The 55,127-nt window shown below is 72.8% G+C and carries 55 protein-coding genes (1 of these 55 cut by a window edge); 39 read left to right on the top strand and 16 right to left on the bottom strand.

Annotation, left to right across the window (positions count from 1 at the left end; translation table 11 throughout):
* Together ACSU6L_RS16815 and ACSU6L_RS16810 are read right to left on the bottom strand one after the other, a co-directional pair.
* On the bottom strand, positions 1-910 hold the 5' portion of the coding sequence (locus ACSU6L_RS16815; RefSeq protein ID WP_437057672.1) for an NDP-hexose 2,3-dehydratase family protein. It extends 476 nt beyond the left edge of the window; the window shows 910 of its 1,386 coding nt (coding positions 1-910); it begins with the start codon at positions 908-910; its stop codon lies beyond the left edge, outside the window.
* Positions 907-1,953: a glycosyltransferase gene (locus tag ACSU6L_RS16810; protein ID WP_437057670.1), complete on the bottom strand. Its 1,047-nt coding sequence runs from the start codon at positions 1,951-1,953 to the stop codon at positions 907-909. The genes ACSU6L_RS16815 and ACSU6L_RS16810 overlap by 4 nt, the downstream gene beginning before the upstream one ends.
* Before the next feature lie 258 nt (positions 1,954-2,211).
* Between ACSU6L_RS16810 and ACSU6L_RS16805 the strand changes: the two genes are divergently transcribed.
* From ACSU6L_RS16805 to rfbB, 16 genes are all read left to right on the top strand, one after another.
* Positions 2,212-2,838 (top strand): helix-turn-helix transcriptional regulator, encoded by a 627-nt coding sequence (locus ACSU6L_RS16805; RefSeq protein WP_158074554.1) that lies wholly within the window; start codon positions 2,212-2,214, stop codon positions 2,836-2,838.
* 275 nt (positions 2,839-3,113) lie between these two features.
* Complete coding sequence (locus ACSU6L_RS16800; RefSeq protein ID WP_437057667.1) at positions 3,114-4,073, top strand: LLM class flavin-dependent oxidoreductase; 960 nt, start codon at positions 3,114-3,116, stop codon at positions 4,071-4,073.
* Between the two features lie 17 nt (positions 4,074-4,090).
* Positions 4,091-5,146 (top strand): daptide biosynthesis RiPP recognition protein, encoded by a 1,056-nt coding sequence (gene mpaB / locus ACSU6L_RS16795; RefSeq protein ID WP_437057665.1) that lies wholly within the window; start codon positions 4,091-4,093, stop codon positions 5,144-5,146.
* Positions 5,143-5,946, top strand: a complete 804-nt coding sequence (gene mpaM / locus ACSU6L_RS16790; protein WP_437057663.1) for a daptide-type RiPP biosynthesis methyltransferase — start codon at positions 5,143-5,145, stop codon at positions 5,944-5,946. The genes mpaB and mpaM overlap by 4 nt, the downstream gene beginning before the upstream one ends.
* Positions 5,943-7,205 (top strand): daptide-type RiPP biosynthesis aminotransferase, encoded by a 1,263-nt coding sequence (mpaD, locus tag ACSU6L_RS16785; RefSeq protein WP_437057661.1) that lies wholly within the window; start codon positions 5,943-5,945, stop codon positions 7,203-7,205. Before mpaM ends, mpaD begins: the two co-directional genes overlap by 4 nt.
* Entirely contained in the window at positions 7,202-8,395 is a 1,194-nt protein-coding gene (gene mpaC / locus ACSU6L_RS16780) for a daptide-type RiPP biosynthesis dehydogenase (protein WP_437057659.1), read from the top strand. Before mpaD ends, mpaC begins: the two co-directional genes overlap by 4 nt.
* A 62-nt stretch (positions 8,396-8,457) precedes the next feature.
* Positions 8,458-8,634, top strand: coding sequence for a daptide-type RiPP (locus tag ACSU6L_RS16775; RefSeq protein WP_158074555.1), 177 nt, complete (start codon positions 8,458-8,460; stop codon positions 8,632-8,634).
* A 48-nt stretch (positions 8,635-8,682) separates the two neighbouring features.
* The gene (locus ACSU6L_RS16770) at positions 8,683-8,862 is read left to right on the top strand and encodes a daptide-type RiPP (RefSeq protein WP_073943263.1); all 180 of its coding nucleotides are present in this window, start codon (positions 8,683-8,685) and stop codon (positions 8,860-8,862) included.
* A gap of 179 nt (positions 8,863-9,041) precedes the next feature.
* Complete coding sequence (locus ACSU6L_RS16765; RefSeq protein ID WP_073943264.1) at positions 9,042-9,239, top strand: hypothetical protein; 198 nt, start codon at positions 9,042-9,044, stop codon at positions 9,237-9,239.
* Positions 9,236-9,982 carry an ABC transporter ATP-binding protein gene (locus ACSU6L_RS16760; RefSeq protein ID WP_437057656.1) on the top strand — a complete coding sequence of 249 codons (747 nt, stop codon included), beginning with the start codon at positions 9,236-9,238 and terminating at the stop codon, positions 9,980-9,982. The genes ACSU6L_RS16765 and ACSU6L_RS16760 overlap by 4 nt, the downstream gene beginning before the upstream one ends.
* Positions 9,975-10,718: an ABC transporter permease gene (locus tag ACSU6L_RS16755; RefSeq protein WP_437057654.1), complete on the top strand. Its 744-nt coding sequence runs from the start codon at positions 9,975-9,977 to the stop codon at positions 10,716-10,718. Before ACSU6L_RS16760 ends, ACSU6L_RS16755 begins: the two co-directional genes overlap by 8 nt.
* Positions 10,718-12,388, top strand: a complete 1,671-nt coding sequence (gene mpaP, locus ACSU6L_RS16750; RefSeq protein WP_437057652.1) for a daptide biosynthesis intramembrane metalloprotease — start codon at positions 10,718-10,720, stop codon at positions 12,386-12,388. The genes ACSU6L_RS16755 and mpaP overlap by 1 nt, the downstream gene beginning before the upstream one ends.
* 30 nt (positions 12,389-12,418) lie before the next feature.
* Positions 12,419-14,935: a class III lanthionine synthetase LanKC gene (gene lanKC, locus ACSU6L_RS16745; protein ID WP_437057650.1), complete on the top strand. Its 2,517-nt coding sequence runs from the start codon at positions 12,419-12,421 to the stop codon at positions 14,933-14,935.
* 316 nt (positions 14,936-15,251) lie between these two features.
* Positions 15,252-16,505 (top strand): YcaO-like family protein, encoded by a 1,254-nt coding sequence (locus ACSU6L_RS16740; RefSeq protein WP_437057648.1) that lies wholly within the window; start codon positions 15,252-15,254, stop codon positions 16,503-16,505.
* Positions 16,506-16,513: 8 nt separating this feature from the next.
* Complete coding sequence (locus tag ACSU6L_RS16735) at positions 16,514-17,581, top strand: glucose-1-phosphate thymidylyltransferase (protein WP_437057646.1); 1,068 nt, start codon at positions 16,514-16,516, stop codon at positions 17,579-17,581.
* 81 nt (positions 17,582-17,662) lie between these two features.
* Positions 17,663-18,685, top strand: coding sequence for a dTDP-glucose 4,6-dehydratase (rfbB, locus tag ACSU6L_RS16730; RefSeq protein ID WP_437057644.1), 1,023 nt, complete (start codon positions 17,663-17,665; stop codon positions 18,683-18,685).
* Here the strand turns inward: rfbB and ACSU6L_RS16725 are convergent.
* On the bottom strand, positions 18,649-19,608 hold the full coding sequence (locus tag ACSU6L_RS16725; RefSeq protein ID WP_437057643.1) for a D-2-hydroxyacid dehydrogenase family protein: 960 nt from the start codon (positions 19,606-19,608) through the stop codon (positions 18,649-18,651). The genes rfbB and ACSU6L_RS16725 overlap by 37 nt on opposite strands.
* A gap of 349 nt (positions 19,609-19,957) precedes the next feature.
* Between ACSU6L_RS16725 and ACSU6L_RS16720 the strand changes: the two genes are divergently transcribed.
* A complete protein-coding gene (locus tag ACSU6L_RS16720; RefSeq protein ID WP_437057641.1) occupies positions 19,958-23,176 on the top strand; it encodes a BTAD domain-containing putative transcriptional regulator in 3,219 nt (1,072 codons plus the stop codon).
* A gap of 12 nt (positions 23,177-23,188) precedes the next feature.
* Here ACSU6L_RS16720 and ACSU6L_RS16715 read toward each other — a convergent pair whose 3' ends face one another.
* The 3 genes from ACSU6L_RS16715 to ACSU6L_RS16705 are packed head-to-tail and all read right to left on the bottom strand — an operon-like array spanning position 23,189 to position 26,370.
* A complete protein-coding gene (locus ACSU6L_RS16715; protein WP_437057639.1) occupies positions 23,189-24,871 on the bottom strand; it encodes a bifunctional 3'-5' exonuclease/DNA polymerase in 1,683 nt (560 codons plus the stop codon).
* A 40-nt stretch (positions 24,872-24,911) separates the two neighbouring features.
* Positions 24,912-25,712, bottom strand: a complete 801-nt coding sequence (locus tag ACSU6L_RS16710; protein WP_437057637.1) for a Clp protease N-terminal domain-containing protein — start codon at positions 25,710-25,712, stop codon at positions 24,912-24,914.
* Positions 25,713-25,743: 31 nt separating this feature from the next.
* Positions 25,744-26,370, bottom strand: coding sequence for a LysE family translocator (locus ACSU6L_RS16705; RefSeq protein ID WP_437057635.1), 627 nt, complete (start codon positions 26,368-26,370; stop codon positions 25,744-25,746).
* 115 nt (positions 26,371-26,485) lie between these two features.
* On the opposite strand from ACSU6L_RS16705, the gene ACSU6L_RS16700 reads away from it, so the two are divergent.
* A complete protein-coding gene (locus ACSU6L_RS16700) occupies positions 26,486-27,601 on the top strand; it encodes a DUF2786 domain-containing protein (protein WP_437057633.1) in 1,116 nt (371 codons plus the stop codon).
* Positions 27,602-27,612: 11 nt separating this feature from the next.
* Here ACSU6L_RS16700 and ACSU6L_RS16695 read toward each other — a convergent pair whose 3' ends face one another.
* A complete protein-coding gene (locus tag ACSU6L_RS16695; protein WP_437057631.1) occupies positions 27,613-28,158 on the bottom strand; it encodes a DUF4232 domain-containing protein in 546 nt (181 codons plus the stop codon).
* A 114-nt stretch (positions 28,159-28,272) separates the two neighbouring features.
* Here ACSU6L_RS16695 and ACSU6L_RS16690 point away from each other — a divergent pair, with 114 nt between their 5' ends.
* Positions 28,273-30,420, top strand: a complete 2,148-nt coding sequence (locus tag ACSU6L_RS16690; RefSeq protein WP_437057629.1) for an FUSC family protein — start codon at positions 28,273-28,275, stop codon at positions 30,418-30,420.
* A 26-nt stretch (positions 30,421-30,446) separates the two neighbouring features.
* Here the strand turns inward: ACSU6L_RS16690 and ACSU6L_RS16685 are convergent, their stop codons facing one another.
* From ACSU6L_RS16685 to rpmB, 3 genes are all read right to left on the bottom strand, one after another.
* Positions 30,447-30,911, bottom strand: a complete 465-nt coding sequence (locus ACSU6L_RS16685; protein ID WP_437057627.1) for a hypothetical protein — start codon at positions 30,909-30,911, stop codon at positions 30,447-30,449.
* 115 nt (positions 30,912-31,026) lie between these two features.
* Positions 31,027-31,332: a 30S ribosomal protein S14 gene (gene rpsN / locus ACSU6L_RS16680; RefSeq protein WP_437057625.1), complete on the bottom strand. Its 306-nt coding sequence runs from the start codon at positions 31,330-31,332 to the stop codon at positions 31,027-31,029.
* Entirely contained in the window at positions 31,332-31,568 is a 237-nt protein-coding gene (gene rpmB, locus ACSU6L_RS16675; RefSeq protein ID WP_073943282.1) for a 50S ribosomal protein L28, read from the bottom strand. The genes rpsN and rpmB overlap by 1 nt, the downstream gene beginning before the upstream one ends.
* Before the next feature lie 62 nt (positions 31,569-31,630).
* Between rpmB and rpmG the strand changes: the two genes are divergently transcribed.
* The 5 genes from rpmG (at position 31,631) to ACSU6L_RS16650 (ending at position 33,971) form a co-directional block, all read left to right on the top strand.
* On the top strand, positions 31,631-31,795 hold the full coding sequence (gene rpmG, locus ACSU6L_RS16670; protein ID WP_030573688.1) for a 50S ribosomal protein L33: 165 nt from the start codon (positions 31,631-31,633) through the stop codon (positions 31,793-31,795).
* A gap of 6 nt (positions 31,796-31,801) precedes the next feature.
* Positions 31,802-32,050 (top strand): type B 50S ribosomal protein L31, encoded by a 249-nt coding sequence (locus tag ACSU6L_RS16665; protein WP_437057623.1) that lies wholly within the window; start codon positions 31,802-31,804, stop codon positions 32,048-32,050.
* A gap of 4 nt (positions 32,051-32,054) precedes the next feature.
* A complete protein-coding gene (locus tag ACSU6L_RS16660; RefSeq protein WP_437057621.1) occupies positions 32,055-33,185 on the top strand; it encodes a CobW family GTP-binding protein in 1,131 nt (376 codons plus the stop codon).
* 6 nt (positions 33,186-33,191) lie between these two features.
* A complete protein-coding gene (gene rpsR / locus ACSU6L_RS16655; protein ID WP_073943285.1) occupies positions 33,192-33,425 on the top strand; it encodes a 30S ribosomal protein S18 in 234 nt (77 codons plus the stop codon).
* Positions 33,426-33,752: 327 nt separating this feature from the next.
* The gene (locus ACSU6L_RS16650; protein ID WP_073943372.1) at positions 33,753-33,971 is read left to right on the top strand and encodes a DUF397 domain-containing protein; all 219 of its coding nucleotides are present in this window, start codon (positions 33,753-33,755) and stop codon (positions 33,969-33,971) included.
* Between the two features lie 89 nt (positions 33,972-34,060).
* On the opposite strand, the gene ACSU6L_RS16645 is transcribed toward ACSU6L_RS16650, so the two are convergent.
* Positions 34,061-34,534 (bottom strand): ATP-binding protein, encoded by a 474-nt coding sequence (locus ACSU6L_RS16645; RefSeq protein WP_437057618.1) that lies wholly within the window; start codon positions 34,532-34,534, stop codon positions 34,061-34,063.
* Between the two features lie 363 nt (positions 34,535-34,897).
* Between ACSU6L_RS16645 and ACSU6L_RS16640 the strand changes: the two genes are divergently transcribed.
* From ACSU6L_RS16640 to ACSU6L_RS16605, 8 genes are all read left to right on the top strand, one after another.
* Positions 34,898-35,722 (top strand): helix-turn-helix domain-containing protein, encoded by an 825-nt coding sequence (locus ACSU6L_RS16640; protein ID WP_437064926.1) that lies wholly within the window; start codon positions 34,898-34,900, stop codon positions 35,720-35,722.
* 92 nt (positions 35,723-35,814) lie between these two features.
* Positions 35,815-37,275, top strand: coding sequence for an aldehyde dehydrogenase family protein (locus ACSU6L_RS16635; RefSeq protein ID WP_437057616.1), 1,461 nt, complete (start codon positions 35,815-35,817; stop codon positions 37,273-37,275).
* A gap of 100 nt (positions 37,276-37,375) precedes the next feature.
* A complete protein-coding gene (locus ACSU6L_RS16630) occupies positions 37,376-37,927 on the top strand; it encodes a DinB family protein (protein ID WP_437057614.1) in 552 nt (183 codons plus the stop codon).
* 10 nt (positions 37,928-37,937) lie between these two features.
* On the top strand, positions 37,938-38,579 hold the full coding sequence (locus ACSU6L_RS16625) for a PadR family transcriptional regulator (RefSeq protein ID WP_437057612.1): 642 nt from the start codon (positions 37,938-37,940) through the stop codon (positions 38,577-38,579).
* Between the two features lie 98 nt (positions 38,580-38,677).
* Complete coding sequence (locus tag ACSU6L_RS16620) at positions 38,678-39,634, top strand: ATP-binding cassette domain-containing protein (RefSeq protein ID WP_437057610.1); 957 nt, start codon at positions 38,678-38,680, stop codon at positions 39,632-39,634.
* Positions 39,631-40,392, top strand: a complete 762-nt coding sequence (locus tag ACSU6L_RS16615) for an ABC transporter permease (protein WP_437057608.1) — start codon at positions 39,631-39,633, stop codon at positions 40,390-40,392. The genes ACSU6L_RS16620 and ACSU6L_RS16615 overlap by 4 nt, the downstream gene beginning before the upstream one ends.
* Positions 40,393-40,474: 82 nt before the next feature.
* Positions 40,475-41,236: a MerR family transcriptional regulator gene (locus ACSU6L_RS16610; RefSeq protein ID WP_437057607.1), complete on the top strand. Its 762-nt coding sequence runs from the start codon at positions 40,475-40,477 to the stop codon at positions 41,234-41,236.
* Between the two features lie 164 nt (positions 41,237-41,400).
* Positions 41,401-42,375 carry a DedA family protein gene (locus tag ACSU6L_RS16605; RefSeq protein WP_437057605.1) on the top strand — a complete coding sequence of 325 codons (975 nt, stop codon included), beginning with the start codon at positions 41,401-41,403 and terminating at the stop codon, positions 42,373-42,375.
* A gap of 45 nt (positions 42,376-42,420) precedes the next feature.
* Here ACSU6L_RS16605 and ACSU6L_RS16600 read toward each other — a convergent pair whose 3' ends face one another.
* The gene (locus tag ACSU6L_RS16600; protein WP_437057603.1) at positions 42,421-44,049 is read right to left on the bottom strand and encodes a threonine/serine ThrE exporter family protein; all 1,629 of its coding nucleotides are present in this window, start codon (positions 44,047-44,049) and stop codon (positions 42,421-42,423) included.
* Between the two features lie 117 nt (positions 44,050-44,166).
* Positions 44,167-44,658, bottom strand: coding sequence for an inorganic diphosphatase (locus ACSU6L_RS16595; RefSeq protein ID WP_029381130.1), 492 nt, complete (start codon positions 44,656-44,658; stop codon positions 44,167-44,169).
* An 85-nt stretch (positions 44,659-44,743) separates the two neighbouring features.
* Between ACSU6L_RS16595 and dacB the strand changes: the two genes are divergently transcribed.
* The 7 genes from dacB (at position 44,744) to ACSU6L_RS16560 (ending at position 53,422) form a co-directional block, all read left to right on the top strand.
* On the top strand, positions 44,744-46,342 hold the full coding sequence (gene dacB, locus ACSU6L_RS16590) for a D-alanyl-D-alanine carboxypeptidase/D-alanyl-D-alanine endopeptidase (protein WP_437057601.1): 1,599 nt from the start codon (positions 44,744-44,746) through the stop codon (positions 46,340-46,342).
* 101 nt (positions 46,343-46,443) lie between these two features.
* Positions 46,444-47,574, top strand: a complete 1,131-nt coding sequence (locus tag ACSU6L_RS16585) for a zinc-dependent metalloprotease (RefSeq protein ID WP_437057599.1) — start codon at positions 46,444-46,446, stop codon at positions 47,572-47,574.
* Between the two features lie 192 nt (positions 47,575-47,766).
* A complete protein-coding gene (tilS, locus tag ACSU6L_RS16580) occupies positions 47,767-48,786 on the top strand; it encodes a tRNA lysidine(34) synthetase TilS (RefSeq protein WP_437057597.1) in 1,020 nt (339 codons plus the stop codon).
* 50 nt (positions 48,787-48,836) lie between these two features.
* A complete protein-coding gene (gene hpt / locus ACSU6L_RS16575) occupies positions 48,837-49,397 on the top strand; it encodes a hypoxanthine phosphoribosyltransferase (protein WP_031115895.1) in 561 nt (186 codons plus the stop codon).
* 183 nt (positions 49,398-49,580) lie between these two features.
* The gene (ftsH, locus tag ACSU6L_RS16570; RefSeq protein ID WP_437064924.1) at positions 49,581-51,611 is read left to right on the top strand and encodes an ATP-dependent zinc metalloprotease FtsH; all 2,031 of its coding nucleotides are present in this window, start codon (positions 49,581-49,583) and stop codon (positions 51,609-51,611) included.
* Positions 51,612-51,757: 146 nt separating this feature from the next.
* Positions 51,758-52,363 carry a GTP cyclohydrolase I FolE gene (folE, locus tag ACSU6L_RS16565; RefSeq protein WP_437057595.1) on the top strand — a complete coding sequence of 202 codons (606 nt, stop codon included), beginning with the start codon at positions 51,758-51,760 and terminating at the stop codon, positions 52,361-52,363.
* A 180-nt stretch (positions 52,364-52,543) separates the two neighbouring features.
* Positions 52,544-53,422 (top strand): hypothetical protein, encoded by an 879-nt coding sequence (locus ACSU6L_RS16560; protein WP_437057593.1) that lies wholly within the window; start codon positions 52,544-52,546, stop codon positions 53,420-53,422.
* Between the two features lie 3 nt (positions 53,423-53,425).
* On the opposite strand, the gene ACSU6L_RS16555 is transcribed toward ACSU6L_RS16560, so the two are convergent.
* The 3 genes from ACSU6L_RS16555 to folB form a co-directional block, all read right to left on the bottom strand.
* On the bottom strand, positions 53,426-53,914 hold the full coding sequence (locus tag ACSU6L_RS16555) for a DUF3180 domain-containing protein (protein WP_437057591.1): 489 nt from the start codon (positions 53,912-53,914) through the stop codon (positions 53,426-53,428).
* Between the two features lie 70 nt (positions 53,915-53,984).
* Positions 53,985-54,596, bottom strand: a complete 612-nt coding sequence (folK, locus tag ACSU6L_RS16550; protein ID WP_437057589.1) for a 2-amino-4-hydroxy-6-hydroxymethyldihydropteridine diphosphokinase — start codon at positions 54,594-54,596, stop codon at positions 53,985-53,987.
* Positions 54,593-54,952 carry a dihydroneopterin aldolase gene (gene folB, locus ACSU6L_RS16545; RefSeq protein ID WP_437057587.1) on the bottom strand — a complete coding sequence of 120 codons (360 nt, stop codon included), beginning with the start codon at positions 54,950-54,952 and terminating at the stop codon, positions 54,593-54,595. Before folB ends, folK begins: the two co-directional genes overlap by 4 nt.
* Between the last annotated feature and the right edge of the window lie 175 nt (positions 54,953-55,127).

The following is a 55,127-nucleotide window of genomic DNA, read 5'->3' as shown; positions in this document are numbered from 1 at the left end:
CGTGCGGGGTGCCCTCGACACGGGTGACGAGGAGGGCGACCAGGCCGGGGCCGCGCGGGGCGAGCATCGGCTGGCTCCAGCGCGCCACCTCGCGGCCGGCCGCCTCGACCTGGACGCCTATGACGTCGAAGAGGCGCCCCTCGTGGTGGGAGATCCGGTCGCGGTCGCGCCGCCAGCCGGCCAGGCCGTGCAGCGGACGGCGTTCGACGGTGACCTCGGTGAGGCTGCGGACGTCGGTGATCCAGCGGAGCAGCTCGGGCAGCGGGTGCGCGGGCCGGTCCGTGACGGGGTTCTCGTCCGGCAGGCACGCCAGCACCGACCGCGTGTCCATGTTGACCAGGTCGTCCTCGCCGAGCAGCGCGTCCAGTTCGGCGCGGGTCAGCCAGCAGAAGCCGGGGCGCACGGCGATGTCGTCGGTGGTCTCCACGACCATGTTGCGGTTGCGTTTGCCGAGGAAGCAGGAGGCGTGCTCGGACTGCCGGACGTCGAGCAGCACCCGGTGCCGGGCGGCGTCGCGGAAGTACGACAGGTAGGGCACCGCCGAGCCGAGGTGGACGCCGGTGTAGTTGCTGCGGGTGGCCTGGACGGTGGGGGAGATCTGGACGCCGTTGCGGTTGCCGGGTTCCGGCTTGAGCTGGACGAGGAAGCGGCGCACGCCGCCGGTCCGCTTGGCGAGCAGGCCCAGGATGCCGACCTCGGGCTGCACGATGATCGGCTGCTGCCAGTCGCGGTCGCCGAGCCGGACGCGCAGGCCCTCGATGCTGAAGAAGCGGCCGCTGCGGTGCCGCAGCGCACCGGTTTCCGGGTCGGTACGCCAGTCGTCCAGGGCGTCCAGGGGAATCGGCCGTGTGTGCGTGTGCACACGTTCCCGAGTGGCCGCCAGGGTGGCGCGGAACGCGTCGAGACTCACCGGACCACGCTCCCCTCGGGCAGCACCTCGCACAGGAAGTCCTGCTGGTGACGCATGGTCCGGCGGAAGAACGCCGAGTAGCGGGCGGCGTGTTCCGCGGTCATGGTGGGCAGCAGCTGGCTGAGCGAGACGCGGTCCGCGTGCCGTTCGACGACCAGGCCGCGCCACTTGTCGGCGGAGCCGCGCAGCTGCGCGTCGACGGCGGCCGGCAGGGCGTCCGCGCCGCCCTCCCAGCCGCGCGGGAAGACGAGTTCACCGCGTTCGGCGAGCGCGGTGTACCAGTGCACGACGTCCTTCCTGGTCGCCTCCCGTTCGGCGGCGGTGAGGGCGGGGTGGCACAGGGTGCGCAGTGCCGCGCGGGCCGCGAGCATGCTGTCGAAGCGGGCGATCTCGTGCCGGTGGTCGCAGGGCATGCTGTGCTGGCGGGTGCCGGGGTCCTGCAGGACGCGGACGGTCTTGTCGAGGTGGGTGGTGCAGCGGACGCCCACGTCGGCGAACCGCAGCCAAAGGTCCCAGTCCTCCAGGCCGACCGCCGACTCCCGCCAGCCGCCGACGCGTTGCGCGAGCCCGGCGACGTGTCCGGCGCAGGAGTTCTCGAACAGGGGGCTCATCAGCTGGAGTTCGGGATGCCAGACCATGGCGAGGGCCGGGGTGGCGGCGTGCACGGCGCCGGTCGCGTCGACGTCGACCGTGCGGGTCGCCACGAACTCGGCGCCCGCGTCGAACGCCTCGGCGAGCAGCCGCAGATGCCCGGGCTCCCACAGGTCGTCGTGGTCGAGGTAGGCGACGTACGCGCCGGACGCCTCGGCCAGCGCGAGGTTGGTCGGGCCGGACTGGGAGCCGAAGCGGGGGGTGCGCAGCAGCCGGACCCGGCGGTCGCGTGCGGCCACCGCGCGCACCCAGTCGTCGGTGTCGTCGCTGCTCGCGTCGGACACCACGATCAGCTCCCAGTCCGTCATGGTCTGGCGGCACACCGATTCGAGGGTGGGCACGATGGCCCGGCCCCGGTTGTAGGCGGGGCAGATCACCGTCGTGTGCGGCAACGCGGCTCCTCTTTGCGTCTGGGAACATCTGTGAGCGCCGTGCGAGCGGCGGTTAACCGGCCCGCGAGGGCCGTGTCCGGAGGGGTGACCGGGAGGTTCGGCGCAGGTGGCCGGTCGGCGAACGCAAACGGAGGCGTGTGTTACGTTCCCCTCCAACTGCACGGACATTGCGGGGAAATGCCGGGCGACCGACCATCGCCCCGGACGCGGCCACAAGCCCGAGCCTCCCCGCGAGTTGACTTAACGGGGAGTCATGTCATGCGTCGAGTCGTCGTCGCCATCAGTTCTCCTTCGCTGCGGAGACGGGTGAGCCAGGCGCTCGCCGCCTCCGGCTGGGAAGTGTTCCTCTGGGACGGGACGTCCCCGCTCGGCGAGAGCGCCCGCGTGGACGCCGCCGTGGTGGACTCCGCCGTCCTGCCGACCGCCGCGGCGCCTGACACGAAGGCCGGTGTTCCGCTGATCGCGCTGGTCAGCGGCTTGGACGATCCGTTCTGGCAGGCACGCCGACCGGCCCGGGTGGTGGGCGTCGTCGACCGGGACGACCCCGATCACGGCTTCGTCTCCGCCGTGCGGGAGGTGCTGCACGGGCGGGGCTGGCTGTCGCCGGAGCTGGTGCCGTACGTCCTGGGCGGCGGAGCGCCGCGCGCTCCGCGGCAGCGGTCGGCCCAGGTGCTGGGCGAGGGCGGGCTCACCGGCCGGGAGCGGGATGTCGCCCTGCTGGTCGCGGAGGGTCTGTCGAATCTCGAGATAGCCGAGGAACTGACCGTCGAACTCAGCACCGTGAAGTTCCATGTGTCGAATGTGCTGCGCAAGCTGGGCTGCCGGGACCGGTCGCAACTGGTCGCGGTCATTCACGCGGGCCGGCACATGGCGGGGCGCGCCTAGATTCGCCGAAGTCGAAGGCGGGCCTGGGAAGGAAATCACCCGTACATAAAAGGTGCGGGGCCGGAAGTCTGTCCAGGAATCCCTTTGGGGCGCGGGGAATCCCCGACCTGCGACGGGGGAGAAGACTCTCCTCAGGGCGGGGGTTGGAACCTGGAGGGCCGGGCTACCGTCTTCCCTGCCGGGAGGCCGCCGAGCGAAATCCATTCTGACTGACCATCGGTAATGGATGGGTAGCCTCCGGGTAAAGACAACGGAATGGCTTCTCGGGGGATTTGATGACCGCGTATTCGGTGCTCGTGCCGTTTCTGCCGCGCAGGCCGGAACAGCTGCTGCCGTACGCGGCGCTGGTCGAGTGGACGGCCGCGCGGCGGCTCTGGCAGGGCCAGGCCATGCTGATCGAGCCGTTCCAGGGCTTCGCCTCGGCGGCCGGCGCGGGCTTCCGGGTGCCGACCGGCGTGGGCGTCACACTGATGGCGCTGCGCCACCCCTACGAGGCCGCGCACCAGGTGCGCTCGCTGGCCCTGGCCACCGGGGAGCCGGTGGTCGCGGGATTCGGACCGGGCGGCCGGCAGTTCCAGGAAAGCGTCCTGAGCAGGCCGTACGCCAGTCCGCTGACCGCTTCGCGGGAGTATCTGACCATCGTGCGGGGCCTGCTGGAGCAGGGCGCGGTCGACTTCGACGGCGAGTACTTCTCCTGCCACGGGGCGATGCCGCCCGCGATCCACCCCCGCGTCGACCTCGGTCTGGGGGTGCTGCGGGCGGGCATGGCCCGGCTCGCGGGCGAGGTCGCCGACGTCGGCATCACCTGGCTGACCCCGGCCGGCTATCTGCGGGACGTGATCCTCCCGGCGCTGCGCGAGGGCGCCTCGCGGGCCGGCCGGCAGACGCCGCGGCTGACCGCGATGGTGCCGCTGGCGCTCGCCGGACCCGACCGGGACCCGGAGAAACTGGTGCTGGCGAGCAATGCGGCACATATGCAGGCGCCGCACTACATCGACATGCTGAAAAAGGCGGGAATCGAACTCGCCGGAGACGCCTCGGTCGCCGACGCGAAATCCATGCTGCATGGAAAGGCATTTCTCTACGGCGGCCTGGAGGAGATCCGGGCGGAACTCGACGCCTATCGGGAGATCGGCGTCGACGAGGTGATCCTCAATCTGACCGGCGTGTACAACCTGTACGGCCCGCAGGCGGCCATGGCCGATCTCAGGAAACTGCTGGCCGCGGCCGCGTGACAAGGGGGAGAACGCATATGGCTGCCACTCGGATATCGAGTGTGAAGAAGCACCTCAGTTCCTGGGGAACCGGTCGGGTCCAGCCGCTGGAAACACCCGCCGGGAAGGGCTCGCTCACCGTCGTCCTGGAGGACGCGGACCATCTCGACGCGCTTCTCGCCTCCGATCTCGTCGGCGGCTCCACCCTGGTGCTGAGCCCCGGTGAGTCCCGCGAGGACGTCGCCGGCGTCGCCGGTGTCGTCGGCTACGAGGGCTCCCTGGCCGAGCCCGGCGGCGACCTCTCCATCGACGACGAGTTCTTCCTCCAGACCCAGGACTACGCCAGCGCCGGCTACATGTCGGTGATCGGCGCCACCCTCGTCCGGGTCGTGGAGCAGGCCGACCTCGACGCCTTCCTCGACGACGCGGACCGCGCCCGCGCCGACGGCACCTTCCCGACCCACGTCACCAGCCCCGCCGTCCAGCTCGCCGACCTCGCCGCGCTCGGCGCCGGCCCGGCGGAGGACGGCCCGCGCACCCGGCTGTACGTGGACGCGGACGGCACGGCCGCGGTCTCCCCGTGGGGCGCCCCGCTCGGCACGATCGCCGACGGCATCGACGCGCTGGACGCCCGGTGGCGGCGGCTCACCGAGGACGCTGGCCACCCCTGCGCGGTCGCCCTCGGCCGGGCCGTGCCCGCGGCGGCGGGCCAGGCCGCGGCCGCCGGCCGGCCCTGGCTGGGCCGTTACCTCGCGGCCGTCGACGCGCTGCGCGAACTGCACGCGAGGGGCATCGCCGACATCCGCGTCTCCGGCTTCGGCGGCCGGCTGTCGCCCGCCCTGGCCGAGTTGCCCGACGGCGACGACACCGGCGTACCGCTGCTGCTGTGGACCGACGACGCCGCGTACGTGCACCTCACCGGGGACCGTCGCACCTTCCGCGTCGACCACGCGGCCGGCGCGCTGCTCGAGGCGCTGCTGTTGTGCGGATCCGTCGACGCGGCCGCCGGGTACGCCGACCGGGACGGGCTGCTGCGCGCCGAGCGGCTGCTGACCGCGGCCGGTGTGCGGCTCCGGGCGGTGACCCCGGCGTGACGACCACCCTGGACGTGCCGGGCCGGGCGGGCGAGTTCGTCAGGGAACTCGGCGGCCGCGCCCGCCTCCACGACCTGTACGACGACACCGGCGCCGGCGTCTACGACGACCTGTGCGCCGCCGACACCTCCGAACTGCGGGAGATCCTGCACCTGGTCCGCCGTACCAAGGGCCCGGTGCTGGAACTGGCCGCCGGATCAGGCCGGCTGACGTTCCCGCTGCTCGCCACCGGCCGCGAGGTCACCGCCCTGGAACTGTCCCCGGGCATGCTGCGCCTGCTCACCGACCGCCTCGCCGAGGCGCCCGCGCGACTGCGCGAGCGGTGCCTGCCGGTGCGGGCCGACATGAGCCGGTTCGCGCTCGGACGGCGGTTCGGCGCGATCGTGCTGGGCACGACGTCGGTGTCGCTGCTGGACGAGCACGGGCGGGCGGGCCTGTACCGGGCGGTCGGGGAACACCTGCTGCCCGGCGGATCCTTCCTGGTGTCGGTCATCGACCCGGCACCCGGGGAGGTCACCGACCCCGAGACCGAGTTCGCCGTCACCGGCGCCACCGGCCGCCGCTACCGCATGGTCGAGCACTGGCCGCCCGCCGCGGCCACCCGCACGGTCACCGTCCTGCCCGCCGACCCGCCCGCCGAGGGCCCCGTCGACGTCTGCGTCTCCACGGTCCGGATCGTCTCCGCCGACCTGCTGGCGGCCGAGCTGACCGGCGCCGGACTCGTCGTCCGCGCCCGGCACGCCCTGCCGGGCGGGGGACCCCGGCACCACGAGGTGCTGCTGGAGGTGGGCACCGCATGAGCAACGCCCTGTGGCCGTCGCTGCTCGCCCCCGCCGACCACGGCCGCCCCGACCTGTGCACGGTCGCCGCCTCCGGCGTCCGGCTGACCTTCGCCGACGGCCGCACCCGCCTGTGCGGCACCAGCGGACTGTGGAACACCAACCTCGGCTACGGCAACGAGGCCGTCGCCGCCGCCGTCCACGAGGCGCTGCTGAAGGCCTCGTACCTGAGCGTGTTCCGGTACGAGAACGACTACGCGCGCCGGGCCGCCGAGGCGCTGGTGGAGCTGTGCGGCGCCGAGACGTACGGCAGGGTGCTGTTCTCCACCTCGGGCGGCGCGGCGAACGACCTCGTCATGAAGCTGGCCCGGCACTACCAGGCGTTGCGCGGTGAGACCCGCCGCACCCTGGTGGTGGGTTTGCGCGGCGGCTACCACGGTCTGACCTACGGCGGTCTCGCCCTGACCGGCGAGGACCTGGGCCAGCAGCTGTACGGCGTGGACCAGCGGCAGATCCGTCACGTCGCGCCGAACGACCTCGGTGAACTGGCCACCCTGATGGACCGCCAGGGCGCGCGGATCGCGGCCGTGGTGGTGGAGCCGGTGCTGGGCTCCGGTGCCGTACCGCTCACCGCGGAGTACGTGGCCGAGCTGCTGCGGCTGCGGGACGAGCACGGGTTCCTGCTGGTCGCCGACGAGGTCGCGACCGGGTTCGGGCGGACCGGCACGTTCCTCGCCTCGCAGGGCTGGCCCGCGCCGCCCGACCTGGTGATCGTCTCCAAGGGGCTCACCAACGGCACCTGCGCGGCGGCCGCCGTGGTGGCCGCGCGGCCGGTGGCGGACGCCTTCGACACCGCCGGGGCCGTCCTCACCCACGCCGAGACCCAGGCCGGCACGCCCGCCACCTGCGCGGCGATCCTCGCCACCGTCGAGGAGACACACAGGCTGGACGCGATCGCGGCGGGCCGCCGGCTCGCCGCCCGGCTCGACACCGCGCTGGACCGGCTGGTCGTCGAGGAGCCCGCGGTCACCGGCACCACCGGCACCGGCCTGTTCCGGTCGGTCCGGCTGTCCGGGCCGGACGGCACGCCGCTGCCCGCGCCGCGGGTGCCGGAGCTGGTCGCGGCGATCCGGGAGGCCGGCGCGGTCGTCCACCCGGGCCCGTCCGGCATCCAGCTCATCCCCGCCCTGACCTGTACGGACGCGGAGCTGGACGAGCTGATGTGCCGGGTCGCCGACGGCATCGCCGCGTACGTGGCGACCGCGGGGGCCGCCGTATGAGCCTCGGCTGGCACTGCCCGACCATGCTGATCGCCGGCCACGAGGGACTGTCCGTGTGGCTGGCCGAGCAGCCGGACGTCCGCACGGTGACCGTCCTCGCGGACCCGGCGGTCGCGCACGGCGAGATCACCGTGCTGGTCCGCGCCCAGATCGCCAAGGCCGGCCGCACCGACCGGGTGCTGACGGTCGCCGGCACCGGCGACCTGGCATCCGCCGTCGCGCTCGCCGACCGGCTGACCGGCACCGACCTGGTGGTCGGCGTGGGCGGGGGCTCGCTGCTCGACCGGGCCAAGCTGGCCGCGCTGCTGGGCGATCCGGCGGCCCGCGCCCGCCTGGCGGTGGCCCAGCGCGGCGGACTGACCGCGCTGCCGCACGATCTGCGGCGCACGGTACGGCTGGTGGCGGTGCCCACGACCCTGGGCACCGGCACCGAGCTGAGCCCGGTCGCCTGCCTGGCGCGGGACGGCGGCAAGCGGCTGGTGCTGGGCAACGCCCTCCAGCCGGACGTGGCCCTGCTGGACCCGGCGGCGACCGCGACGCTGCCGCGCGAACTCGTCGCCGAGGGCGTGCTGGAGGTGCTGTTCCGGGTCGCCGGGCTGTACGTCGGCGACCACCGGGACCTGCCGACGGAGGACGCGCTGGCGGTGGCCATGGCGGAGGCGGCGGTGCGGTACGGCAACGCGGCGCGCGACGCGTACGCGGCGGGCCGGGCGCCGGACGCCGCGCTGCGCACCGAGATCGCCAAGCTGAGCGGGCTCAGCCACCAGGGCTGGAGCGTGCTGGGGCGGGAGCCGTACTGCTGCCGCGGCTGGTACGTGGCCAACGAACTCGCCGCGGTGTGCGGGGTGCGGAAGATGACCGCTGTCGCCGCGCTGCTGCCGCCGCTGTGGCGGGCGGTCGCCGACGGGGACGCCCGCTGGGGCTCCGCGCGCCGCCTGCACGCGCTGTGGGAGCGGCTGCGGGCGACCGATCCGCGGCTGCCGGGGGATCCGGCGGACGGGATCGCGGCGCTGATCGACGGCTGGGGCGTCGGGCGGCGGATCGTGGCGCCCGGCGTGGCCGAGGAGGTCGCGCGGCGCAGCGTCCGGGCCTGGGGCTCGGGGCTGCCGATGCTCGGCGCGTTCCGCGGCGCGGACATCGCGCGGCTCGTCGAGCGCACACAGACTTCCGGGTTTCCGGTCACGGCCTGACCGGTCGGCCCACGGAAACACGGATGCACAAAAGAAAAATGACCACGAAAGGGGGAGAAGAAATGCTGCACTCTGTCGAGGTTCGTGAGCAGGACGAATTCGCGCTCGAACTCGGAATGCAGGAGCTGGAGGCCCTGGAGGCCCCGGGCTGGTGGTCGGTCACCGGCTACATCAGCGGCGCCGGTGTCGGTGGCGCGGTGACGTACTCCGTCGTCGCCACCGCGATCAGCGCGACCTGATCCGGAATCGATCACATTTCACCGAACGACATGAGAAGGAGGTGTTCCATGCAGGACACCAAGGCTCCGTTCTCGCTCGACGACATGCCGGCCCTGGAGCTGGGCATGCAGGAGCTGGAGGCCATGGAGGCCCCCGGTTTCTGGAGCAACTTCAAGGAGGGCGTCTCCGTCTCCGTGGCCGTCAGCGCGGTCTACGGCGGCGTGGCCTCCGCGATCTCCGCGACCTGATCCGTCGACCGGAGGGGTGCGCTCCGGCGCACTGTAGGATCCCGCGAGCGAATTTCCCGGACAACTTTTCGATGAGCGTACGCAGTTGAAATTTGTTCCGCTTGCGGAGTGCCGGCCCCGGTCGACTCATGACCTTCCGGGGCCGGTGCCCATGTGTCCGCCACGATGAAAGGAATCACATGTCGGAAAACGAGTCCTGGCGCGCGGCCAACGCGAAGCTCGCGCTGGTCATCCCGGTCCTCGTGGCGGGCATCGCCGTCAGTCAGGTGTCGCTCGACGGCTGGGCCGCCGACGGGCTGACCGTCTTCTGCGCCGCCGCCCTGATCGCCGTGCTGCTGCGCATCGGGCTCAACGCCCGTTCGGGAGGCGGACGGTGACCGACACGGCCGTTGCCCGCTTCGACGGCGTGACGAAGCGGTTCGGTGACACGGCGGCCGTTGAGGACGTGTCCTTCGAGGTCCGTCCCGGCCGGATCGTCGGTCTCCTCGGCCGCAACGGCGCGGGCAAGACCACCTCGCTGCGCATGCTGCTCGGACTGACCCGGCCGACCTCGGGCCGGGCCACCGTGTTCGGGCGGCCGTACGCCGAACTCCCCGGCGCCGAGCGCCGGGTGGGAGTCAGCATGGACGGCATCGGAACGCTGCCCGGCGTCACCGGGCGGCGGGAGCTGTCCATCTGGGCGCGGATGCTGGAGCTTCCCGCCTCGCGCGTGGACGAGGTGCTGGAGCAGACCGGCCTGTCCGACGCCGCCGACAGGAAGATCAAGGGCTACTCGACCGGTATGCGGCAGCGGCACGCGATGGCCGCCGCGCTGCTCGCCGACCCCGAGCTGCTGGTTCTCGACGAGCCGGCGAACGGCCTGGACCCGGACGGCATCCGCTGGCTGCGGACCTTCCTGCGGTCGCTCGCCGACCAAGGGCGCACGATCCTGCTGTCCAGCCATCTGCTGGCCGAGGTCGAGCAGACGGTCGACGACGTGGTCGTCCTCCAGCGCACCCTGCGCTACAGCGGGACGCTGGCCGAGCTGACCGAGGACGGGAAGCACGCTCTGGAGGATCGTTTCTTCGAACTCGTGGGCACCGGAGCCGGCGGCGGGAACGGAGCAGTCGCCCATGCGTAACGTCATCGCCGCCGAGTGGCGCAAGGCCTGGACCGGATCCGCGTGGTGGCTGCTGCCGTTGTGCGGCGTCTTCCTGTCCGTCCTCGCGAGCAGCGGCTACGCGGCCCAGGCGGAGGAGCAGCTCGCCGCCCGGCAGACCGACCTCGTCACCGTCACCGACGAGATGGTCCGCTCCTGGTTCATGCTGCTGCTCTTCTCCGCCCTGTTCGGCGCCGTCCTCGTCACCCGCGAGTTCGGCTCCGGCGCCATCCACCGCTCGGTGCTGCTCGGCGGCACCCGGGACCGGCTGTTCGCGGCCAAGCTGATCGTCGGCACCGCGATGGGCGTGCTGTACGCCGCCCTGGCCGCCGGCCTCGCCGCCGCCAGCCCGTACGTCTTCCTGCCCGGCATCGGCGAGTCCCCCGAATGGTCGGGGGACACCACCCTCACCCTCCTCGGCGTGTTCACCGTGACCGTGCTCGGCGCCCCCTGGGGCGTGCTGCTCGGCTGGGTGCTGCGCCACCAGGTCGCCGCCGTCGGCACCCTGCTGGTGCTGACACTGCTCGTCGACGAGTCGCTGCTGCGGCTGGTGCCGGACGCCGGCCGGTTCACCATGACCATCGCCATGAGCTCCGTCTACCGCGACGGCAAGCCCGAACTGCTCTCCGTCCCGGTCGCGTTGCTGGTCATCGGAGGGTGGCTGGCGCTCGCCGGGTTCGTGGGGCGGCGGCTGTTCACCCGGCGGGATCTGAACTGATGCGCGCGCTCCAGCTTTTGGAGAAGCGGCGGAGCGCCGCCCCCGCCCCGGCCGACCACCTCACCCGGCCCCGTCTCGCCCCCGACGTCCGCGTCCACGCCCCGCTGGCCACCGGCGCGCCCTGGGTGGTGCAGCGCGGCAGCCAGCAGTACCTGCGGGTCGGCGCCGACCTGGCCCGGCTGCTGCAGGTGCTCGACGGCGAGCGCGGCCACGCCGGTCTGGTGGCGGAGCTGGGCCCGCCGTGGACCGAGCAGGCCGTCGGCCGGGCGGTGGCGAGCCTCGGCGAGAAGGGCCTGCTGGACGACGGCAGCCGCAAACGGCACAGCGGCACCTGGTTCAAGTTCGTGCCACCGCTCACCTTCCAGCTGACCCTGCTGAAGCCGGAGCGGCTGCTGAACGCCCTCGCCCCGCTGGTCGACCGGCTCGCGAACCGGGCCGGCGCGGTCGTCGCCGCCGTCCTCGCCCTCGGCGGCCTGCTCGCGCTCGCCGCGCAGGGGCCCGCCCTCGCCGACGCGCTGGGCGAGCCGCTGCCGCTGGCCGTGCTGCTCGGCGTCTCGCTCGGCTCGACCGTGACGACCGCCCTGCACGAGATGGGCCACGGCGCGGTCCTCACGTACTACGGCGGACGCCCCAGCCGCATGGGCGTGATGCTCTTCTACCTGACCCCCGCCTTCTTCTGCGACGTCTCCGACGGCTGGCGGCTGCCGCACCGCGAGCAGCGGGTGCGGGTGGCGCTGGCCGGGATCGTCACCCAGGCGGTGGTCGCCGGCACGGTCGCCTTCGCCGCGCTCGCCACCGGCCTCGCGGGCGGCGCGCCCACGCTGCGCGCCGGACTGACCGTCTTCGCGGTCTCCACGTACGTCACCGGCGTCCTCAACCTGCTGCCGTTCGTGAAGCTCGACGGCTACCTGGCGCTGATGAGCCACCTCGACACCTCGCACCTGCGGGACCGCGCGATGACCGACGCGCGCCGCCTGGTGGCGCGGGTGCTGTTCGGCGGCCGGCGCTACGAACGGGAGCTGCCCGCGCTGCGCTGGGCCCCGGCGTTCGGCCTGGCCTGCATGGTCTTCCCGCTCTACCTGATCGGGCTGGCCCTCACCCTGTGGCTGGACATCCTCACCGGGCTCGGCGTGATCGGCGCCTCCGTGGTCCTCGCCGCGCTGGCCTACCTCGGCTACCGGGCCTGCAAGGGCGCCTCCCTGCTGGTCCGCGAGGCCCGCAAGGGCGGCGCCCGGATCTGGCGGCTGCTGCTCGCGGGCGCCGTCGCGGCGGCGGGGCTCGGCGCCGCGCTGGCCTTCGTCACCGTGCCGTACACGATCACCGGCGGCTTCGTCTCCGAGGACGGCCGCACCCGGCTGGTGCTGTCGGACGCCGCCGACCGGGCCGCCGTCCGCGAGGGCGCCGCCGTCACCCTGCAACGCCGCGGACTGGTGCTGCGCACGGACCTCGGCACGGCCACCGTGACCGGCGGGGCGGAGCTCGGCACCGCGCCGCTGTCGGCGTTCGTGCCGGTGCGCGAGGGCGACGAGCTGCCGGTGCCGGCGTACGAGGTGCCGCTGGCGTTCGACGGCGGCACGGACGACCACGCGGGCCTGGCCCGGGTGGACGCCGGGGAACGGCCGCTGGGGGAGTGGCTGTACCTCTCCTACGTCGCGCCGGTCTGGCGCTGACACCTGATGGAACACCGACGGGGATGAGCAATGGACATCGTTCGGCATCTGCACTTCTGCCCACCGGGCACGCCCTTCTTCGACGCACCGGCCTCCGCCCCCGACCCGGCGGACGACTTCGGGCCGGTGCGTGACGCCCTGCCGGCCGGCTGGAGCCGCAAGGTCGGCGGCGAGTGGGTGCAGTGGGCGCCGGACGGCGTCGAGATCCCCCTCCAGGGCTGGAAGATCCACGCCTCGGCCACCCCGGACAGCGCGCCCGCGATCCTCGACACGGTCGTGAAGTACTGCGTCGCCGAGCGCGTGATGTTCAAGTTCATCCGGAGCCTGCCGGTGCTGCGGCGGCGCAACGGCAAGTACGGCGACCGCAGCGCGAGCGGCAAGTTCGTCACCCTCTACCCGGTCGACGAGGCGCAGTTCGAGAAGATCCTGCGCGAACTCGGCGGCCTGCTCGAAGGACAGCCCGGCCCGTACATCCTCAGCGACCTGCGCTGGGGCCCCGGCCCGCTGTACGTCCGCTACGGCGGCTTCGCCCTGCGCACCGCCCGCACCGACACCGGCGAGCAGGTGTACTGCGTCGAGGACCCCGACGGCCGCCTCGTCCCCGACCGGCGCGGCCCCGGCTTCCGCCCGCCGGAGTGGGTGACGCTGCCCGACTGCCTCGCCGAGTCACTGGCCGCCCGCAACGCGGGCACCCTCAAGGACTTCCCCTACCGGGTCACCCAGGCCCTGCACTTCTCCAACGGCGGCGGCGTCTACCGGGGCGTCGACACCCGCACCGGCGCCGACGTGCTGCTGCGCGAGGCACGGCCGCTGGCCGGACTGGACGGCGACGGCCGCGACGCCGTCGCCCGGCACGAACGCGAGCACTGGGCGCTGCGGCAGCTGGACGGGCTGGACTGCGTCCCCCGGCTGGTCGACTACCGCATCGGACACGAGCACTACTTCCTGGTGCGGGAGTACGTCGAGGGCCGCTCGCTGTCCAAGGAGACGCTCCGGCGCAACCCGCTGCTGCTCGGCGAGACGTCCGCGCAGGCCCGCGCGGAGTACGCGGCGTGGGCGCTGGACGTGCTGGACCGCATCGACCGGGGCGTCACGGCGATGCACGCGCGCGGCGTCGTCTTCGGCGACCTCCACCCCGGCAACGTCCTCGTCCAAGACGACGGCACGGTCCGGTTCATCGACTTCGAGACCGCCAGCGCGGTCGACGCGGACGCCGCGCAGACCATGGCGGCGGTCGGCTTCGCCGCGCCGGAGGGCGTGCGCGGGGCCGCCGTCGACCGGTACGCGCTCGGCTGCCTGCGGCTCGCGCTGTTCGCGCCGGTCGCGGCGGTGCTGCCGTGGGGACCGGAGAAGGTGACGGAGGCGCTGGAACTGGTCCGGGCGCGGTTCCCGGTGCCGGCGGACTTCGCGGAGACGGTACGGCGGGACCTGGGGCTGCCGGAGACGCCGGGGGAGCCGTCCCCGGGCGTCTGGCACGGCGACCCGGCGGAGTGGCCGCGGCTGCGGGACGCGCTCGCCGAGGGCATCGCCGGTACGGCCACCCCCGACCGCACGGACCGGCTCTTCCCCGGCGACGCCGAGCAGTTCTTCGCCCCCGAGGGCGGGGCGGGCTTCGCGTACGGCGCGGCGGGCGTGCTCTGGGCGCTCGCGGAGGCCGGGATGCCGGTCCCGGAGGAACACACCGACTGGCTGACCAAGGCCGCGCTGGAGCTGAACGAACCGCAGCCCGGCTTCTGGACCGGGCTCGCAGGCATCGCGTACGCCCTCGACCGCCTCGGCCGCGCCGACACCGCCCGGCGGCTCGTGGACCGCGCCCTCGACGAGACGGTACGGCCGCGCCGCGGCGGCCTGCTCGACGGCGCGTCCGGCCTCGGCCTCACCGCCCTCCACTTCGGCGACACCCACCTGGAGGCGGCCGTCCGCATCGCCGAGACGGTCACACCGGCCCCCGACACCGGCCGGCCTCCCGGCCTTCTGCACGGAGCCTCCGGCACCGCCCTGTTCCTCATACGGCTGTACGAGCGGACCGGGGACCCGGCGCTCCTCGACCGTGCCGCGACCGCCCTGCGCGCCGACCTCGCGGCGCTCGGCTGGTCGTCGGAGGAGGGCCGCTTCGGCGCGGAGTCGGTGGGGCGGCTGCCGCTGATCTCCACGGGCAGCGGCGGCACGGCACTGGTTCTCCAGGCCTGGCTGCGGCACCGTGAGGACCCGGACTTCACCGCCGCGCGGGACGCCGTACTGGCCTCGACGGAGGGCCACTTCGCACCCCAGGCCGGGGTGTTCCACGGACGCGCCGGGGTGCTCGCGGTACGGCTGGGGCTCGGCGGCGGGGCTGATGGGCCGGGGCGCCCGGGGGGTGCCGCGGGCGACCCCCAGGGCCTCCTCGACCCCTTCGGCCTGCACGTCGTCCCGCACGACGGCCGGCCCGCCTTCCTCGGCCGGGAGAACCTGCGCGTCTCGACGGACTTCGCGACCGGCGGGGCGGGCGTGCTCGCCGTACTGGACGCGGCGGTCGGCGGGCGGGTGCCGCGGCTGCCGTTCCTGTAAGCGGCCGGCGTCCGCCGCGGTTGCCTCGAGCGGCCGGCGTCCGCCGCGACGGCTTCGAGTGGTCGGCAACCGCCGCCGCTTCGACCGTCAGCCGTGCGCGGTGCGCGGTGCGCGGTGCGCGGTGTGGCGTCCGCCGACCGCCGACCGCCGACCGCCGACGCGACCGTCCGCCGTCCGCCGTCCGCCGTCCGCCGTCCGCCGTCCGCCGTCCGCCGACCACCAACCACCCACCACGCCCGCGACCGTTCGGCGTCCGCCGCCCCCGCCTTCCTGCCCGACCCGGCCCCTTCACCCGACCGCCCCCGGGAGCCCACCCATGATCGATGTCCTCCCCGCCCTGGAGCCGAGCGCCGGGCTGGTGACGCTGTCGCGGATCAGTCCGCCCGCGCCCCCGGCCGACCTGCTGTGGCGGTGCACGGTCGAGCTGGCGCGGGCCGAACCGGACCGGGCGGGCGGCGTGCTGAGCGCACGGCTGGCCGGGGCGCACGGGCACTCCGGCACGGACGCGATGCTGCGCGGCGTGGGTGAGGCGGTCGAGCGGTACGCCCTGCACCCCGACAGCCCGGCGCCCGCCGGGGCGGTCCGGGCGACGGCGGCCGGACTGGGCTCGCGCGCCCAGCGCTTCCACGGCCCGGACGTGGCCCTGGGCGCCGCGACGGACCGCGAGCTGACCTGGTACCCGGCGACGCGGCTGCGCGACGGGGCCACGGTGCTGGTGCCGAGCGCCCTGGTCGACTACCCGCTGACCGGCCCCGACGCGGACGGCTTCGACCCGTCGCCGTCCGGCGCGGCGGCGGGCGAGGGCTGGACGGCGGCCGTGCGTTCGGCCCTGCTGGAGACGGTGGAGCGGGACGCCTTCCAGGTGGCGTGGGAGCGCGACCTGCGCCCGGTCCGGGTGGCCGACCCGGGCACCGACCGCACGCTGACCCGGCTGCTGCGCCGCGCCGCCCAGGCCGGTCTGGAGGCCGTCCTCGCGGAAGTGCCCACCGGCGTACCGGGCGTGGCCTGCGCGATCGGTGTCGTCGTCGACGAGGCCGGGCCCGACCCGCTCGCCACCCTCGGCTGCAAGGCCTCCGACGACCCCGCCCGCCGGCTGCTCGGCGCGCTTCAGGAGGCGCTGCAGATCCGGTCGGCCGCGCTGGTCGCCCGTGAGCGAGCCGACCGGTGGCCGGGCGGTGCCGTACGGGACGACGACGACCGGCTGCGCTTCCTGGCGTCCCCCGAGGGGTACGCGCAGGTCCGCGCCTGGGCCGACGCGTTCACCCCGGGCGGTCCCGGTGGTCCCCGCGACCCCGCCGCCCGGCGGGTCTCCACCGATGAACTCGTCCGCGCCATGGTGGCCGACGGCGCCGACCCGCTGATCGTCGACCTCACGCACCGGCTCCCCCTCGGCGTACGGGAGTCGGGCTGGGCCGCCGTCAAGGCCGTACCGGTCGGCTACCAGCAGCTGCGCATCGACGACACCCGCACGGACACCTGGAACAGGGCGCGGCTCGCGTCCGCCGAGACCCGTACCGGACTGACCGCGGGGCCCGCCCCGACCGGCGTACGCCCGCACCCGCTTCCCTGAAGGACCGTATGAAAGCCCTCGTCCTCGCCGGCGGCACCGGCAGCCGGATGCGTCCGCTCACCCACACGGCGGCCAAGCAGCTGATCCCCGTCGGCAACAAGCCGATCCTCTTCTACGGCCTGGAGGCGCTGGTCGCGGCCGGGGTGACCGAGATCGGGATCGTGGTGGGGGACACCCACCGGGAGATCCGGGACGCGGTCGGCGACGGCGGCCGGTTCGGGGCGCGGGTCACCTACCTGCGGCAGGAGCGTCCCCTCGGCCTCGCCCACGCCGTGCTGATCGCCAGCGACTTCCTCGCCGACGACGACTTCGTGCTCTACCTGGGAGACAACTTCCTGGTCGGCGGCATCGACGAGGTCGTGGCGGACTTCCGCGCCGCCCGGCCCGACGCCGGTGTGCTGCTGACCCGGGTGCCCGACCCGTCCGCGTTCGGGGTCGCCGAACTGGGCCCAGACGGGCGGCTGGCCCGGCTGGAGGAGAAGCCGGCCGAGCCGCGCAGCGACCTCGCGGTGGTCGGCGTCTACCTGTTCACGCCGGTGATCCACGAGGCCGTACGCGCCGTCGAGCCGTCCCCGCGGGGCGAGCTGGAGATCACCGACGCCCTGCAGTGGCTGATCGACCAGGGGCACGTGGTCCGGCCGACGCTGGTGAAGGGGTACTGGAAGGACACCGGCACCGCCGCCGACCTGCTGGCCGTCAACCGCACCGTGCTCGACGGCCTCACCCCCGAGGTGCGCGGCACGGTCGACGAAGGCAGCGTGATCAGCGGGCGGGTGCGGGTCGAGCCCGGTGCCCGCGTGGTGCGGTCCCGGGTGGTCGGGCCCGCGGTGATCGGCGCGGGGGCGGAGGTCGTCGACTCGTGCGTGGGGCCGTACACCGCGCTGGCGGAGGGCTGCCGCGTCGTGCGGAGCGGGGTGGCCGACTCGATCGTGCTGAGCCGCGCGGAGATAGCGGGGGTCGGGCGGGTCGAGGCCTCGCTCGTCGGGCGGGACGCGAGCGTGCACAGCACCGATCACGTGTCCACCGCCCACCGGCTCGTCCTCGGTGACCACAGCAGCGTCCACATCGGACACTGACCACGGGCCACCGACCCGCCCCCCGACGCCCCGCCCCCCACCGACCCGCGACCGCACCGATCCCCGACCCTCAGGAAACCCGTGCGCATCCTCGTCACCGGCGGAGCCGGTTTCATCGGCTCCCACCTCGTCCGCCTGCTGCTGGGCCCGGACCCCGAGTCCCGCCCCACCGCCGTGACCGTGCTCGACGCCCTCACCTACGCCGGGGACCTCACCCGACTGGACGCGGTGGCCGGGGACCCCCGCTACGACTTCGTGTACGGCGACGTCCGCGACCGCCCGCTGGTGGAGGAACTGGTGGGCGGGCACGACGCGGTGGTGCACCTCGCCGCCGAGACGCACGTGGACCGCTCGATCGGCGGGGCGGGCGAGTTCGTCTCCAGCAACGTCCTGGGCACCCAGGTGCTGCTGGACGCGGTGCTGCGGCACGGGCGCACCCTGGTGCACGTCTCCACCGACGAGGTCTACGGCTCGATCGCGGAGGGCTCCTGGACGGAGGACTGCCCGCCCGCGCCGCGCTCCCCGTACGCGGCCGCCAAGGCCTCCTCTGACCTGCTGGCGCTGGCGTACCACCACACCCACGGCCTGGACGTCCGCGTCACCCGCTGCTCCAACAACTACGGCCCCTACCAGCACCCGGAGAAACTCATCCCGCGCTTCTCCACCCTGCTCCTCGACGGCGGCCGGGTGCCGCTGTACGGTGACGGCCGCAACGTGCGGGACTGGCTGCACGTCGAGGACCACTGCCGGGCCCTGCTACGGGTGCTCCTGGCGGGCCGCGCCGGGCGGGTCTACAACATCGGCGGGGGCGCCGAGCTGACCAACCTGCGGCTGACCCGGCTGCTGCTGGACGCGTTCGGCGCGGGCCCGGAGCGGATCGAGCGGGTGCCCGACCGCAAGGGCCACGATCTGCGCTATTCGGTCGACTCCGGCCGGATCCGCCGGGAGCTGGGCTGGCGCCCCCGGCACTCCTTCGCCGAGGGCCTGGCCGCGACCGTGGACTGGTACCGGGACAACCGTGCCTGGTGGGAGCGGCACCTGGCCGAGCGTGACCCGGCCGCGGCCCCTCAGCCGAGCAGCCGGACCGGCTCACCGTCCAGGTAGGCGCGGATGTCCTCGACCGCCTGCCCGTAGTAGCGGGCGTAGTTGGCGCGGGTGACATAGCCGAGGTGCGGGGTGGCCAGCAGGCGGGGGGCGGTTCGCATCGGGTGGCCGGCGGGCAGCGGTTCGACGTCGAACACGTCGACGCCCGCCCCGGCGATCCGGCCCTCGTGCAGCGCGGCGAGCAGGGCGTCCTGGTCGACGATGGCCGCGCGGGAGGTGTTGACCAGGAAGGCGTCCGGTTTCATCAGGGCGAGTTCGGGGGCGCCGAGCAGGCCGCGGGTGCGGTCGGAGAGGGCCAGGTGCACGGAGACGACGTCGCTCCGCGCCAGCAGCTCCTCCTTGCTCGCGGCCCGGCGCACGCCGACCTCGTAGGCGCGTTCGTCGGTGAGGTTGCGGCTCCAGGCGACGACGTCCATGCCGAAGGCCTGCCCGATCGACGCCACCCGGCTGCCGATCTTACCGAGGCCGAGCAGACCGAGGACGCGTCCGTGCAGGTCGGCGCCGACCGTGGACTGCCAGGGGCCGCCCTCGCGCAGGCCGGTGTTCTCCTGGACCAGGCCGCGGGCCAGGCCGAGGATCAGCGCCCAGGTCAGTTCGACCGGCGGGGTCGAGGAGCTCTCGGTGCCGCAGACCGTGACGCCGTGGGCCCGGGCGGCGGCGTGGTCGATCACCGTGTTGCGCATGCCGGTGGCGACGATCAGGCGCAGTCGGGGCAGCCGCGCCAGCAGCGACGCGGGGAAGGGGACCCGTTCGCGCAGGGTCACGACGATGTCGAAGTGGGCGAGGGCGGCGGCGAGTTCGTCCTCGTCGCCGATGTGCTCGGTGAAGGGGACGACGTCGACCCGGTCGGCCACGGGGGACCAGTCGGCGGCGGTGCTGCCGGCGTTCTGGAAGTCGTCGAGGAGAGCACAGCGCAGTCGCATGGCAGCAGTGTCCTCGCCCCGGCGGGGGACGCGACGCGGGCCCCGGTCGTTCACCTCTGACGGCCGGGGCCCACTGGCGTTCCGGATCCGGCCGCGGCGGCGACACTCCCCCGAGCAACGCGTTTACGCGCGCGCACCGACGGGCCGGTTCCGATGAAGTGATCACATCAGACCGCGCCAACGGATCGCTAACATGTGGCCAACGGTTCTCCGGGGACCTGCCTGGCGGTTGGCGCGAAGTCGCCCTCCGGCCACCGGGGTGACACCGGGAGACGGCCGGAACGGTAGCGGATCCCGCCGGGAACCGGCAGTGAGCGGGTGGCGGGAAACCGTCGTGATGAGGGCGGAAATGCGCCAGAGTGTGATGCGGTTCGGACTGCTGGGGCCGCCCGTTCTCTACCAGCCGTGTGCGGCCCAGGGCCCCCAGGGCCCCCAGGGCCCCCAGGGCACCTTCGTACGCACCATTCGCAGTCCCAAAGCGCGCGCCCTGCTCGCCGTGCTGCTGCTGGAGGCCGGCCGGGTCGTGCCGGTCGGCTCCCTCAAGGACGCCCTGTGGGGCGGCGCGCCGCCCGCCTCCGCGCACGCCTCCCTGCACAACCACGTCACCCGGCTGCGCCGCCTGCTCGACGACCCCGACCGGCTGCGCGCCGTGCCGCCCGGCTATCTGCTGCGGGTCGAGCCGGACGAACTGGACGTCCATGTCTTCGAGCGCCATGCCGCCGCCGCGCGCACCGCGCACGCCGCGCACGACTGGGAGCGGGTCGTGCGCGAGGCCGGGGCCGCGCTCGCGCTGTGGCGGGGCACGCCGCTGTGCGGCCTCCCGCCCGAGCTGGGCGGCTACGCCTTCGTCCAGCGCCTCGAGGAGGCCCGGCTGCTCCTGCTGGAGTGGCGCTACGACGCCGAGCTGGCCGTCGGCGGGGACCGGCTCGGCGAACTGGTGCCGGAGCTCGCGGAACTGGCCGCCGAGCACCCGCTGCGCGAGGCCTACCAGCGTCAGCTGATGCTCGCCCTGCACCGCACCGACCGCCGCGCCGAGGCCCTGGCCGTCCACCGCGACCTGCGCGCCCGGCTGCTGGAGGAGCTGGGCGTGGAGCCCGGCCCGGCGGTGCGGGAGGCGCACCTGGAGGTGCTGCGCGCGCTGCCGCGCACCGAGCCCGCGGCCGAGCCGGCCCCCTCGGACACCGCGGCGGAGACCGACGCGGAGGCGGCTTTGTCCGCTCCCCGCCCCGCGCAGCTCCCGCCGCCACCGCCGCACTTCACCGGCCGTACCGCCGCCCGCGACGAGCTGTGCCGGGCGCTGCTGGAACCCGGTGCCGTGGCCGTGGTCAGCGGGATGGCGGGTGTGGGCAAGAGCGCCCTCGCCCTGCACGCGGCCCACACTCTGGCGGAACGTTTCCCCGACGGTCAGCTCTACATCAACCTGCACGGCGCCACCCCCGGCATGACCCCCCTCACCGCCGCCCAGGCCCTCGCCGCCCTGCTGCGGGACCTCGGCGCCGAGCCCCGCCACATCCCCGAACCCCCGGACGCCGCCGCCGCGTTGCTGCGCTCCCTGCTCGCCCCCACCCGCACCCTCCTGGTCCTCGACGACGCCGCCCACGCCGCCCAGATCCGGCCACTGCTGCCGGGCGGCCCCGGCTGCGCGGTCATCGTCACCAGCCGCTCCCCGCTCACCGCCCTCGACGGCGCCCGCCGCTTCCCGCTCGCCCCGCTCACCGGCGAGGACAGCGCGGCGCTGCTGCGCGCGGTCTCCGGCCGGGACGGCCTCGACGCCGCCCACCCGCTCGTCGACCTCACCGGCCGCCTCCCGCTCGCCCTGCGCGTCGTCGCCGCCCGGCTCGCCGCCCGCACGGCCCTCACCCCGGACGTCCTCGCCGACCAGCTGGCCGCCACCGGGAGCCGACTGCACCACCTGGAGTACGACGACCTCAGCGTGCGCAGCTCCCTCGCCGTCGCCCACGACGCGCTCGCCGCGTCCTCCCGCGAGGCCGACCGCGACGCCGCCCACGCCCTGCGCCGCATCGGCGCGCTCGACCTCCCCGCCTACGGCGCCCCCCTCCTCGCCCGCCTCACCGGCATCGACGAACGCCGCGCGGAAGCCGCGCTGGACCGCCTGGTCGACGTGGCACTGCTGGAGGAGACGGCGTACGGCCGGTACGAGCCGCACGACCTGGTACGGGACTTCGCGAGGGAACTGGCGGAGAAGCAGACGGGCACGGGCGCGTGGGGAACGGACGCGGGCGGGGAGTACGAAGGGGCGCACAGCGGGGAGTCCGGCGCGGAGCCGGGCGAGGCGGCGCCGGTGAGTGAAGGGGAGGCCGACGCCGAGTCGCGGGCACTCCCTCGGACGGGTGCGGGCGCGGGCGGCACCCCGTCGGCGCCGGGCCGTGCCGACGAACCCCGCACCGAGGCGAGCGGTGCCGTGGAGACCGCCCTGCACTGGTACGCGGCGGTGGCCGAACGCGCCCTCACCGCCATCGTCGAACCCGGCCTGGACCAGGACGACCGCCGCCGCCCGACCGCCGCCCAGCCCCCCGAGCACGCCGCCCACGTCGCCGCCACCGCCCCCTTCCGCTCCGCGAAGGCGGCCTTCGCCTGGGGCGACCTGGAACTGCCGAACATCGTCACCCTCGTCGAGCGGCACGCGGGCGACCCCGCCCACGACCACCGCACCGCCGCCTATGTCTCCACCCTCATCCGCCTCCTCTTCCCGTACGTCCAGCGCAGCGGCCGCGTCGCCGAGATGGAGGTGCTGGGCGGCGCCGCGCTCGACGCCGCCCGCCGCCTCGGCGACCCCGCCGCGGAGGCGTACGCCCTCGGCGACCTCGCCGGACTGCACTTCCTCACCGGCCGCCAGGGCGACGCCCTCGCCCTCAACGACCGCGCCCTGGAGATCTGGCGGCGCCTCGGCGTCGTCTCCTGGATCCGCCGCTGCCTGAACAACCGCGGCCTGCTCCTCGAAGGCCTCGGCCGGTACGCCGAGTCCGAGGCCGCCCTGCGCCAGAGCCTCACCTACTCCCGGCAGCTGAGGGACCCGCACGGCGAGGCCGTCACCTACAGCCACCTCGGCAACCTCTACGAGCACACCGACCCGCGCGCCGCCATCGAACAGCACCGGCGCTCACTGTCGATCGGCGTCTCGATCGGCGCGGTCATCGTGCAGCACTCCGCGCACTGCAACATCGGCTACGCCCACCTCAGCCTCGGCGAACCGGCCGCCGCCGCCCGGCACTTCGAGGAGAGCCTGCGCATCCTCGGCTGCCGCGGCGACTGGCACGGCGAGTCCCAGACCCGGCTCGGCCTGGTGCGCGCCCTGCGTCAGCTCGGTCTCACGGACCGCGCCGCGAGCGAGTGCGCGGAACTGATGCGCCGCGCGGACGCCCGCGCCGACCACTACACCGGCGGTCTCGCCCGCCACCAGAACGGTCTGCTGCTGCACGCCCGGGGTCTGCACCAGCGGGCGTACGACGAGTGGCGCACCGCTCTCGCCGCGCTGGACGGCACGGACGACAGCGCGGTGACGGCGGAACTGCGGGCGCTGCTGGCCGGCGCCGACGCCCGCCGCTGACGGCCCGGCCGGTCACTTGGCGTCGGCATAGCACTTCACCACCGCGGTGGTGAACGGGAACCGCACCGGCGTCTCCCCGAACGTCAGCCGCCCCGCCAGCTCCGCCGCCTCCCGGATCGCCGCGACGACCGTCTCCGCCTCCTCCTCGGGGCAGTGCACGATCACCTCGTCGTGCTGGAAGAAGACCAGCTCGGCCGCCAGGCCGGCGCAGGCCCTGCGCAGCGCGGCGAGCAGCAGCAGGGCCCAGTCGGCGGCGCTGCCCTGGACCACGAAGTTGCGGGCGAACCGGCCGCGGGCGCGGGCGTCGGTCGAGGCGTGGCCCGGCACCCACTGCCGGTCGTCGCCGTCCTCGTCCGGCGCCGGGATGCCGGCCTCCTCCGCCGCGTCGTCGCCCGTACGGGTCGCCGGCGGGCAGGTCCGGCCGAGCCACGTGCGCACCAGCCGCCCCTCCTCACCGGCGCGGGCGGCGTCGTCGACGTAGGCCACGGCCCTGGGGAAGCGGCGGCGGAGCGCGGCGAGGTTCTTCAGGCCGTCCCCGGAGGTCTGTCCGTAGACAGCGCCGAGCACCGCGAGCTTGGCCTGGGCGCGGTCGCCGGAGAAGGCGCGGTCGGAGACCGACTGGTAGAGGTCGCTCTCACGGCCCGCGACCTCCATCAGCCCGGGGTCGCGGGAGATCGCGGCGAGCACGCGCGGTTCCATCTGGTCGGCGTCGGCGACGACCAGCCGCCAGCCGGGGTCGGCGACGACGGCCCGGCGGATCACCTTGGGGATCTGCAGGCCGCCCCCGCCGTTGGTGACCCAGCGCCCGGTGACCGTGCCACCCGCGAGGAACTCGGGCCGGAACCGCCCGTCGCGCACCCAGTCCTGGAGCCAGGACCAGCCGTGGGCGACCCAGATCCGGTACAGCTTCTTGTACTCCAGCAGCGGTTTCACGGCCGGGTGGTCGACGGACTCGAGCTCCCACCGGCGGGTGGACCTGACCTTGATCCCGGCCTGCGCGAACGCCTTGACGACGTCGGCGGGCAGATCGGGCCGCACTCGCCGCCCGAACGCGGCGGACACCTCGTCGGCCAGCTCGGCGAGGCGCCGGGGCTCGCCGCCGCCCGCGTACCGCTCGCCGAGCAGGTCGTGCAGCACCGCGCGGTGGACGTCCGTGCTCCACGGCAGTCCCGCGCGGTTCATCTCGGCGGCCACCAGCATGCCCGCCGACTCGGCGGCCGTCAGCAGCCGCATCCGGTCCGGGTGGGCCGTACGGTCGTGCCGCCGCTGCTGCTCGGCGTAGACGGCGAGCAGGTCGGCCAGGGGCAGCGGGCGGTCCTGCGGTTCGAAGAGCGGGGACTGCGCGCCGGGTTCCGCCGCGCGCTGCGGCGGATCCGGCGGGACGGGCCCGCCGCGCAGCCGGGCCAGGGCGGCGGCGGCCGAACGCGGCTCGCCGTACCGCCCCTCGTGGCCCAGGAGGAGGGTTTCGGCGTCCTCGATGTCGTAGCACCGCTCCACTCGCACCCCCGTGGCGAGCAGACGCGGATAGACCTCGTGGGTGGACCGCCACACCCAGCGCGTCACCTCGGGCCGCTCCCGCACGGCCCGCGCCAGGTCCGCCTCCCGCAGCACCGGCCCGGAGGGCAGCCCGTCCGGGCCGAGGGGGGCGAGCTCCACGCCGCCCTCGGCCGGTGCGAGCGCCCACCGGTCGGTCATGCATGCGAGTGTGGCACCCGGGTCTGACAACGGCCCTGTGTCAGGCCTCCGCGCCGCCCTCGCCGTCTTCCGCGCCGGCGTCCTTGTTGGTCTCCCCGGTCGTCTCCTTGTTCGTCTCCTTGTTCGTCTCCAGGAACCGGGCGAGCAGCTCGGTGACGTACTGCTCGGCCTTCTCCTTGGTGATGCCGAGGCCGGAGAGCGGGCCCTCGCCGTTCTCGAACTCGAGCAGGGCGAGCAGCAGGTGCTCGGTGCCGATGTAGTTGTGGCCCAGGCGCAGCGCCTCGCGGAAGGTCAGCTCCAGCGCCTTCTTGGCGTCGGGGCCGTAGGGCACGAGGTCGGGGACCTCGTCCGCGGCGGGCGGCAGCGCTGCCGTCGCGGCCTGGCGCACCTCGTCCAGGGTGACGCCCTGCGCGGTGATCGCGTGGGCGGCCAGGCCCTCCGGCTCGGCGAGCAGCCCGAGGATCAGGTGCTCCGGCCGGCCCTCGGCGTTGCGGGCGGCGATGGCCTCGTTGTGGGCGGCCACGACGACGTTCCGCGCGCGCGGGGTGTAGCGGCTGAAGCCCTGGCTGGGGTCCAGGTCCGCCGACTCCTTCGGCACGAACCGCTTCTGTGCCGCCTGCCGGGTGACACCCATGCTCTTGCCGATGTCCGTCCAGGACGCGCCGGAACGCCGGGCCTGGTCCACGAAGTGGCCGATCAGGTGGTCCGCGATGTCGCCGAGGTGCTCCGCGGCGATGACCGCGTCCTGGAGCTGGTCCAGGGGCTGGTCGTGGACCGTCTTGATGGCCTCGATGAGGTCGTCGAGGCGTACGGATGACGTGATCTTGGAGTTCGTCGTCATGTGTCAACCGTAGGTTGCGCTCCTCAGACTGTCAACCTTCGGTTGACAGTCTGACGGCGAGTGCCGTGAACACCGTCCCGCTGAAGACGTTCAGCCCGCGCGCCACCCGCCGGCTGCGCCGCAGCAGCGCCGAGAGCTTCCCGGACAGCAGCCCGATCGTGCCGTCCACCGCGAAGCCCATGACCACGATCGTCACCCCGAGCACCATGAACTGCCCCGGCACATGGCCCAGGTCCGGGTCCACGAACTGCGGCAGGAACGCCACGTTGAACAGGATCACCTTCGGATTGAGCAGATTGGTGATCGCGCCCTGCCAGAAAGCCCGCCGCAGCCCCGCCCCGGCCCCCGGCGAGTCCTCCTCGCCGGGCACCGAACGGTCCCGGAACGCCTTCACCGCGAGATACAGCAGATACGCCGCCCCCGCCCAGCGGAGCACGTGATACAGCGTCGGCAGCGTCGTGAACAGCGCCGACAGACCCAGTGCCGCGGCCACCGCGTGCACGAGCATCGCGCAGGCCACCCCGAACGCGGCCATCACCCCCGCCGCGGGCCCGCCTCTACCGCCCACGGCGACGATGAACATCATGTCGGGTCCCGGAGTGACACAGAGCGCGAAGGCGGCGACCAGGAACGCCGCGTACAGATGCATGTCCACCATGGGGCCATGCTCGAAACAGCCCTCCCGCGCGGGCGACCGAATTCCGGGGAGTGAGACGGAACGAGGTACCCACGCGCGCGTGGGGGTCCCGACCCGCGCGTGACACCATCGGCGGGTGAGTACGCCCAGCACCGTCGACCGCGCCTTCGAAGCCGCCCTCTACGCCGCCGACGACACCGGCCTCGACACCGGCGCGTCCCTGCTCGCCGCCGACCCGGCCGCCGACGCGGAACTCGGCCGGCGCGGCCGGGAGTTCGTCGCCGCCGCCTGGCGGCGCGGCTGGCAGCCCGCCGACGTCGTACGGATCGCGCGCCGGGAACTGGACGACGTCCACGTGCACCTCGTGGCGGAGCTGATCCGCGCGCAGGCCCCCGACGACCGCCCGCGCGGCCGCCGCTGGGCCGCCCAGCTCGACGGCCTGCCCGCCGGAGAGCCGCCCCGCGCGGACCGCTTCTCGCGCGCGACCGCCCTCCTGGAGCTGTACCGGCTCCTGCTGCGGCTGCCGGCCCTCGAACCCCTCGACGAGCACGAGCCGGTACGCCGGGACGCGCCCGCCGAGTCCCGCATGCTCAGCCGGATCCGCGCGCTGCTCGCCAAGGCGGAGGCGACCGGCTACCCGGAGGAGGCGGAGGCGCTGAGCGCCAAGGCGCAGGAGCTGATGGCCCGGCACAGCATCGACGAGGCGCTGCTCGCCGCCCGCTCCCCGGCTGCCGCCACCGACGCGCCCGGCGCCTGCCGGATCGGTGTGGAGGCGCCGTACGAGCAGGCCAAGGCGGTCCTGCTGGACGCGGTGGCCACCGCGAACCACTGCCGGGCGGTGTGGAACGAACCCCTCGGCTTCTCCACGGTCGTCGGCTTCGACGCGGACCTGGAGGTCGTCGAACTGCTCTACACCTCACTGCTCGTGCAGGCCACGACGGCGATGACGAAGGCGGAGGCGGCGCAGCGCAAGGGCGGCCGCAAGCGCACGAAAACGTTCCGGCAGTCCTTCCTGGCCGCCTACGCCCACCGCATCGGCACCCGCCTCGCGGCCGCCGCCGAGACGCAGGTGACCGACGATCTGCTCCCCGTCCTCGCCTCCCGCGACGTCGCGGTCACCGACCGCGCGGAGCGCATGTTCCCGGAGACCACCACGACCCGGCTGCGCGGCGTCAGCGACGCGGCGGGCTGGAGCGAGGGCGCCCGCGCGGCGGACCGGGCGCAGGTGAGGCACCGCCGCCGCCTCGGCTGACGCCGCCGGCGTCAGTCCCCGACGGGCTGCTGGAACGGGCCGACCGAGGCCTCCGCCTCCGCCTCGCCCTTCAGCGCGACCTCGCCGTACGACCACGGGAGGTCGTGCGTCACCGTGTCGTCCGGCAGGCCGACCTTCACCGTCCGCACCGCCAGGGACCGCTCCCCGCCGGCTTCTCCGCGCGTGTACGTGAGCGTGAACAGCGCGGTGCCGCCCTCCGCGAGGGTCAGCTTCCGCGCCGACGCGGCGTCGTCCGGCCGCACGGCGACGGAGGTGTCCCCGGCCGCCAACTCGACCGCGGGGAAGCCGTCCAGCGTGCACGGGGCGCCCGCCCGGTTGGTGAGCGTCACGGTCACATTGCCGGTGTCCCCGGCGGCCGGCGCCGCGTCCACCGGTCCGTACTCGACACCGATGTCCGCACCGGCGCAGACACCGCCGCCGCCCGTCTCCTGTCCCCGGCTCTCCTCCGCTTCCCCGCCGCACCCGGACAGCACGAGCGCGGCGGCGAGCGCGCCGACGACGGCGCCGGTGGTGGCGGTGAACGACTTGGCGCGCATGAGCGGACTCCCTGGGACGGTGACGGTGCCGGAGAGATCATCACCCACGGCGGTGCGCTCGCCGTGCGGCCACCCCACCGACAACCCGCCCTTTATGTCCCGTACGCTGACGGAATGAGCTGGTTCCGGGCGCTGAGACAGACCGCGCGCTCGGGGCTCGTCGTGCAACGCAAGCCGTTGGAGCCGCTGATCGCGCTGCGCGGCGCGGTCGGGCTGGCGATCACCATCGGGGTGAGTCTGTGGGCGCTCGGCCCGGAGGCGGCGGCCAGCTCGGCGTTCGGGGCGCTGCAGGCGGCGATCGCCACCTTCCAGCGCAGCTGGCGGCCACGCCCGGAGCTGGCGCTGGCCTCCGGCACCAGCCTCGCCGTCTCCACCTTCCTCGGCTACCTGACCATCCCGCACCTGGCCCTGTTCCTCGCCCTGCTCGCCGTCTGGACCTTCGCCGCCGGCCTGAGCTGGGCCGCGGGCCCCACGACCGGCCTGATCGCCTCCTCCAACGTGGCGATGATGCTGGTGACGGTCACCCTGCCGACCTCCGTCGCCCAGGCGGCCGCGCACGCCGTGATGATGATCGCCGGCGGAGCCGTGCAGGCGGCGCTCATCGTCCTGTTCCCGATACGCCGCTGGGGCCCGCACCGCGACGCGCTCGCCGACGCCCTGGCCGCCGAGGCCGACTACGCCCGCCGCCTGCGCCACGACCCGGTCGCCCCCTTCGACCCGCTCCCGCTGATGGAGGCCCGCGACGCCGCCGCCGTCACCCCGCGCCAGGCCCGCCGCCGCCCCGCCGAACTGCACGGCACCCGCGGCCTCGCCGAGCGGATCCGCCCGGTCCTCGCCTCCCTGGCCGACCCGGCGCTCGGCGTCCCGCCGGAGGGCCGCGCCCGCGACCGGGTCCGCGAACTCCTCGCCGCCGCGGCCACCGTCCTCGACGCCGCCGCCCACGCCGTCCGCCACGGCACGCCCGTCACCCTCCCCGCTCCCGCCACGGCCGCCCTGCGCACCCCCGACACCGGCTCGATCCTCACCGGCCCGCCGCAGCGCGCGGCCACCCGGCTGGCCCGCCTGCTGGCGGACGTGGTGGAGACGGCGGAAGCGGAGCCCCGAAGGGGCGGACGCGCGAGTCCCGCACCCGAACCGGCCCCCCATCTGCCGCGCCCCACCCTCCCGCGCCTCGTCCCCGTCGTACTGCGGTCGATGCGCGACGAACTGCGGCTGCGCCACGACTCGCCGATCACCCGGCACGCCGTCCGGGTCACCGCGGTCGCCACCACCGGCTACCTCCTCGGCACCGCCCTCCCCCTGGGCCACGGCTACTGGGCGCCCCTCACCGCGGTCATGGTCATGCGCCCGGACTTCTCCCAGACGTACAGCCGCGCGGTGGCCCGCCTGGCCGGCACGGTCCTCGGCGTGGCCGTCGCCACCGCCATCGTGCAGCTCACCCACCCCGGTGTCTGGCTGTCCGCCGCGCTCGCCGTGGTCAGCGCCGCCCTGCTGTACCTCGTGATGCGCATGGGCCAGTTCGCCGCGCAGGCCTGCATCGGGGCGTACGTCGTCTTCCTGCTCGGCATGGCGGGCGAGCAGTGGACCCGGACCGGGCCCGAACGCGTCCTGCTCACCCTGCTGGGCGGACTGCTGGCGATGCTCTCGTACGCCGTCTACCCGGCGTGGGAGACACCGCGCCTGCGCACCCGTCTCGCCGAGTGGCTGGCCGCCCAGGGCGGGTACGCCGCCGCGGTCCTGCGCCACCACGCGGACCCCGCGAACACCTCCGCCGACGACATCCGGGAGGCCCTGCTCACCGCCCGCGCGGCCCGTGCCGCCTGGCACGCGGCGGTCGCCCGCGCGGAGAGCGAACCCGTACGCCATCGTGGTCTGTCCCGGGCCACGGCGGACGACGCCGAGGAGGCGCTGACCCAGATGGGCCGCGTGGCGATGCTCCTGGAGGCCCACCTCCCGGACCACGCGGCCCCGCCGCTCCCACCCGCCGCCCGTCTCGCCGACGCCTTGCGCAAGGCCACGGCCCACGGCGCGAAGGCGGTGCGCGACCGCCGCGTCCCCGACTGGGACACCGTACGGGCGACCCTCGAAGACCCGTCCTGGACGAACCCGCCGCCCAAACCGGAGCGGCCCGCTGTCCCGGACCCGACCCCGACGGACCCCGCGGGCGAAGCCCTCTACGTCCGTCAGGCGGCCCACCTGATGCTGGCCTGTCTGACAGAGCTGTCCGACGCCCTGGACGGCAACCGGAAAGCAGTCGGCTGACCGGCCCCGCCAACCGCCGGCAGGCGCTACGGCGTCGTGGGCAACCCCGACGGCAGCTTGCCGCCCTCCGCCTTCGTGTACGTCTCGGCGCCCACCGTGCCCTCCCAGGTCACCTCCAGCCTGGTCGCCGTGGCGGAGTCGACCGTCCCGGTGCCCCGCTCCTCGTCCCCGCCGCCGCAGCGCAGCCGGATCGTCGGCTCTCCGGACGCCTCGCCGACCTGCCCGCTGCACACCGCGCCCCTGCTGGCGAACAGCCCGGCGTCGTCACCGGTGATCACGAGGGCCACGGCCTGTCCGCCGGTGGTGGCGAGCCAGCTGCCCTGCAGCTCCGCGCGTCCGGCGCCGGACGGCCTCGCGCTCTCGGGGGCGGAGGCGGACGGCGAGGCGGGGTCGGACGCCGAGGAGGTGGGCGTGACCGCCTCCTCGGTGCCGCCGTCGTCACTGCACGCGCTCAGCAGCAGCACGCCGCCCAGCCCCGCGGCCGCGGCCATGGCCGAGATCCGTGTCCGCCCGCGCGCCCCGCGCGCGTACGTCGCCGAAGTCACTGCGAGCCCCCAGGGATCAGGTCGGACGGTACGACCGCAGCAAGCTACCAGGAAGTAGGTACTACCAGGAGGACTTCCGGACCCCCGGCAGGTACCCCGCGTGCGCCTGCTCCCGCAGCGACACCCGCGACAGTCCGAACGCCCGGAGGTAGCCGCGCGGGCGCCCGTCCACCTGGTCCCGGTTGCGCACGCGCGTGGCGCTCGCGTCTCGTGGCTGCGCGCGCAACTCGGCCTGCGAGGCACGCCGTTCCGCGTCGGTGGTGGATGGCCGGCGGATGATCTCCTTCAGTTCGGCGCGCCGCGCGGCGTACCGCGCGACGGTCTCCTGCCGTTTCGCGTTCTTCGCGATCTTGCTCTTCTTCGCCATCAGACCCGCACCCCCCGCGCGCGGATCCGGGCCACGGCGGCCTCGATCCCGATCGTGTCGACGGTCTTGATCCCCTTGGTGCTCAGCCGCAGCCGGACGTATCGGTTCTCGCTCGGCAGCCAGTACCGCTTGGACTGGACGTTGGGGTCGAAGCGGCGCGGGGTGCGCCGGTGGGAGTGCGAGACGCGGTTGCCGAAGCCGGGCCGGGTGCCGGTCAGCATGCAGTGGGCGGACACGGGGTGACGCACCTCTCCTCGATCGAGTTCGTAATGGAATTCATTTTCAGTAACATAGCAGCATGGCACGCAACGAACTCCGCCCGGTCATCAAGCTCCGGTCCACCGCCGGCACCGGCTACACCTACGTCACCCGCAAGAACCGCCGTAACGACCCGGACCGTATGACCCTGCGCAAGTACGACCCGGTCGCCGGCCGGCACGTCGACTTCCGAGAGGAGCGCTGAGCAGCCGTGCGCCAGGGAATCCACCCCGACTACGGCCCCGTCGTCTTCCGCGACCGCGCCGCCGACTACGCCTTCCTGACCCGCTCGACCATGACGAGCGACAGGACGATCGAGTGGGAGGACGGCAACACCTACCCGGTCGTCGACGTCGAGATCTCCCACGTCAGCCACCCCTTCTACACGGGCACGGCCCGCGTCCTGGACACCGCCGGCCGCGTCGAGCGCTTCGAGCGCCGGTACGGGAAGCGGAGCTGACACCGTGTCCGACCTCTCCGTCGTGATCGTCGGCGGGCTGCACTCCGACGCCCGCAAGGCGGCCGTCGCACGGCTGCTCGCCGACGTCCCCGGCAGCGTCGCCCTCCACCACGACCTGACGACGGCCGCGGCCGGCACCGTCGTCCGCACCGTCCGGGACGCCGACGGCATCCGGGACGCCGGTGAGGCCCCGCTGGTCAACGACTGCGCGTGCTGTGCCCTGCGCGAGGACCTGGTGCCCGAGCTGCGGCGCCTCGCCGACGCCGGGGACACCCGGCTCGCGGTCGTCGAGCTGTGGGACTCCGTCGAACCGAAGGCCATGGCCGAGGTCGTCACCGCAGGCGGCCTCACCGTCACCGGCGTACTCACCGCCGTCGACCCGGCGCTGCTGCTGCCGTACCTCGGCAACGGCGACGACCTCGCCGAGGCCGGGCTCGCCGCGGCCGCCACCGACCAGCGGACCGTCGCCGACACCTTCGCCCGCCAGCTGGAGTACGCCCCCGTCCTCGCCGTCGCCGACTCCGAGGAGGCCGACGACGAGGACCGCGAGCTGCTGGCGCAGCTGCACCCGACCGCCCGCCGGATCGCGATCGGCCACGGCGATCTGGCGGGCGCCGCACTCGCCGGTTTCGACGTCGAGGCGGCCGCCGCCGCCCAGCACCCGGCGTGCGCGCTGCTGCCCGCCGAGGCCGACGCGCACGGCGTGACCACCTTCGTCTGGCATCGGCGCCGCCCGTTCCACCCGGAGCGGCTCTACCAGGCGCTGGAGGACCTGACCTGCGCCGCCGCCCGCAGCCGGGGCCGGTTCTGGCTCGCCGACAGGCCGGACACCCTGCTGCACTGGGACGCGGCGGGCGGCGCGCTGTGCGTGGAGAGCGCCGGCCCGTGGCTCGCCTCGCTGCCCGACGCGGCCTGGGAGATGCTGCCGCCGATACGCCGCGCCGCCGCCGCGCTCGACTGGCACCCCGAGCACGGCGACTGCTGCCAGCACCTGGTCTTCACCTCGCCCGGCCTCGACCGCGACAACCTGCGGCGGCTGCTGGAGTCCTGTCTGCTGACCGACGCCGAGTACGCCGCCGGGCGGGACGCCTGGAAGCGGCTGCCGCCCGCCTTCGACACCCTCCTGGAGGTCTGAACCCGCATGCCCCGCAAGCCCGACCGCAAGCCCGCCAAGAACCGGCCGAATCCCCTGGACGAGGCGGGGGTGACGTACGTCGACTACAAGGACACCGATCTGCTGCGGAAGTTCGTCTCCGACCGCGGCAAGATCCGCAGCCGCCGCGTCACCCGGGTCGGTTCGCAGCAGCAGCGGCAGCTGGCCCGCGCGATCAAGAACGCCCGCGAGATGGCCCTGCTGCCGTACGCCGGTCGCTGACGCCCCGCCGGCCCCGCGCGACGAGCCCCGCCTCACCGGAGGCGGGGCTCGTCGGCGTTCGTGTCAAATCTCTTGGGAAATAAGGAAGTTCGCGGAAGTTCAATGGAACACAAAGCTGTTGGCGAGCGTCTGTTCCTAGTACCGGCACCACTCCGGTAAAGCGGGGGCAAAGTTGTAGTCACGGGAACACCCCGCGTGCACGTGCATCTGCTCATGCAACTGCAGATGAAGAAGGTTATGATCCGGCACAGTTGACCACTGCACCTATGGCCAGACAGCCAGTGCACCACCGGGGAGCGACCTGTGGACCACGACGTGTACAACGGCATGGCCGCCACCGAGCTGCGCGGTGTGGCCTGGCAGAAGAGTCGGCACAGCAACTCGCAGGGCTCGTGTGTGGAGTTCGCCCGGTTGCCGGGCGGACGGGTGGCCGTACGGAATTCCAACTTCCCAGACGGGCCCGCGCTCGTGTACACCCGGGCGGAGATCGAGGCCATGCTGCTCGGGGTGAAGGACGGCGAGTTCGATCACCTGGTGGCGGGCTGAGGACCGGGTCTGCCGGAATTTCCGGAAACGGGCCCCGCTTTTAGCCATGACGCGCGTAGAACCGCGGCACGCGCGCGTGCCGCGGTTCGTCACTCGGCGGGCTGCAGCCGGAACAGCGCCCAGACCACCTTGCCGCTGAGCGTGCCGGCCAGCGGGTGCCAGCCCCAGCTGTCGCAGAAGGAGTCCACGAGGAACAGCCCGCGGCCGGACTCCGCCGAGAAGTCGTCCGCCTCACGGGCTACCGGGCTGTCGTTGCTCGGGTCGCGCACCGCGCACACCAGCCGGTCGGTCCAGCGCATCAGGTGCAGCCGTACCTGCGGGTCCTGGTCCGATGCCCGCGCGGTGTCCGGCAGGGCGTGCCGCAGGGCGTTGGTGACGAGTTCCGAGACGACCAGACAGACGTCGTCGAACCGTTCGCCGAGACCCCACTGGTCGAGGGTGCCGCGGGTGAACCGGCGTGCGTCACCCACCGCTTCGTAGCGGGCGGGGAGGGCGCAGGAGGCGGCGCTGGAGACGGCCGCGGGATCGAGCGGGGGAAGGCCCTGCCGTAACGGCTCGAGCATGGTCGATCCATTCGTTGCCATGCGGGGCACTCCCGGAATTCGCGGTCGTTGCGATGCAGCGGTGGCGCGGGACCATGGTTTCGGATGCGCAGAGCAGATGCAAGGGCAGATGCACGTGCACGTGACCGAAATCGACCCTCCCGTACCGCTTCTTGGCCAATTTTTCCGCCATCTTCTCGTCGTCCGCCGGTCGCCTCCCGGTCGTCCGGCTGCGCGCGCCTGCCCGGAATCTTTGGCTTCTTTCCGTCTGTGTAATCGGACGAGTACAGCTCGGAGTGATTTAGTGGCAGACTGCGGGCCCTAAGACGGTTGGGGAGGCTGGCGAACGTGAGCGCGGGAGAGCCCGGATCGGTGGTGCGGCGCATGCTGCTCGGCTCGCAACTCAGGCGGCTGCGCGAGGCGCGTGGCATCACCCGCGAGGCGGCGGGCTACCACATCCGCGCGTCCGAGTCGAAGATCAGCCGGATGGAGCTGGGCCGGGTGAGCTTCAAGACGAGGGACGTCGAGGACCTGCTGACGCTGTACGGCATCACGGACGAGACCGAGCGCAACTCGCTCGTCTCGCTCGCCCGCGAGGCCAACGTCGCCGGCTGGTGGCACAGCTACTCCGACGTGCTGCCCAGCTGGTTCCCGACCTACGTCGGCCTGGAGGGCGCCGCGTCGCTGATCCGCGTCTACGAGGTGCAGTTCGTGCACGGCCTGCTGCAGACCGAGGAGTACGCCCGCGCGGTGGTGCGGCGCGGCATGAAGGGCGCGAGCGAGGCCGACGTCGAACGCCGCGTGGCGCTGCGCCTGGAGCGGCAGAAGCACCTCGTCGCGGAGAACGCCCCCGACTTCCACATCGTCCTGGACGAGGCCGCCCTGCGCCGCCCCTACGGCGACCGCGAGGTGATGCGCGGCCAGCTCCAGCACCTCATCGAGATCTCCGAGCGGCCCAACGTCCGGCTGCAGATCATGCCGTTCGGCTTCGGCGGGCACTCCGGCGAGAGCGGCGCCTTCACCATCCTCAGCTTCCCCGAGTCCGACCTCTCGGACGTGGTCTACCTCGAGCAGCTGACCAGCGCCCTCTACCTGGACAAGCACGAGGACGTCGCCCAGTACGAGGGCGCCCTGAAGGAGCTGCAGCGCGACAGCCCGGGACCGGCGGAGAGCCGCGATCTCCTCAGGGGTCTCCTCCAACTCTCCTGACTCCAGGGCCAAGTTGGCAAACCGGCCAGTAGGATGACGGGCGATCAGACACATCTGTCCGTCTGCTTCTGCGGCAGGGATTGAGGGATCACATGTCGTCCTACTTCACCGACCTGGCTCAGCAGTACATCGACGGCGAGTGGCGTCCGGGCACCGGCTCCTGGGACATCATCGACTTCAATCCGTACGACGGCGAGAAGCTGGCCTCGATCACCATAGCCACGGCCGACGAGATAGATCAGGCCTACCGCGCCGCCGCCCGCGTCCAGCCGGAGTGGGACCGCGCGGGCGCCTTCGCCCGCCGCGCGGTGCTGGAGAAGACGCTGCGCCTGGTCGAGGAGCGCGAGGCGGAGATCGCCGAGGCGATCGTCGCCGAACTGGGCGGCACCCGAGTGAAGGCCGCCTTCGAACTGCACCTGGCCAAGGAGTTCCTGCGCGAGGCGGCCGCCCTGGCGACGCGCCGTGAGGACCGGCTGATCCCCTCGCCCGACCCCGGCAAGGAGAACCGCCTCTACCGCGTCCCGGTCGGCGTCGTCGGCGTCATCAGCCCCTTCAACTTCCCCTTCCTGCTGTCCCTGAAGTCCGTCGCGCCCGCCCTGGCCCTCGGCAACGCCGTCGTCCTCAAGCCGCACCAGGACACCCCGGTCCTCGGCGGCACCCTCGTCGCGAAGCTCTTCGAGGACGCGGGCCTGCCGGCCGGTGTGCTGAACGTGGTCGTCACCGACATCGCCGAGATAGGCGACGCCTTCATCGAGCACCCGGTGCCGAAGGTCATCTCCTTCACCGGCTCCGACAAGGTGGGCCGCCATGTCGCCACGGTCTGCGCCGGGCAGTTCAAGCAGGCGATCCTCGAACTCGGCGGCAACAGCGCGCTGGTGGTCCTCGACGACGCCGACGTCGACTACGCCGTCGACGCGGCCGTCTTCTCCCGCTACGTCCACCAGGGCCAGGTCTGCATGGCCGCCAACCGCGTCCTCGTGGACCGCTCGATCGCCGGCGAGTTCACCGAGAAGTTCGTCGCCAAGGTGAAGTCCCTGAAGGCGGGCGATCCGCGCGACCCGGAGACCGTCATCGGCCCGGTCATCAACGCCTCCCAGGCCGAGTCCGTCTCCGGCGCCGTCGAGCAGGCGGTCGCGGACGGCGCCACGGCGCTGCTGCGCGGCGCCGTCCGGGACAACCTCGTCGAGCCGTCCGTCCTCACCGACGTGCCCGCCGGCTCCCCGCTGCTGCACCAGGAGATCTTCGGCCCGGTCGCCTTCCTCATCCCCTTCGACGGCGAGGAGGAGGCCGTACGCCTGGTCAACGACACCCCGTACGGCCTCAGCGGCGCGGTCCACACCGGCGACGTCGAACGCGGCGTCCGCTTCGCCCGGCGCGTCGACACCGGCATGTTCCACGTCAACGACGGCACCGTCCACGACGAGCCCCTCGTCCCCTTCGGCGGCGAGAAGCACTCGGGCGTCGGCCGTCTGAACGGGGAGTCGACCCTGGACGCCTTCACGACCCTGAAGTGGATCTCGGTGCAGCACGGCCGGAGCGGGTTCCCCTTCTGAGGGATTTCCGGGCCGCCCCGCCTTTAGGACAGCAATTGACCGCGATCCCTCCTACCGTCATCGGTGTCAGGCGAAAGCCCCCCGATGAAAGGCGGTCGACATGGTCACCCACGTGCGCGCGGAGGCCCCCGGCGACGAGCGCGGCGCGCTGCTCTCCTTCCTGGCGGAGCAGCGCGGCGGCATCCGGCGGGCGGTGCTGGGACTCACGGACGAGCAGGCGTCGAGCACGCCCAGCGTCAGCGAGCTGAGCCTCGCCGGGCTGGTGAAGCATGTCGCCGAGGTGGAGCAGAGCTGGGTCGCGCGGGCCAAGGGCGAGCCGCCGGCGGTCAAGCGGGACGAGACCAACTGGCAGGAGACCTTCCGCCTCGTCGGCGACGAGAGCGTCGCCTCGCAGCTGGCGTACTGGGAGCGGGTCGCCGCCGAGACGGAGGCGTTCGTCCGCGCGGTGCCCAGCCTGGACGACACCTTCGAGCTCCCCGACGAGCCGTGGTTCCCGGAGAGGACCGTCTCGATGCGCTGGCTGTGCCTCCATCTCATCCGGGAGACCGCCCGCCACGCGGGCCACGCGGACATCATCCGCGAGTCGCTGGATGGCAGGACGGCCTTCGAGCTGGTCGCCCTCGCCGGAAACGGGAGCGGCGACACGCCCTAATCTGGACCGCATGTCAGCGATCCGACTCCTGGTGCTGGGCGCCGTCCGCCAGCACGGACGGGCTCACGGCTACCAGGTGCGCAACGACCTGGAGTACTGGGGCGCGCACGAGTGGTCCAACGCCAAGCCCGGCTCGATCTACCACGCGCTGAAGCAGATGGCGAAGCAAGGGCTGTTGCACGCGCACGAGATCGCCCCCTCCACCGCGGGCGGCCCGCCCCGCACCGAGTACGAGATCACCGACCTCGGTGTGGAGGAGTACCTCGGCATGGTCCGCGAGGCGCTCACCAACTACGACCAGAAGATGGACATCAAGTCCGCGGCCATCGGCTTCATGGTCGACCTGCCGCGCGCCGAGGCGGTGGCCCTGCTGAAGGAGCGCATCCGCCGCATCGAGGAATGGCGCGGCGCCGTCACCGAGCACTACGTGCCCGAGAACGGCCCCGGCCAGCTGGGCCACATCGGCGAGATCATGAACCTGTGGCTCCACACGGCCGACGCTGAGGCCGACTGGACGCGTGGGCTGATCGAGCGGATCGAGGGCGGGGCCTACACCTTCGACGGAGAGGGCGCCTCCTTCGTCGGCGTCCTCGCCGACGGGCAGGACAACCCGTACGCGACGGGGGAGCGGCACCCCGAGGACGCCGGCTGACGGCTGGAAAGGATGGACTAATCAAGTTTGACGAATGAGTGGGCGGGCATTACGTTTCCGACCTAGTCAAGGTTGACTAGCTAGAAAGCGGGTGGCCTGTGACCCATACGGCGATCGCCGTGGACGGCGCACGCAAGGCATACGGGGACAAGAAGGCGCTGGACGGACTCGACCTCGTCGTCCCGCGAGGCACGGTCCAGGGCGTACTGGGCCCCAACGGCGCCGGGAAGACGACCCTGGTACGCGTCCTGTCGACGCTGCTGCGGCCGGACGCGGGCCGGATCGAGGTCGCCGGACACGACGTGGTGACCCAGGCGCGCGAGGTCCGCCTCCGCATCGGTCTGCTCGGCCAGCACGCGGCCGTCGACGAGGAACTGGACGGCCGCCAGAACCTGGAGATGTTCGGCCGCCTCCACCACCTGGGCGCCCGCCGCGCGCGGGCACGCGCCGACGAACTGCTGGCGCGCTTCGACCTCACCGGCACCGGGCGCAAGCCGGTCAAGCGGTACAGCGGCGGTATGCGCCGCCGCCTCGACCTCGCCGCGTCGCTCGTCACCGACCCCGACGTGCTCTTCCTGGACGAGCCCACCACCGGCCTCGACCCGCGCGGCCGCGCCGAGGTCTGGGCCGCGGTCCGCTCCCTGGTCGGCGGCGGCACGACGGTCCTGCTCACCACCCAGTACCTGGAGGAGGCCGACCAGCTCGCCGACCGCGTCTCGGTGGTCGACTCCGGCCGGGTCGTCGCCGACGGCACACCCGACGAGCTGAAGTCCGCCCTCGGCGGCGACCGCATCGACGTCGTCCTGCGCGACGCGGACCGGCTCGGTGCGGCTGCCGCCCTGTTGCCCGCGCCGGAGGACGCCGTCCGCGTCGACGCCGACCGGCGGCTGCTCAGCGCCCCGGTCACCGACCGCATGACGGCCCTCACCGGCGTCGTACGCGCGCTGGAGGAGGCCGGCATCGAAGCCGAGGACATCGCGCTGCGGCGGCCCACGCTCGACGAGGTCTTCCTGCACCTCACCGGCGGCGAGCGCCGCGAGAAGGAGGCCGTGTGAGCACCTACGCCCTGACCGACTCCTGGACGATGACCCGCCGCGAACTCGCCCACTGGGCGCGGCAACCGGTGCAGGTCATGGTGAACCTGGTGTTCCCCGTGATGCTGATGCTGATGTTCGGCTACCTCATCGGCGGCGGCCGGGGCGTCAGCGGGCCGTACGTGGACTACCTGGTCCCCGGCATGCTCGCCCTCACCATGGCCTTCGGCCTGGAGGGCACGATGATCGCCGTCACACAGGACATGAACAAGGGGGTGATCGACCGGTTCCGGTCCATGCCGATGACCGACGGAGCCGTACTGGTGGGCCGGTCCGCCGCCGACATGCTCCAGTCGGCCCTGGTGCTGGCCGTGCTGACGGGTGTGGGCCACGCCGTCGGTTGGCGGGTGCACGGCGGCCTCGCCGACTTCGGGGCGGCGGTCGGACTGCTTCTGCTGTTCCGGTTCGCCATGCTGTGGATCGGCATCCACCTCGGCCTGCTCGCCGGCCGGCCGGAGATGGTCCAGGCCGTCCAGATCCTCGTCTGGCCGATCGGCTTCCTCTCCAACGTGCTCGCCACCCCGGACTCCATGCCCGGCTGGCTGGGCACGGTCGTGGAGTGGAACCCCCTGTCCCACACGGCGACCGCGGTACGCGAGCTGTGCGCGGGCGGGACGGTCGACGCGGGCCACCTCTGGGCGGCGGTGGCCTGGCCGGTGGGTCTGCTCGCGGTGTTCTTCCCGCTGGCGGTACGGAGGTTCGGGCGGCTGAGCGAGTAGCGGCGGGCCCGAGGAAAGCGGCTTGCACCTCACGTGACGTGAGGGCGCACCGTGGAGGGCGTCACAGAAGGGAGCGGAAGAAGTGAGCTACTCCGTGGGACAGGTCGCCGGTTTCGCCGGAGTCACGGTGCGCACGCTGCACCACTACGACGACATCGGCCTGCTCGCACCCGGCGAGCGCAGCCGTGCGGGACACCGGCGCTACAGCGACGCCGACCTCGACCGGCTGCAGCAGATCCTGTTCTACCGCGAGCTCGGCTTCCCGCTCGACGAGGTCGCCGTCCTGCTCGACGACCCGGACGCGGACCCGCGGGCCCACCTGCGCCGGCAGCACGAGCTGCTGACCGCCCGGATCGAGAGGCTGCGGAAGATGGCGGCGGCCGTGGAGCACGCCATGGAGGCACGCGAGATGGGCATCGACCTCACGCCCGAGGAGCGGTTCGAGGTCTTCGGGGACAAGGACCCGGAGCAGTACGCGGAGGAGGCGGAGGTCCGCTGGGGCGGCACGGAGGCCTACGCCGAGTCGCAGCGCCGCGCCGCGGGCTACACCAAGCAGGACTGGCAGCGGATGCAGGCCGAGGTGGCCGACTGGAGCGAGCGCTACGCCGCCCTGATGGCCCAGGGCGAGCCGCCGGCCGGCGAGCGCGCCATGGAGATGGCCGAGGAGCACCGCCGGCACATCTGCGGCTGGTTCTACGAGTGCGGCTACGAGATGCACCAGGGCCTGGGTGAGATGTACGTCTCCGACGAGCGCTTCAAGGCGTTCTACGACGCGATGCGCCCCGGCCTCGCCGAGCACCTGAGGGACGCGATCGTCGCGAACGCGGCCCGGCACTCCTGCTGATCCGTGGGCCCGGGGGCCGTACCCCGGGCCCACGGCTTTGTCCCAGCGGGCACACAGGGCATCCTGAGGACTCCGGTGGAACCTGGGCCGGGCAGAGCGCGTTGATAGCTTTGTCCGGCCGAACCGGACGCCGTACTTCCCTCACCCCTCAGGAGCCCGGAACCGTGACGACGCTTGCTCTCGGACCCAGCTGGCTGGATCCGAACTACCTGCTCGACACCTTCGGGATCTGGGGTCTTCTCCTCATCGTCTTCGCCGAGTCCGGCCTGCTCATCGGCTTCTTCCTGCCCGGTGACTCGCTGCTGTTCACCGCGGGCCTGCTGATCACCTCGGGGGAGCTGGACTTCCCCCTGTGGGCGGCCATCGTCCTGATCTGCCTCGCCGCGATCCTCGGCGACCAGGCGGGCTACATGTTCGGCAAGAAGGTCGGACCCTCGCTCTTCACCCGTCCCGACTCCCGCCTCTTCAAGCAGGAGAACGTCACCAAGGCCCACGAGTTCTTCGAGAAGTACGGCCCGAAGTCCCTGGTCCTGGCCCGCTTCGTGCCCATCGTCCGCACCTTCACGCCGATCATCGCCGGCGTCAGCGGCATGCGGTACCGCTCCTTCCTGATCTTCAACATCGTCGGCGGCGTCCTGTGGGGCGCGGGCGTCACCCTGCTCGGCTCCTGGCTGGGCGGCATCGACTTCGTCAAGAAGAACATCGAAGCGATCCTGATCCTGATCGTCCTGATCTCCGTCGTGCCGATCATCATCGAGTTCTGGCGCGCCCGCTCGAAGAGCAAGAACGCCCCGCAGCAGCAACCGGAGCCGCAGGGCCGGCAGCAGCCCTCGTACCCGGTGATGGACGACGCCACCACCCAGCTCCGCCGGGTCCCGCCGGCCGAGCAGCAGCAGCCCTACCCGCCGCAGAATCAGCAGCAGTACGGCTACGACCAGCAGCAGTACGGCCATGACCAGCAGCAGTACGGCCATGACCAGCAGCAGTACGGTTACGACCAGAACGGTTATGGCCAGGGCGGCTACGAGAACCAGCAGCCGTACGGAAACCAGCAGCCGTACGGAAACCAGCAGCCGTACGGAAACCAGCAGTACCCGCGGCAGCAGTACCCGTACGACAACCAGAACCAGGGCTACTGAGCCGACCCCGGCCGGGGACGTGGGCGGCGCGGGCCGCGCGGGTGCTCAGAACCCGCGAGTCCGCTTGGCGGCCTTCCGCCCGCGCCCCGCGCCCCGCAGGAACAGCCGCGACATCTCCGAACCGAGATTCACCCCGATGGCGATCGCCATGGCCAGCGCCGCCGCCTTGCTCAGCGACGTCAGCCCGCCGTCGACGTCGTTCTGCGCGAACGCCAGCAGTCCGAAGTACGTCGCGGAACCCGGCAGCAGCGGGCCGATCGCCGCAGTGGTGTAGGGCAGCGCCGACGCGTACCGGTACCGCGACATCAGCTGCCCGAACAGCCCGACCAGCCCCGCCGCCACCGCCGTCGAGGCGACCGGCGACAGGTCACCGGCGTAGTGCATGGCGCCGTACACCACCCACGCCACACCACCGTTGAGCGTGACGGCGAGCACGGTGGATCGTTCCTGCTGCAGGAGCACGGCGAACGTCAGTGACAGCAGCATCGACGCGATGATCTGCACCACCGGCTGCTCGTTGCTGCCCAGCGCCGCCTCGGGATTCAGCTGCGCCCCCAGCTGGACGCCGAAGTACAGCACCACCAGCACGCCGACGACGATGCCGACGAAGAAGTACATGACCTCCAGCAGGCGCGCCGCCGCGGTGATGTAGAACCCGGTCAGCCCGTCCTGCACGCCCGCCACCAGCGCCCGTCCGGGCAGCAGCGCGAACAGCCCACCGGTGATCACGGCGGACGCCTTCACGTCCACGTGGGCGACGGTCAGCGCCACCCCGATCGCGCCCGGCGGCATCGCGGCGGCCGTGAACTGGTAGAACTCCGGCAGCCCGCGCCCCGCGCACAGCCACGCCAGCCGGTCCCCGAGCATCGCGCCCAGCGCGGCCGCGACGAACACGATCAGATCGCCGCCGACCAGCACCGAGGCCGCGCCCGCGAGCAGCCCGCTCGCCGAGGTCAGCACCCAGGTCGGATACGGGTGCCGGTTGCGGCGGATCTCCGCGAGCCGCCGGTAGGCCTCCTCCAGCGAGATGTGCGTCTCCGGGTCGCTGAGGTCGTCCACCAGCTGGAAGACGGCCGCGAGCCGCGTGTAGTCCGTCCCGCGCCGCCGTACGGTCCGCGCCGCCGACACCGGATCGTCCACCAGCGACGGCTGGTACGAGATCGACAGCAGGGTGAAGGTGACGTTCGGTTCGCACCGGTCCAGCCCGTACGAGCGGCACACCGCGAACATCGCCGCCTCGACGTCCTCCGCGCCCTCACCGCCCGCCAGCAGCAGCTCGCCGATACGCAGCGTCAGGTCGAGCACGCGGGGGACGGCCGGGCCGCCCTCCTCCGCCTTGTGCACCGGCTCCGGCGCGGGCCGCTCGGTCACCGGCATGCGCAGCATGGTGCGCATCCGGTCCTGCCACGGCGCGTCCTTGGTGAGACTGACCGCCGGTATCCCGTTCGGCGGCGTGAACGCGGGCGGCGCCTCCCGCGCGCTGTAGGCGCTCGGTGTGCTGAACGCCGACCCCTCGGGCTCCGCGCCCGGCGGCTGCGGGACGTCCAGCCCGACGGGCAGGGCGAACTCGGAGGTGGTCTCCGACTCGCTCTCCCCGACCTCGACACCGGCGGGCGGCGTGAAGGCCATCCTCGCCTCGTCCGACTGCGGCTTGCGGTCCTCCGCGTCCGTCACCTGCGTAGCGCTCCCTGTACGACACCTCCGGTGCCCTCAGTATGCGCAGTATCCGCGCACCCATGCCGAACGGGCCGCACGCAAGCGCGTACGGCCCGTTCCGGCAGGCACGGGAGGTCAGTGACCGCCCTGCTCCTTGAAGCGCTTGTACGACCGCTCGATCTCGGCCTCGGCGTCGGTGCGGCCCACCCAGTTGGCGCCCTCGACGGACTTGCCGGGCTCCAGGTCCTTGTACACCTCGAAGAAGTGCTGGATCTCCAGGCGGTCGAACTCGGACACGTGGTGAATGTCGCGCAGGTGCTCCACACGCGGGTCCGTCGCCGGGACGCACAGCAGCTTGTCGTCGCCGCCGGCCTCGTCGGTCATACGGAACATGCCGATCGCGCGGCAGCGGATGAGGCAGCCCGGGAAGGTCGGCTCGTCCAGGATGACCAGCGCGTCCAGCGGGTCGCCGTCCTCGCCGAGGGTGTTCTCGACGAAGCCGTAGTCCGTCGGGTACGCGGTCGACGTGAACAGGCGGCGGTCCAGGCGGATCCGACCGGTCTCGTGGTCCACCTCGTACTTGTTGCGCGAACCCTTCGGGATCTCGATCGTGACGTCGAACTCCACCGGTGGCTCCTCCATGATCAACACACAGTTCTGGTGATTAAGTGTCCCTCACGCAGGTGTGTGATCGCGAAAGGGGCTGGTCGTCGTGCCCGAGCTGAGGCCTTGGCGAGCCGCGAGGCCGCGTCTGACGCGGGTCGCGAACGCCGTACGTCCCCGTCTCGCCCGTGCCGCCACGGCCGCGAGGCCGCGGGTCGCGCGGCTGGCGCGGGCCGCGTCACCGCAGGTCGCACGGATCACGCGAGCCAAGACCTGGCAGTACACCGCGGGTGCCGCCACCGCCGGTCTGGCGCTGGCCGCCTGCGTGGTGACCGCCGCGGGCCCCTGGGACTCCACGGGTCAGCGTACGGCCGAGCGGGATCGCGCCGCTGCCGCCGGACAGCGGGGTGGCGCATCTCACGACGGCACGTCCGGCAGGTCCGGGGCGGGCGGTACGGCGCCCGGCGGCCCCAGACCCGCCCCCAGCGCTGCGTCCGTGCTGACCGGTCTGGGCGGCGCGACGGGCGGCGGACGGCCGGCGCCGGACGCCAAGGCCCTCGCCGCCGCCCTCGACCCGCTCCTGAAGGACGCCGCGCTCGGCGGGCGCCGCGCGGCCGCCGTCGTCGACATCGCGACCGGCGAGCGGCTGTACGGCAGCGCCGCCGAGGAGGCGCTGACCCCGGCCTCCACCACCAAGATCGCCACCGCCGCCGCCGCGCTGTCCGCCCTCGGCGCCGACCACCGCCTCACCACCCGCGCCGTCTTCGAACCCGACACCAAGGAGCTGATCCTGGTCGGCGGCGGCGACCCCACCCTCACCGCCGACCGCGACGCCGAAGGCCGGGCCGGTCTGCGCGCCCTCGCCGCCGAGACCGCCGCCGCACTGGAGAAGCGGGACATCCGCGCGGTGACCCTGTCGTACGACACCACCCTGTACGCGGGCTCCGATCTTCACCCCATCGGGGTCAACGACAACCTCGCCCGCGTCACCGCCCTGATGGCCGACGAGGCCCGCACCGACGACTCCACCAGCGGCCCGGCGCCGCGCTTCGCCGACCCCGCGGCGGAGGCCACCCGCGCCTTCGCGGACTTCCTCCGGGCCGAGGGCATCAAGACCACGCCTCCCGGGCCGTCCAAGGCCACCGGCCGCGCGGACACCCTCGCCACCGTCGCCTCGCCGCCGCTGTCCGCCCTCGTCGAGCGGATGCTCACCAACAGCGACAACGACATCGCCGAGGCCCTGGCCCGGCACACCGCGATCGCGACGGGCGAGAGCGCCGACTTCGACGGGGCGGGCCGCGCGATCGAGGCGCAGCTGAAGAAGCTGGGAGTGCCGACGAAGGGCGTCGTCATCAAGGACGGCAGCGGTCTCGACCGCGGGGACAAGCTCACCGCCGGCCTCCTCACCGCCCTCCTCGCCAAGGCCGCCGACCCCGACCGGCCCGACCTGCGCCCCACCCTCACCGGCCTCCCCGTCGCCGGCTTCACCGGCACTCTGACGAGCCGCTACGGCGACGGCGCGGCCGGCGTCGTACGTGCCAAGACCGGCACCCTCACCGGCGTCAACACCCTCGCCGGCACCGTCGTCAACGCCGACGGCCGAGTCCTCGCCTTCGCGCTCCTCGCCTCGGACACGACGAACCCGGCCGCCGCCCAGACGGCCCTGGACCGCACGGCAACGGCACTGGCGGCATGCGGCTGCGGCTGAGAACCGGCCACCGGCACCGCCGCCCCGCGCAGCCGCCCGCGGGACCCGTCGCCCCCTCGCACGCCCTGCCCCCGCGGGGACCCCTCACGTACGGTTGACACATGACGAGCATCGGTGGCACGGCATCCGGCATGGTCGACTGGAATCTCGCGGTGGCGACCGCGACCCGGCTCGTGCGGCCGGGCCCCGAGGTGAGCCGCGACGAGGCCCGCGCCGTCGTCGCGGAGCTGCGCCGGCATGCCAAAGCCTCGGAGGAACACGTCCGGGGCTTCACTCGTATGGGCACCGAGGAGACCCACGACACGCCCGTCCTCGTCGTCGACCGCCCCGGCTGGGTCCGCGCGAACGTCGCCGGCTTCCGGGAGATCCTCAAACCGCTGCTGGAGAAGATGCAGGAGCGCCGCGGCACCGGCGCCGGCAACGCGGTCCTCGGCGCCGTCGGCGGCAAGGTCACCGGCGTGGAGCTGGGCATGCTGCTGTCCTTCCTGGCCTCCCGCGTTCTCGGCCAGTACGAGACCTTCGCACCCGCCACCCGCGACCTCCCGGCCGGCGCGAACGGCGGCGGCCGGCTGCTGCTCGTCGCCCCGAACATCGTCCACGTGGAGCGCGAACTCGACGTGGAGCCCCACGACTTCCGGCTGTGGGTGTGCCTGCACGAGGAGACCCACCGCACGCAGTTCACCGCGGTGCCCTGGCTCCGCGACCACCTCGAGGGCGAAATCCAGTCGTTCTTGGCGGAGACCGACGTCGACCCCATGACCGTTCTGGAACGCGTCCGGGAGGCCGCCCAGACGCTGGCCGGGGGCCGGCCCGAGGGCGAGGAGGACGACGGCGGCAGGTCCCTCGTCGAACTGGTGCAGACGCCCGCCCAGCGGGAGATTCTGGGCCGCCTCACCGCCGTGATGTCCCTGCTGGAGGGCCACGCCGACTTCGTCATGGACGGCGTGGGGCCCGACGTCGTCCCGTCCGTCGCGGAGATCCGCGAGAAGTTCCAGCAGCGCCGCGCGAAGGGCGCATCCCGTCTGGATCTCGCCCTGCGCAAGCTGCTCGGGCTGGACGCCAAGCTGCGGCAGTACCGGGACGGCGAGCGCTTCGTCCGGGCCGTCGTCGACGAGGTCGGCGTCGACGGCTTCAACCGCGTGTGGACCTCGCCGAACACCCTCCCCACCAAGTCGGAGATCGCCAAACCGGCGGACTGGATCGCGAGGGTGCACCGCCGTAGCGAAACATGACATCGGGGTGAGACGTCGTGAACCGAATCCGGCCGACGGCAGGCGAACGCCCCTCCAATCACCCGTCCGAGGGAGCGTGAGCCGTGCACAGGCGTGCAATGCTCGGGGAACGGCCCGGTTCTGTCACCATCTACACACTCTGAGTGACCGTCTCGGGCTCACCCCCCGAAAACTTCATGAAGGGAACCGGACATGGGTCCCCATCCTGCGGTCGCGGCGATACGCCTGGCGGTGCGCCGCGTCCTCCACGACCTCCTCAACGACCACACCCCCGACGCCATCACCGACGAGCCGACGCCCCCGCTGCTCGTCCTCGTGGCGTGCTCCGGCGGCGCCGACTCCATGGCGCTCGCCTCCGCCCTCGCCTTCGAGGCCCCCAAGCTCGGCATCCGTGCGGGCGGCGTCACCGTCGACCACGGGCTGCAGCCCGGCTCCGACCTGCGCGCCGAGGAAGTCGTCCTGCGCCTGCGCGGCCTCGGCCTCGACCCGGTCGAGTCCACCGCCGTGACCGTCGGCCGTGACGGCGGACCGGAGGCCGCCGCCCGCGACGCCCGGTACGCCGCCCTGGACGCCGCCGCCGAACGCCACGGCGCCGCCGCGATCCTGCTCGGCCACACCCGCGACGACCAGGCCGAGACCGTGCTGCTCGGACTCGCCCGCGGCTCCGGCATCCGCTCCCTGTCCGGAATGGCCGCGGTCTCGGGGGCCGGCGGCCGTTACCGGCGCCCCTTCCTGGAGCTCGACCGGCAGACCGCCCGCAAGGCCTGCATGGTCCAGTCGCTGCCCGTCTGGGACGACCCGCACAACGCCGACCCGGCCTACACCCGCTCCCGGCTGCGCCACGAGGGCCTGCCCGCTCTGGAGAAGGCCCTCGGCAAGGGCGTCGTCGAAGCCCTCGCCCGCACGGCCCAGCTCTCCCGCGACGACGCCGACGCCCTCGACGCCTGGGCCAGCCAGGCCGAGGCCACCGTCCGCGACGCCGCGGGCCTGCTGGAGTGCGCCAAGCTCTACGCCCTGCCGCCCGCCGTACGCCGCAGGATCCTGCGCCGCGCCGCCATCGAGGCCGGTGCCCCGGCCGGTTCCCTCTTCGCCCGCCACATCGAGGAAGTCGACCGGCTGATCACCGGCTGGCGTGGTCAGGGGGCCATCAACCTCCCCGGCAGAGTCGTCGCCCAGCGGCAGGGTGGCAGACTGGTGATTCGGCAAGGCTGAATCCCGGCCCCCCTTCCGGGGGCGGGCAGCCGGTGGGACGACCGAAAGTGATGCGGGTGGACGCGAAAGACATGGGTGCCGACCTCCAGCAGGTACTCATCACCAAGGAAGAGATCGACGCCAAGCTGGCAGAGCTGGCCGCGAAGATCGACGCGGAGTACGCGGGCAAGGACCTGCTGATCGTCGGCGTCCTCAAGGGCGCGGTGATGGTCATGGCCGACCTCGCTCGGGCGCTGTCCACCCCCGTCACCATGGACTGGATGGCCGTGTCCTCCTACGGCGCGGGCACCCAGTCCTCCGGCGTCGTGCGGATCCTCAAGGACCTCGACACCGACATCAAGGGCAAGCACGTCCTCATCGTCGAGGACATCATCGACTCCGGCCTGACCCTGTCCTGGCTGATCTCCAACCTCGGCTCCCGCGAGCCCGCCTCGCTCAAGGTGTGCACGCTGCTGCGCAAGCCCGAGGCCGCCAAGGTCGCCATCGACGTCGAGTGGGTCGGCTTCGACATTCCCAACGAGTTCGTCGTCGGCTACGGCCTGGACTACGCCGAGAAGTACCGCAACCTGCCGTTCGTCGGTACGCTCGCGCCCCACGTCTACGGCGGCTGAGCCAGTGGAGCGGCCCTCGTAGGGGGAGCGGGAACCCCGGCGGGACTCGCGCCGTTGAAGCATGCAGACGGGATTGCCAGCCCTACTGCGCGGCTTCGGGCGACAATGCTGGGGTACCGTCAGAAGAACTGTCTTATCAAACTCACTATGGCAGGAGGGACGGGGCGGCACCGCTCCGTATGGATGGACGTGAAGCGATACTTCCGTGGGCCGGTCATGTGGATCGTGCTGGCCGTCCTTGCCGTGGTCGTGTTGATGCAGGTCGTCGGCTCGTCCGGCGGCTACAAGACGGTGGACACCGGCCAGGTCGTCCAGGCGATCAATGAGAACAAGGTCGAGTCGGCCAAGCTCACCACCGGCGACGAGCAGATCATCAAGGTCCAGCTCAAGGACGGCGTGAAGGTCGAGGACAGCTCGAAGATCCAGGCGAGCTACATCGGCGACCAGGGCGTGGACATCGCCAACACGCTGCAGAACAAGTACCAGGAGAAGCAGATCCCGGACGGTTACACCGTCTCGCCGTCGAAGCAGAACCCGTTCGTCGGCATCCTGCTCTCCCTGCTCCCCTTCGTCCTCATCGTCGTCGTCTTCCTGTTCCTGATGAACCAGATGCAGGGCGGCGGCTCCCGGGTGATGAACTTCGGCAAGTCGAAGGCCAAGCTCATCACCAAGGACACCCCCAAGACGACCTTCGCGGACGTCGCGGGCTCCGACGAGGCCGTCGAGGAGCTGCACGAGATCAAGGAGTTCCTGCAGGAGCCGGCGAAGTTCCAGGCCGTCGGGGCGAAGATCCCCAAGGGCGTCCTGCTCTACGGCCCTCCCGGTACCGGCAAGACCCTGCTCGCGCGTGCCGTCGCGGGCGAGGCCGGCGTGCCGTTCTACTCGATCTCCGGTTCCGACTTCGTCGAGATGTTCGTCGGTGTCGGTGCCTCCCGGGTCCGTGACCTGTTCGAGCAGGCCAAGGCGAACGCCCCGGCGATCGTCTTCGTCGACGAGATCGACGCGGTCGGCCGCCACCGCGGCGCCGGCCTCGGCGGCGGTCACGACGAGCGCGAGCAGACCCTGAACCAGCTGCTCGTCGAGATGGACGGCTTCGACGTCAAGGGCGGCGTCATCCTGATCGCCGCCACGAACCGCCCGGACATCCTCGACCCGGCGCTGCTGCGTCCCGGCCGTTTCGACCGCCAGATCGCCGTCGACCGCCCCGACATGCAGGGCCGTCTGGAGATCCTCAAGGTCCACCAGAAGGGGAAGCCGGTCGCCCCGGACGTCGACCTGTCGGCCGTCGCCCGCCGCACGCCCGGCATGACCGGTGCCGACCTGGCGAACGTGCTCAACGAGGCCGCCCTGCTGACGGCCCGCAGCGACCAGAAGCTCATCGACAACAAGATGCTCGACGAGGCCATCGACCGCGTCGTGGCGGGCCCGCAGAAGCGGACCCGGATCATGTCGGACAAGGAGAAGAAGATCACCGCGTACCACGAGGGCGGACACGCCCTGGTCGCGGCGGCCTCCCCGAACTCCGACCCGGTCCACAAGATCACGATCCTGTCCCGCGGCCGCGCCCTCGGCTACACGATGGTGCTCCCGGACGAGGACAAGTACTCGACCACGCGCAACGAGATGCTCGACCAGCTGGCCTACATGCTGGGCGGCCGCGCGGCCGAGGAACTGGTCTTCCACGACCCGACCACCGGTGCCGCCAACGACATCGAGAAGGCCACCAACCTGGCCCGCGCGATGGTCACGCAGTACGGCATGACGGAGCGCCTGGGCGCGATCAAGTTCGGCGGCGACAACACCGAGCCGTTCCTCGGACGCGAGATGGCGCACCAGCGTGACTACTCCGAGGAGGTCGCGGCGCTGGTCGACGAAGAGGTCAAGAAGCTCATCGAGACCGCGCACAACGAGGCGTGGGAGATCCTGGTCGAGAACCGCGACGTGCTCGACAACCTGGTCCTGGCCCTCCTGGAGAAGGAGACCCTGGGCAAGGAGGAGATCGCCGAGATCTTCGCCCCGATCGTCAAGCGCCCGCCGCGGCCCGCGTGGACCGGCTCCTCGCGGCGCACTCCGTCGACCCGCCCGCCGGTGCTCTCCCCCAAGGAGCTGGCACTGACGAACGGCGCGAACGGCGCGACAGCGTCGCTCACCGCGAAGTCCACGGCCACGGAGTCCGCCCCGGACCCGGTCCAGGAGGACCGCTCCGACAGCTGACCCGGACACCGGTGGCTGCCCCTGGCGGCGGCCTCACCAGGCCCGGAATGGATGCCGCGCCCCCCTGGTTCTAGCCTGGGGGGCGCGGCTTTCCGCCATTCTCGGGCTGCCAGGCACGCACGACACACAGGAACGAGGCACCACACATGACCGACCCCGTGACGCTGGACGGCGAGGGCACCATCGGCGAGTTCGACGAGAAGCGCGCCGAGAACGCCGTACGCGAGCTCCTGATCGCGGTCGGCGAGGACCCGGACCGCGAGGGGCTGAGGGAGACGCCGGCGCGGGTGGCGCGGGCTTACAGGGAGATATTCGCCGGGCTGTGGCAGAAGCCCGAGGATGTCCTGACGACTACGTTCGACCTGGGGCACGACGAGATGGTGCTCGTGAAGGACATCGAAGTTCGATCTTGCTGTGAACATCACCTGGTGCCATTCGCAGGAGTTGCCCATGTTGGGTACATTCCGTCTATTGAAGGCAAAATCACCGGGCTTTCGAAGCTTGCCCGGCTCGTGGACGTCTACGCCCGCCGCCCGCAGGTGCAGGAACGACTCACAACGCAGGTTGCCGACTCCCTGATGCAGATCCTCGAGCCGCGCGGAGTGATCGTCGTCCTCGAATGCGAGCACATGTGCATGTCGATGCGGGGCGTGCGAAAGCCGGGGGCGAAGACCATCACGTCGGCAGTGCGCGGCCAACTGCGCGATCCCGCCACGCGTAATGAGGCGATGAGCCTGATCATGGCGCGGTAGTCCAATTGTCAGTGGTGTCCTGTACGGTCTCGGATCAGCCGAGTTGTTCGCTGATCCAGGGGGATCAGGGTGGGGTACGGGCTGCCCAGCAAGCAGACAGTGAACGGTGTCGGCGGACGTCTTCAGGCGCGCAGTGTGCGAGTCGGGTGCCGTCTGTGGACGCTGGACGGCAATCGGACGGTGCAGACCTCGGTCACGGAGGTGGCGACCGTCAAGGTCCGCGAGATCGTGGATGTGGTCACCGACCATGTGGCATTCACAGTCGCGGCGGATCAGATGCTGGGTACGCCTGACGGATGGACTCATGCGAGGGACGCCGAGGGAGCGGTTCTCGCATGGACGCACGCACGGAAGCTGTGCCGGGAACGGCTCACCATTACACCCGGCTACGAGTTCGGTTACCTGATCGGGGCGACGTGCTCGGACGGCACAGTCGGCAAGAACTACGTGTCCCTGGTCGTCAACGACCAAGGGTTCGCCGAGCGCTATGCGAGGTGCCTGACTGCCTCGACGGGCCTGGAGGCTCGGCTGGAATCGATCACGCGTCCCTCCGGCTACCTGCAACGACCCGCCCCCGGCTTCCGGGTGCGGGTCGTCTCGTCTTACCTGGCGGACCTGATGCGGCAGTACGTGGGCGGGGACGCGCACCATATGCGGCAGAGGTTCCCCCGCGTCGTCCTGCGCGACAGGGAGACGTTCGACGGCTTCCTCGACGGATACACAGACGGAGACGGCTGCCGGATCACGACCTGGCCGGCGCGGGTGCTCGTCAGCGCCAATGTGCCTTTCCTCGCGGAACTCGCCCGTGTCGTCGGTGCCAGGTTCACTCCGAGAGTCGACGTGGCGTCGCATCTCGTCATCGCGGACAGTTGGCCGTCGCGGGGCACCTTCACGCTTGAACAGCACCGCCTCGACCTCGTCGGGTCCACCTGGGTCGAAGTACGCGACGTACGGCTGCGCCGGGCCGAGGGAGCTAAGCCGTTCACCCTCTACAGCTACCGCCTTGACCCGCACCCCGGCTTTCTGGTCAACGGGCACCTTGCTCGGCAGCCCTGGTGAGGCTCACGCCGCCGGGGCCGTTCCTGGGCCGCCCTGTTCGTCGTCCTCCGGGAGCTTGCAGACCCGCTCCAGGAAGATCGCCGCCGCTATGACGGCGATGCCGGCCAGGACCGAGAAACCGGCGTAGATCGCCTGGTCGCGGCGGGCCGGGATGTCCAGGGACTCCAGGAGGAAGACGCCCGCGCCGCCGTACATACCGGCGACGAGGGCGGCCACCAGGGCGCTGGCCTGGCCGAAGACCACCGCGCGGGCCGCCATCAGCGGGTCGACGCCCTTGGCGCCGGGGCGGCGCTCGCGCTGGGCCCTGAGCCGGGAGCGCAGCGAGAGCGCCGTGGCCAGCAGGACCGCGGCGATCAGCGCCAGCACGATGGGGGCGGCCAGCGGGACGCTCGGCAGGGTGCCCAGCGAGCTCCACAGGCGGGCGCCCGCCCAGGACAGCACCCCGGCGACGGCGAACACGCCGGCCAGCACCCTGATGCGCAGCTCTCTCACGGTGTCCCTTCGGCTTCCCGGGTCTCCGGCTGGCGGATCTTCCCGATGACGGTCGTCTCGACCTTAACGACTACTCGGGCAGCCGGAGTTCCAGGTCGGCGCGGGCCGCGACGCCCTCTCGGGTGAGCGTGTCGAGCAGGTCGGCGACGGCGCCACGGCCGGGCAGCTGGGCGTCGGGGTCCACGTCGTGCCACGGGGCGAGGACGAAGGCACGCTCGTGGGCACGCGGGTGGGGGAGGGTGAGCCGCGGGTCGTCGGAGACGACATCGGCGTACGAGACGATGTCGACGTCGAGGGTGCGTGCGCCCCAGCGCTCGTCCCGCACCCGGTGGAACGCCTCCTCGACCGCGTGCGCCCGCTCCAACAGGGAGGACGGCGGCAGGGTCGTCTTCAGCACCACGACGGCGTTGAAGTACGACGGCTGGCTGCCGGGCTCGACGCCCCACGGCTCCGTCTCGTACACCGGCGACACCGCCTTGATCCGCACGCCCGGGGTGTCCTCCAAGGCGTCGACGGCCCCCTGGAGGGTCTCCAGGCGGTTGCCGAGGTTGGAGCCGAGGGAGAGCACGGCGAGTTTGGGGTTGTGCAGGGTGGTGTCGGCGGCGTCGACCTTCTCGACGACGGAGGCGGGCACCGGCTGTACGGTCGGGTCGGTGGGACCCTGCGTGAAGGATGCGGTCATGCTCGGCTCCGGGTGATGGTGACGGTCACGTCGTCGAAGGGCACCGTGATCGGCGCGTCCGGCTTGTGGACGCAGACCTCCACCTGCTGGACCCCTTCGTGCTTCAGACAGGTCTGGGCGATGCGCTCGGCGAGCGTCTCGATGAGGTCGACCGGCTCGCCCTCGACGACCGCCACGACCTCTTCCGCCACGATGCCGTAGTGCACGGTCTTCGCCAGGTCGTCGTCGGCCGCGGCCGGTCGGGTGTCCAGCCCCAGGACGAGGTCCACGATGAAGGTCTGGCCCTCCTCGCGCTCCTTGGGGAACACACCGTGGTGTCCACGGGCCTTCAGGCCGCGCAGCGCGACACGATCCACGCGAATCACTCCTGCAATCGTCGGTTGTGGCCGGTTCGTGCCGTGTGCGGACGGCGCACCGGCCTCGGACGAATCTACCTGCGGACACTGACGGCACCGGGCCGCGGGGCGTGGGTCCGGGCCGGGCCGGGAGGTCTTTATCGGGCGTTTCCCCTGGAGAACCCGGTGGCTCACG

This window comes from Streptomyces sp. enrichment culture, from assembly GCF_964272855.1.
Taxonomy (GTDB): Bacteria; Actinomycetota; Actinomycetes; order Streptomycetales; family Streptomycetaceae; genus Streptomyces.
Note: the sequence above shows the minus strand (reverse complement) of the source record. Positions and strands in the feature narration are given on the sequence as shown.

What these genes read in the sequence shown, in the direction of transcription:
- ACSU6L_RS16735 (WP_437057646.1), top strand. Translation starts at nt 16,514, where the DNA reads ATGAAAGCCCTCGTCCTCGCCGGCGGCACCGGCAGCCGGATGCGTCCG.
- ACSU6L_RS16725 (WP_437057643.1), bottom strand. Translation starts at nt 19,608, where the DNA reads ATGCGACTGCGCTGTGCTCTCCTCGACGACTTCCAGAACGCCGGCAGC.
- ACSU6L_RS16695 (WP_437057631.1), bottom strand. Translation starts at nt 28,158, where the DNA reads ATGCGCGCCAAGTCGTTCACCGCCACCACCGGCGCCGTCGTCGGCGCG.
- rpsR (WP_073943285.1), top strand. Translation starts at nt 33,192, where the DNA reads ATGCCCCGCAAGCCCGACCGCAAGCCCGCCAAGAACCGGCCGAATCCC.
- mpaC (WP_437057659.1), top strand. Translation starts at nt 7,202, where the DNA reads ATGAGCCTCGGCTGGCACTGCCCGACCATGCTGATCGCCGGCCACGAG.
- tilS (WP_437057597.1), top strand. Translation starts at nt 47,767, where the DNA reads ATGGGTCCCCATCCTGCGGTCGCGGCGATACGCCTGGCGGTGCGCCGC.
- ACSU6L_RS16805 (WP_158074554.1), top strand. Translation starts at nt 2,212, where the DNA reads ATGCGTCGAGTCGTCGTCGCCATCAGTTCTCCTTCGCTGCGGAGACGG.
- ACSU6L_RS16765 (WP_073943264.1), top strand. Translation starts at nt 9,042, where the DNA reads ATGTCGGAAAACGAGTCCTGGCGCGCGGCCAACGCGAAGCTCGCGCTG.
- ACSU6L_RS16625 (WP_437057612.1), top strand. Translation starts at nt 37,938, where the DNA reads ATGTCAGCGATCCGACTCCTGGTGCTGGGCGCCGTCCGCCAGCACGGA.
- ftsH (WP_437064924.1), top strand. Translation starts at nt 49,581, where the DNA reads ATGGACGTGAAGCGATACTTCCGTGGGCCGGTCATGTGGATCGTGCTG.
- rpsN (WP_437057625.1), bottom strand. Translation starts at nt 31,332, where the DNA reads ATGGCGAAGAAGAGCAAGATCGCGAAGAACGCGAAACGGCAGGAGACC.
- ACSU6L_RS16710 (WP_437057637.1), bottom strand. Translation starts at nt 25,712, where the DNA reads ATGACGACGAACTCCAAGATCACGTCATCCGTACGCCTCGACGACCTC.
- lanKC (WP_437057650.1), top strand. Translation starts at nt 12,419, where the DNA reads ATGGACATCGTTCGGCATCTGCACTTCTGCCCACCGGGCACGCCCTTC.
- ACSU6L_RS16720 (WP_437057641.1), top strand. Translation starts at nt 19,958, where the DNA reads ATGCGCCAGAGTGTGATGCGGTTCGGACTGCTGGGGCCGCCCGTTCTC.
- ACSU6L_RS16770 (WP_073943263.1), top strand. Translation starts at nt 8,683, where the DNA reads ATGCAGGACACCAAGGCTCCGTTCTCGCTCGACGACATGCCGGCCCTG.
- ACSU6L_RS16755 (WP_437057654.1), top strand. Translation starts at nt 9,975, where the DNA reads ATGCGTAACGTCATCGCCGCCGAGTGGCGCAAGGCCTGGACCGGATCC.
- mpaP (WP_437057652.1), top strand. Translation starts at nt 10,718, where the DNA reads ATGCGCGCGCTCCAGCTTTTGGAGAAGCGGCGGAGCGCCGCCCCCGCC.
- ACSU6L_RS16685 (WP_437057627.1), bottom strand. Translation starts at nt 30,911, where the DNA reads ATGGCCGCGGCCGCGGGGCTGGGCGGCGTGCTGCTGCTGAGCGCGTGC.
- ACSU6L_RS16635 (WP_437057616.1), top strand. Translation starts at nt 35,815, where the DNA reads ATGTCGTCCTACTTCACCGACCTGGCTCAGCAGTACATCGACGGCGAG.
- ACSU6L_RS16775 (WP_158074555.1), top strand. Translation starts at nt 8,458, where the DNA reads ATGCTGCACTCTGTCGAGGTTCGTGAGCAGGACGAATTCGCGCTCGAA.
- ACSU6L_RS16585 (WP_437057599.1), top strand. Translation starts at nt 46,444, where the DNA reads ATGACGAGCATCGGTGGCACGGCATCCGGCATGGTCGACTGGAATCTC.
- ACSU6L_RS16740 (WP_437057648.1), top strand. Translation starts at nt 15,252, where the DNA reads ATGATCGATGTCCTCCCCGCCCTGGAGCCGAGCGCCGGGCTGGTGACG.
- ACSU6L_RS16690 (WP_437057629.1), top strand. Translation starts at nt 28,273, where the DNA reads ATGAGCTGGTTCCGGGCGCTGAGACAGACCGCGCGCTCGGGGCTCGTC.
- folK (WP_437057589.1), bottom strand. Translation starts at nt 54,596, where the DNA reads ATGACCGCATCCTTCACGCAGGGTCCCACCGACCCGACCGTACAGCCG.
- folE (WP_437057595.1), top strand. Translation starts at nt 51,758, where the DNA reads ATGACCGACCCCGTGACGCTGGACGGCGAGGGCACCATCGGCGAGTTC.
- ACSU6L_RS16705 (WP_437057635.1), bottom strand. Translation starts at nt 26,370, where the DNA reads ATGGTGGACATGCATCTGTACGCGGCGTTCCTGGTCGCCGCCTTCGCG.
- ACSU6L_RS16715 (WP_437057639.1), bottom strand. Translation starts at nt 24,871, where the DNA reads ATGACCGACCGGTGGGCGCTCGCACCGGCCGAGGGCGGCGTGGAGCTC.
- ACSU6L_RS16650 (WP_073943372.1), top strand. Translation starts at nt 33,753, where the DNA reads ATGGCCGCCACCGAGCTGCGCGGTGTGGCCTGGCAGAAGAGTCGGCAC.
- ACSU6L_RS16800 (WP_437057667.1), top strand. Translation starts at nt 3,114, where the DNA reads ATGACCGCGTATTCGGTGCTCGTGCCGTTTCTGCCGCGCAGGCCGGAA.
- hpt (WP_031115895.1), top strand. Translation starts at nt 48,837, where the DNA reads ATGCGGGTGGACGCGAAAGACATGGGTGCCGACCTCCAGCAGGTACTC.
- mpaB (WP_437057665.1), top strand. Translation starts at nt 4,091, where the DNA reads ATGGCTGCCACTCGGATATCGAGTGTGAAGAAGCACCTCAGTTCCTGG.
- rpmG (WP_030573688.1), top strand. Translation starts at nt 31,631, where the DNA reads ATGGCACGCAACGAACTCCGCCCGGTCATCAAGCTCCGGTCCACCGCC.
- ACSU6L_RS16640 (WP_437064926.1), top strand. Translation starts at nt 34,898, where the DNA reads ATGCTGCTCGGCTCGCAACTCAGGCGGCTGCGCGAGGCGCGTGGCATC.
- ACSU6L_RS16630 (WP_437057614.1), top strand. Translation starts at nt 37,376, where the DNA reads ATGGTCACCCACGTGCGCGCGGAGGCCCCCGGCGACGAGCGCGGCGCG.
- ACSU6L_RS16645 (WP_437057618.1), bottom strand. Translation starts at nt 34,534, where the DNA reads ATGCTCGAGCCGTTACGGCAGGGCCTTCCCCCGCTCGATCCCGCGGCC.
- mpaD (WP_437057661.1), top strand. Translation starts at nt 5,943, where the DNA reads ATGAGCAACGCCCTGTGGCCGTCGCTGCTCGCCCCCGCCGACCACGGC.